The organism is Shewanella sp. UCD-KL21 (genome assembly GCF_001957135.1).
In the GTDB taxonomy this organism is placed as follows: domain Bacteria; phylum Pseudomonadota; class Gammaproteobacteria; order Enterobacterales; family Shewanellaceae; genus Shewanella.
On record NZ_MPHK01000013.1, the window covers coordinates 1 to 57,671 of the forward strand.

51 protein-coding genes and 1 tRNA gene (1 of these 52 running past the window's edge) are annotated in these 57,671 nt (G+C 41.9%); 24 read left to right on the forward strand and 28 right to left on the reverse strand.

The features are described from left to right. On the reverse strand, positions 1-216 hold a 216-nt coding region (locus BM739_RS12440; protein WP_175609480.1), incomplete at its 3' end, for a transposase domain-containing protein. Between the two features lie 123 nt (positions 217-339). Further along, positions 340-1,353 (reverse strand): tRNA (adenosine(37)-N6)-threonylcarbamoyltransferase complex transferase subunit TsaD, encoded by a 1,014-nt coding sequence (tsaD, locus tag BM739_RS12445; protein WP_076541076.1) that lies wholly within the window; start codon positions 1,351-1,353, stop codon positions 340-342. Positions 1,354-1,590: 237 nt separating this feature from the next. Between tsaD and rpsU the strand changes: the two genes are divergently transcribed. The 7 genes from rpsU (at position 1,591) to BM739_RS12480 (ending at position 8,462) form a co-directional block, all read left to right on the forward strand. Continuing rightward, positions 1,591-1,806, forward strand: a complete 216-nt coding sequence (gene rpsU, locus BM739_RS12450; protein WP_055024252.1) for a 30S ribosomal protein S21 — start codon at positions 1,591-1,593, stop codon at positions 1,804-1,806. A gap of 7 nt (positions 1,807-1,813) precedes the next feature. Next, the gene (locus tag BM739_RS12455) at positions 1,814-2,257 is read left to right on the forward strand and encodes a GatB/YqeY domain-containing protein (RefSeq protein ID WP_076541078.1); all 444 of its coding nucleotides are present in this window, start codon (positions 1,814-1,816) and stop codon (positions 2,255-2,257) included. A gap of 84 nt (positions 2,258-2,341) precedes the next feature. Then, positions 2,342-4,069 (forward strand): DNA primase, encoded by a 1,728-nt coding sequence (gene dnaG / locus BM739_RS12460; RefSeq protein ID WP_076541080.1) that lies wholly within the window; start codon positions 2,342-2,344, stop codon positions 4,067-4,069. Positions 4,070-4,213: 144 nt separating this feature from the next. Beyond that, the gene (rpoD, locus tag BM739_RS12465) at positions 4,214-6,043 is read left to right on the forward strand and encodes an RNA polymerase sigma factor RpoD (RefSeq protein WP_076541082.1); all 1,830 of its coding nucleotides are present in this window, start codon (positions 4,214-4,216) and stop codon (positions 6,041-6,043) included. Positions 6,044-6,257: 214 nt separating this feature from the next. Continuing rightward, positions 6,258-6,334 (forward strand) — tRNA-Ile (locus tag BM739_RS12470). A gap of 576 nt (positions 6,335-6,910) precedes the next feature. Then, positions 6,911-7,744 carry a hypothetical protein gene (locus BM739_RS12475; RefSeq protein WP_076541085.1) on the forward strand — a complete coding sequence of 278 codons (834 nt, stop codon included), beginning with the start codon at positions 6,911-6,913 and terminating at the stop codon, positions 7,742-7,744. Further along, entirely contained in the window at positions 7,737-8,462 is a 726-nt protein-coding gene (locus BM739_RS12480; protein WP_076541087.1) for a hypothetical protein, read from the forward strand. Before BM739_RS12475 ends, BM739_RS12480 begins: the two co-directional genes overlap by 8 nt. Positions 8,463-8,792: 330 nt before the next feature. Here the strand turns inward: BM739_RS12480 and BM739_RS12485 are convergent, their stop codons facing one another. From BM739_RS12485 to BM739_RS12505, 5 genes are all read right to left on the reverse strand, one after another. Beyond that, a complete protein-coding gene (locus tag BM739_RS12485) occupies positions 8,793-10,763 on the reverse strand; it encodes a replication endonuclease (protein WP_076541089.1) in 1,971 nt (656 codons plus the stop codon). A gap of 1 nt (position 10,764) precedes the next feature. Beyond that, the gene (locus tag BM739_RS12490; protein WP_076541091.1) at positions 10,765-11,061 is read right to left on the reverse strand and encodes a hypothetical protein; all 297 of its coding nucleotides are present in this window, start codon (positions 11,059-11,061) and stop codon (positions 10,765-10,767) included. Then, complete coding sequence (locus BM739_RS12495; RefSeq protein ID WP_076541093.1) at positions 11,054-11,299, reverse strand: AlpA family transcriptional regulator; 246 nt, start codon at positions 11,297-11,299, stop codon at positions 11,054-11,056. Before BM739_RS12495 ends, BM739_RS12490 begins: the two co-directional genes overlap by 8 nt. A 107-nt stretch (positions 11,300-11,406) precedes the next feature. Then, positions 11,407-12,381 (reverse strand): hypothetical protein, encoded by a 975-nt coding sequence (locus BM739_RS12500; RefSeq protein WP_076541095.1) that lies wholly within the window; start codon positions 12,379-12,381, stop codon positions 11,407-11,409. Positions 12,382-12,403: 22 nt separating this feature from the next. Beyond that, complete coding sequence (locus BM739_RS12505; RefSeq protein ID WP_076541097.1) at positions 12,404-13,639, reverse strand: site-specific integrase; 1,236 nt, start codon at positions 13,637-13,639, stop codon at positions 12,404-12,406. A 630-nt stretch (positions 13,640-14,269) separates the two neighbouring features. Here BM739_RS12505 and BM739_RS12510 point away from each other — a divergent pair. Then, positions 14,270-15,163, forward strand: a complete 894-nt coding sequence (locus BM739_RS12510) for a polysaccharide lyase family 7 protein (protein ID WP_076541099.1) — start codon at positions 14,270-14,272, stop codon at positions 15,161-15,163. Positions 15,164-15,306: 143 nt separating this feature from the next. On the opposite strand, the gene BM739_RS12515 is transcribed toward BM739_RS12510, so the two are convergent. After that, positions 15,307-16,032, reverse strand: a complete 726-nt coding sequence (locus tag BM739_RS12515) for a DUF599 domain-containing protein (RefSeq protein WP_076541275.1) — start codon at positions 16,030-16,032, stop codon at positions 15,307-15,309. 156 nt (positions 16,033-16,188) lie between these two features. Continuing rightward, complete coding sequence (gene gabD / locus BM739_RS12520) at positions 16,189-17,637, reverse strand: NADP-dependent succinate-semialdehyde dehydrogenase (RefSeq protein ID WP_076541101.1); 1,449 nt, start codon at positions 17,635-17,637, stop codon at positions 16,189-16,191. 325 nt (positions 17,638-17,962) lie between these two features. On the opposite strand from gabD, the gene BM739_RS12525 reads away from it, so the two are divergent. Continuing rightward, positions 17,963-18,307 (forward strand): DUF3634 family protein, encoded by a 345-nt coding sequence (locus BM739_RS12525; protein WP_076541103.1) that lies wholly within the window; start codon positions 17,963-17,965, stop codon positions 18,305-18,307. Between the two features lie 142 nt (positions 18,308-18,449). On the opposite strand, the gene BM739_RS12530 is transcribed toward BM739_RS12525, so the two are convergent. The 13 genes from BM739_RS12530 to BM739_RS12590 all read right to left on the reverse strand — a co-directional run bounded on the left by BM739_RS12530 (position 18,450) and on the right by BM739_RS12590 (position 32,590). Next, the gene (locus BM739_RS12530; RefSeq protein WP_076541277.1) at positions 18,450-18,977 is read right to left on the reverse strand and encodes a DUF3833 domain-containing protein; all 528 of its coding nucleotides are present in this window, start codon (positions 18,975-18,977) and stop codon (positions 18,450-18,452) included. A gap of 65 nt (positions 18,978-19,042) precedes the next feature. Beyond that, positions 19,043-19,795, reverse strand: a complete 753-nt coding sequence (locus tag BM739_RS20015) for a chalcone isomerase family protein (RefSeq protein WP_083698149.1) — start codon at positions 19,793-19,795, stop codon at positions 19,043-19,045. 83 nt (positions 19,796-19,878) lie between these two features. After that, on the reverse strand, positions 19,879-20,403 hold the full coding sequence (locus tag BM739_RS12540; RefSeq protein ID WP_076541105.1) for a DUF2878 domain-containing protein: 525 nt from the start codon (positions 20,401-20,403) through the stop codon (positions 19,879-19,881). A 5-nt stretch (positions 20,404-20,408) separates the two neighbouring features. Beyond that, positions 20,409-21,686: a cyclopropane-fatty-acyl-phospholipid synthase family protein gene (locus tag BM739_RS12545; protein ID WP_076541107.1), complete on the reverse strand. Its 1,278-nt coding sequence runs from the start codon at positions 21,684-21,686 to the stop codon at positions 20,409-20,411. 191 nt (positions 21,687-21,877) lie between these two features. Then, entirely contained in the window at positions 21,878-22,681 is an 804-nt protein-coding gene (locus BM739_RS12550) for a DUF1365 domain-containing protein (RefSeq protein ID WP_076541109.1), read from the reverse strand. Further along, a complete protein-coding gene (locus tag BM739_RS12555; RefSeq protein ID WP_076541111.1) occupies positions 22,678-23,946 on the reverse strand; it encodes an NAD(P)/FAD-dependent oxidoreductase in 1,269 nt (422 codons plus the stop codon). Before BM739_RS12555 ends, BM739_RS12550 begins: the two co-directional genes overlap by 4 nt. A 79-nt stretch (positions 23,947-24,025) precedes the next feature. After that, entirely contained in the window at positions 24,026-24,811 is a 786-nt protein-coding gene (locus BM739_RS12560; RefSeq protein ID WP_254843542.1) for an SDR family NAD(P)-dependent oxidoreductase, read from the reverse strand. Beyond that, the gene (locus BM739_RS12565; RefSeq protein ID WP_076541286.1) at positions 24,808-25,200 is read right to left on the reverse strand and encodes a nuclear transport factor 2 family protein; all 393 of its coding nucleotides are present in this window, start codon (positions 25,198-25,200) and stop codon (positions 24,808-24,810) included. Before BM739_RS12565 ends, BM739_RS12560 begins: the two co-directional genes overlap by 4 nt. A gap of 418 nt (positions 25,201-25,618) precedes the next feature. Beyond that, a complete protein-coding gene (locus BM739_RS12570; protein ID WP_076541288.1) occupies positions 25,619-26,938 on the reverse strand; it encodes an ammonia-forming cytochrome c nitrite reductase subunit c552 in 1,320 nt (439 codons plus the stop codon). 182 nt (positions 26,939-27,120) lie between these two features. Next, on the reverse strand, positions 27,121-28,332 hold the full coding sequence (locus BM739_RS12575; protein ID WP_076541113.1) for an NnrS family protein: 1,212 nt from the start codon (positions 28,330-28,332) through the stop codon (positions 27,121-27,123). Between the two features lie 540 nt (positions 28,333-28,872). Next, positions 28,873-30,402, reverse strand: coding sequence for a deoxyribodipyrimidine photo-lyase (locus BM739_RS12580; protein WP_076541115.1), 1,530 nt, complete (start codon positions 30,400-30,402; stop codon positions 28,873-28,875). Between the two features lie 60 nt (positions 30,403-30,462). Beyond that, on the reverse strand, positions 30,463-31,425 hold the full coding sequence (locus tag BM739_RS12585) for a DUF523 and DUF1722 domain-containing protein (RefSeq protein ID WP_083698152.1): 963 nt from the start codon (positions 31,423-31,425) through the stop codon (positions 30,463-30,465). 244 nt (positions 31,426-31,669) lie between these two features. After that, positions 31,670-32,590: a DUF368 domain-containing protein gene (locus BM739_RS12590; protein WP_076541117.1), complete on the reverse strand. Its 921-nt coding sequence runs from the start codon at positions 32,588-32,590 to the stop codon at positions 31,670-31,672. Between the two features lie 342 nt (positions 32,591-32,932). On the opposite strand from BM739_RS12590, the gene BM739_RS12595 reads away from it, so the two are divergent. The 4 genes from BM739_RS12595 to BM739_RS12610 all read left to right on the forward strand — a co-directional run bounded on the left by BM739_RS12595 (position 32,933) and on the right by BM739_RS12610 (position 35,717). After that, positions 32,933-33,409, forward strand: coding sequence for a hotdog fold domain-containing protein (locus BM739_RS12595; protein WP_076541119.1), 477 nt, complete (start codon positions 32,933-32,935; stop codon positions 33,407-33,409). An 85-nt stretch (positions 33,410-33,494) separates the two neighbouring features. Then, positions 33,495-34,697, forward strand: coding sequence for a DUF418 domain-containing protein (locus BM739_RS12600; RefSeq protein ID WP_083698153.1), 1,203 nt, complete (start codon positions 33,495-33,497; stop codon positions 34,695-34,697). Positions 34,698-34,748: 51 nt separating this feature from the next. Then, complete coding sequence (locus BM739_RS12605; protein WP_083698154.1) at positions 34,749-35,093, forward strand: DUF1294 domain-containing protein; 345 nt, start codon at positions 34,749-34,751, stop codon at positions 35,091-35,093. A 153-nt stretch (positions 35,094-35,246) separates the two neighbouring features. After that, positions 35,247-35,717, forward strand: coding sequence for an FKBP-type peptidyl-prolyl cis-trans isomerase (locus tag BM739_RS12610; protein ID WP_076541123.1), 471 nt, complete (start codon positions 35,247-35,249; stop codon positions 35,715-35,717). Between the two features lie 163 nt (positions 35,718-35,880). On the opposite strand, the gene BM739_RS12615 is transcribed toward BM739_RS12610, so the two are convergent. After that, entirely contained in the window at positions 35,881-37,095 is a 1,215-nt protein-coding gene (locus BM739_RS12615) for a Xaa-Pro peptidase family protein (protein WP_076541125.1), read from the reverse strand. A 249-nt stretch (positions 37,096-37,344) separates the two neighbouring features. On the opposite strand from BM739_RS12615, the gene BM739_RS12620 reads away from it, so the two are divergent. The 4 genes from BM739_RS12620 to BM739_RS12635 all read left to right on the forward strand — a co-directional run bounded on the left by BM739_RS12620 (position 37,345) and on the right by BM739_RS12635 (position 42,394). Next, positions 37,345-39,132, forward strand: a complete 1,788-nt coding sequence (locus BM739_RS12620) for an aminopeptidase P family protein (protein WP_076541127.1) — start codon at positions 37,345-37,347, stop codon at positions 39,130-39,132. Positions 39,133-39,478: 346 nt separating this feature from the next. After that, complete coding sequence (locus tag BM739_RS12625; RefSeq protein ID WP_076541129.1) at positions 39,479-40,780, forward strand: DEAD/DEAH box helicase; 1,302 nt, start codon at positions 39,479-39,481, stop codon at positions 40,778-40,780. A gap of 235 nt (positions 40,781-41,015) precedes the next feature. Next, complete coding sequence (locus tag BM739_RS12630) at positions 41,016-41,651, forward strand: peroxiredoxin-like family protein (protein ID WP_083698155.1); 636 nt, start codon at positions 41,016-41,018, stop codon at positions 41,649-41,651. Positions 41,652-41,725: 74 nt separating this feature from the next. Next, positions 41,726-42,394: a DUF2913 family protein gene (locus tag BM739_RS12635; RefSeq protein WP_076541133.1), complete on the forward strand. Its 669-nt coding sequence runs from the start codon at positions 41,726-41,728 to the stop codon at positions 42,392-42,394. 143 nt (positions 42,395-42,537) lie between these two features. On the opposite strand, the gene BM739_RS12640 is transcribed toward BM739_RS12635, so the two are convergent. After that, entirely contained in the window at positions 42,538-43,101 is a 564-nt protein-coding gene (locus tag BM739_RS12640) for a DsrE family protein (protein WP_076541135.1), read from the reverse strand. 214 nt (positions 43,102-43,315) lie between these two features. Here BM739_RS12640 and BM739_RS12645 point away from each other — a divergent pair, with 214 nt between their 5' ends. Then, positions 43,316-43,567, forward strand: a complete 252-nt coding sequence (locus tag BM739_RS12645; RefSeq protein WP_076541136.1) for a DUF2960 domain-containing protein — start codon at positions 43,316-43,318, stop codon at positions 43,565-43,567. A 114-nt stretch (positions 43,568-43,681) separates the two neighbouring features. Next, positions 43,682-44,191 (forward strand): RDD family protein, encoded by a 510-nt coding sequence (locus BM739_RS12650; protein WP_076541138.1) that lies wholly within the window; start codon positions 43,682-43,684, stop codon positions 44,189-44,191. A 336-nt stretch (positions 44,192-44,527) separates the two neighbouring features. On the opposite strand, the gene lptG is transcribed toward BM739_RS12650, so the two are convergent. Continuing rightward, positions 44,528-45,586 carry an LPS export ABC transporter permease LptG gene (lptG, locus tag BM739_RS12655; RefSeq protein ID WP_076541140.1) on the reverse strand — a complete coding sequence of 353 codons (1,059 nt, stop codon included), beginning with the start codon at positions 45,584-45,586 and terminating at the stop codon, positions 44,528-44,530. Further along, a complete protein-coding gene (lptF, locus tag BM739_RS12660) occupies positions 45,583-46,695 on the reverse strand; it encodes an LPS export ABC transporter permease LptF (RefSeq protein WP_076541142.1) in 1,113 nt (370 codons plus the stop codon). The genes lptG and lptF overlap by 4 nt, the downstream gene beginning before the upstream one ends. A gap of 256 nt (positions 46,696-46,951) precedes the next feature. On the opposite strand from lptF, the gene pepA reads away from it, so the two are divergent. The 5 genes from pepA (at position 46,952) to BM739_RS12685 (ending at position 54,675) form a co-directional block, all read left to right on the forward strand. Next, the gene (pepA, locus tag BM739_RS12665) at positions 46,952-48,460 is read left to right on the forward strand and encodes a leucyl aminopeptidase (protein WP_076541144.1); all 1,509 of its coding nucleotides are present in this window, start codon (positions 46,952-46,954) and stop codon (positions 48,458-48,460) included. A gap of 359 nt (positions 48,461-48,819) precedes the next feature. Then, positions 48,820-49,272: a DNA polymerase III subunit chi gene (locus BM739_RS12670; protein ID WP_076541146.1), complete on the forward strand. Its 453-nt coding sequence runs from the start codon at positions 48,820-48,822 to the stop codon at positions 49,270-49,272. Between the two features lie 58 nt (positions 49,273-49,330). Next, positions 49,331-52,246 carry a valine--tRNA ligase gene (locus tag BM739_RS12675; RefSeq protein WP_076541148.1) on the forward strand — a complete coding sequence of 972 codons (2,916 nt, stop codon included), beginning with the start codon at positions 49,331-49,333 and terminating at the stop codon, positions 52,244-52,246. A gap of 389 nt (positions 52,247-52,635) precedes the next feature. Then, positions 52,636-52,971 carry a PBPRA1643 family SWIM/SEC-C metal-binding motif protein gene (locus BM739_RS12680; RefSeq protein WP_076541150.1) on the forward strand — a complete coding sequence of 112 codons (336 nt, stop codon included), beginning with the start codon at positions 52,636-52,638 and terminating at the stop codon, positions 52,969-52,971. A gap of 177 nt (positions 52,972-53,148) precedes the next feature. After that, positions 53,149-54,675, forward strand: a complete 1,527-nt coding sequence (locus tag BM739_RS12685) for an MFS transporter (RefSeq protein WP_076541152.1) — start codon at positions 53,149-53,151, stop codon at positions 54,673-54,675. A 213-nt stretch (positions 54,676-54,888) separates the two neighbouring features. On the opposite strand, the gene BM739_RS12690 is transcribed toward BM739_RS12685, so the two are convergent. Both BM739_RS12690 and BM739_RS12695 read right to left on the reverse strand, forming a co-directional pair. Continuing rightward, positions 54,889-55,515 (reverse strand): GPR1/FUN34/YaaH family transporter, encoded by a 627-nt coding sequence (locus BM739_RS12690; RefSeq protein ID WP_076541154.1) that lies wholly within the window; start codon positions 55,513-55,515, stop codon positions 54,889-54,891. Between the two features lie 495 nt (positions 55,516-56,010). Continuing rightward, on the reverse strand, positions 56,011-57,671 hold the 3' portion of the coding sequence (locus tag BM739_RS12695) for an OmcA/MtrC family decaheme c-type cytochrome (protein ID WP_083698156.1). The gene runs 631 nt beyond the window's last position; 1,661 of the gene's 2,292 nt are visible here — the last part of the coding sequence; its start codon lies beyond the right edge, outside the window — the gene reads right to left on this strand; it ends in the stop codon at positions 56,011-56,013.

A 57,671-nucleotide genomic window follows, 5' to 3' on the forward strand; every position in this document is an offset into this window, starting at 1 on the left:
GCAGACTTCTTTTATGGATTGATTACGGATTAATCCCATCCACAGCACGAGCCAGACGGCTTGCTGCGCAGGCAAACGACGATTACGGATACTTGCCTTGTTGGCTGAAAGTAATGATTGTTCTATCCACTGTGAATCGATAGCCTCCATTACAGAAGCATAATCTCCACTTTCTTCTACTGACTCATGAACTAACTCAAGCTCTTGCGCAAACATAAAAAAATCCCTACCAGAATACTGGTAGGGATTATCATTCATCTGCAGGATCGTTCAAGTGTTCTTAACCGATCGGCATTATAAGCCATGGCTTAGGTTTTTTCGTATTAAGTAATGACTCAATTACACAGCAGACAAGGTATCTAATGGCCAGCGCGGCTTGCCTTCTACCTCTAACGACTCCACTTGCCCAGCTTTTAAGCGCTGTAAGCCAGCAAAAGCGATCATTGCACCATTATCGGTACAAAACTCACCTCTTGGATAAAACACTTCACCATTTAACTTAGCCATCATGGTCGCTAAATTTTCTCTTAAGCGAGTATTAGCGCTCACACCACCTGCTACAACTAAGCGATTATAACCAGTTTGTTTCAATGCGCGTTGACACTTAATCGCTAAAGTATCCACCACAGCCTCTTCAAAAGCGCGGGCAATATTGGCTCTGGTTTGCTCGTCATCAGGTTCTTTCGCTATGGTATTTGCGGTAAACGTTTTTAAACCTGAAAAACTAAAATTAAGCCCAGGTTTGTCTGTCATTGGTCGAGGGAATTTATAACCAGCCTCAACACCTTTTGCTGCTAACTTAGCCAAACGTGGCCCACCAGGGTAATCAAGCCCCATCAGCTTAGCGGTTTTATCAAATGCTTCACCAGCAGCGTCATCAACCGATTCACCTAACACTTGATAACGGCCAATGCCTTCTACTTGCACTAACATTGAGTGGCCGCCAGATACAAGCAAAGCAAGAAAAGGAAACTCAGGCGCATCATCTTCAAGCATTGGCGCTAATAAATGCCCTTCCATATGGTGAACACCAATTGCAGGCTTGTCCCACGAATATGCCAATGAACGCCCAACACAGGCGCCGACTAATAACGCGCCAATTAATCCAGGTCCTTTAGTAAAGGCGATACCATCAATATCATCAACAGTAGAGTTAGCCTCTTTAAGCGCCTGCTTAATCAATGGAATAATTTTACGCACATGATCACGAGATGCTAATTCAGGCACAACACCACCATAATCTGCATGTAATTTCACTTGGCTATATAAAGCATGGGATAATAGTCCCTGCTCATCATCATAAACAGCGATTCCAGTTTCATCGCATGATGTTTCAATACCTAAAACCCGCATAGCATCTCGTCTTGATAAATTTGTAAGGGCGGCAATTCTACCTGTTGAGAAGATTTTATTCCACCAAGCATAATCATCAGTCTCAAAAAAATGACACCTTGATTGTCATTTGCGATTAACAAAGGGGTTTACAAAAGCATCGTAATCGATGTAGAATTCGGCACCATTTTAAATAGCCTTGGTTAATCTACCAAAACAGGTAGTGCCAAATTAACTACACCTAAGGGGTGATGGCGTATGCCAATTATTAAAGTACGTGAAAACGAACCATTCGACGTAGCTCTTCGTCGTTTCAAGCGCTCTTGTGAAAAAGCAGGTATCTTAGCTGATGTTCGCGCTCGTGAATTCTACGAGAAGCCAACTTCTGCACGTAAGCGCGCAAAAGCTGCCGCTGTTAAGCGTCTAGCTAAGAAGCTTTCTCGCGAAAACGCACGTCGCGTACGTTTATACTAATCTCACTATGAGCCTAGTCGAACAGCTAAAAGACCAAATGAAAGAAGCTATGCGTGCCAAAGATAAGGCACGTTTGGGGACTATTCGTATGGCACTGTCTGCCATTAAACAGATTGAAGTGGATACCCGCGAAACTCTGACTGATGAACAGACAATAGCCGTTTTAACCAAAATGGTAAAACAACGTCGCGATTCTATAACTCAATATGAGTCAGCAAATCGCCCGGAGTTAGCAGCAGCTGAAGCAGCAGAGATTCAAGTCATTGAAACTTTCTTGCCTTCTCCTTTAACAGAAGAAGAAGTTGCCGCAATCATTGATGAAGCTATCTCTCAGTTAGGTGCATCAACCATGGCGGATATGGGCAAAGTAATGGGAGCATTAAAATCTAAGGTTCAAGGTCGTGCAGATATGGGTGCCATTGGCAGTCAAATCCGTGCTAAATTAAACTAACAGATCATTAATGTGTGAACAAGCCGTGCACCTTGCACGGCTTGTTTGTTTTATCTATTTGGTAATGCGAGACCTATAGCATTTATGGCGATACCTCGTGACTTTATCAATGAGCTAATAGCTCGAACTGACATTGTTGATCTAATTGATCACCGTGTACCTTTGAAAAAAGCAGGGAAAAATCACTCTGCATGTTGTCCTTTTCATAGCGAAAAATCACCTTCTTTTACCGTCAGTCAAGACAAGCAATTTTACCACTGCTTTGGTTGTGGTGCTCATGGTAATGCCATTGATTTCATCATGGAATATGATCGACTAGAATTTGTCGATGCCATTGAAGAGCTTGCCGGTAAACTCGGACTCGACGTACCAAGAGAACAAGGTACTGGTCCTAAAAAAGATCAAAGTTTAAGTCGTGACTTATACCAATTGATGGAAGAAGCGAATCTTTATTATCAAAATCAATTGCGTCAACACAGCGACAAACAAAAAGTTGTAGATTATTTAGATTTCAGAGGCCTCTCGAGTGAAGTTGTAGAGCACTTTGGAATCGGTTTTGCGCCAGATGGTTGGGATGGACTATTAAGTCGATACCGCCAAAACCCTGCAGCACAAGACAAATTACTAACCGCCGGAATGCTAATTGCCAACGATAATGGCAAGCGATATGACCGCTTTCGCGATCGGTTAATGTTTCCTATTCGCGACCGCAGAGGCCGAGTTGTTGGCTTTGGTGGTCGAGTTTTAGGCGATGGAACACCAAAGTACTTGAATTCGCCAGAAACGCCCATATTTCATAAGGGAAATGAGCTTTACGGTCTTTACGAACTCAAGCAAACCCATAGAGACCCACAACAGGTATTAATTGTTGAAGGCTATATGGACGTTGTGGCACTTGCCCAATTTGGTGTTGATTATGCCGTAGCATCACTTGGCACAGCAACAACCGCTGAACAATTTCAGCTGTTAGTGCGTAGTGCTAAAGAAGTCATTTGTTGTTACGACGGTGACCGAGCAGGTAAAGAAGCCGCTTGGCGGGCACTAGAAACCGCACTGCCTTTATTAAAGCCTGGTGATGTCGTTAGGTTTATGTTTTTACCTCAAGGTGAAGATCCAGATACCATGGTTCGCCAAGTAGGCAAAGACGGTTTTGAAGAGTTAATGGTCAGCGCCCTCGACTTACCGGCGTTTTTATTTGAGACCTTAACCAGTAAATTCGGTAGTGATAAAAGCTCATTGGCTAAGCAAGCTATGTCGCTAATCGAACGTGTTCAAGACACAGTGTTACAGAATTTATTATTAGAAAATCTCGCCCATAAAATTGGTATGAATAGCGCAGATGATCTAAAGAAAAAGTTAGGTTTTGCAGTAAAACAGCAACAACCTATGAATAAAAAAGGTTTACAAGGGCGTGGTACCCCACTGCGATTAGCCATTGCATTATTAGTACAACGTCCAGAGTTAGGATATGGCTTAGCTGTACAACCCTCACTTGCACATTTAAAGATTGCTGGCATCGAATTGCTCAGTGATTTATTGAATTTAACTCGAGAACGAAAGTTAAACAGCGCACAACTACTTGAGATTTATCGCCAGCATGAACAAAAAAATGCGTTGATAAAATTGGCCCAATGGGACCACCAAGTGGCGGATGAAAACCTAGTTCAAGAGTTTAAACAATCCCTGATCTGGTTGAACAATCAATATATTGAACAACGCTATCAGGAACTGAGTCTTAAACAAACTCTAAATAAAGCTGAAAAAATTCAGCTAACGAAGCTTATTTCTATAATGAAAGGCATTGCTAAATAACATCTTTTATTGAAAAAATGTTCCCTTAAGTCATGTCATGGACTAGCGTACTTTAGTTCATAGAGCTATAATTGACGATTTACTTGACACTTTGCCTCGGCAGGTGTCCAGTCGTTATTTCAGTTACCAACTTGGATGATATCTATGGAGCATACTCCGCAGTCGCAACTTAAATTGTTGCTTGCTAAAGGTAAAGAGCAAGGTTATTTAACCTATGCTGAAGTCAATGACCACTTGCCAGCTGACATGGTCGATTCTGATCAGATTGAAGATATTGTCCAGATGATCAATGACATGGGCATCCGCGTGTTTGAACAAGCGCCAGATGCCGATGACATGATGATGTCTGAGGACAACACCGACGAAGATGCAGCAGAAGAAGCTGCTGCAGCGCTTGCAACGGTAGAAAGTGAATTAGGTCGTACCACTGACCCAGTACGTATGTATATGCGTGAAATGGGGACAGTTGAGTTATTGACTCGCGAAGGCGAAATCGTCATCGCAAAACGTATTGAAGAAGGCATTAATACGGTTCAAAGTTCTGTTTCTGAATACCCGCAAGCCATTGCGATGATTTTAGAGCAGTTTGATAAGTATGAAGCTGACGAAATACGTTTAACTGACATTATCGCAGGTTTTGTTAACCCTGATGATGATGACGTAGCACCAACCGCAACACACGTTGGTTCTGAGTTATCAGAAGAAGAGTTAGAAGACGAAGATGATGCCGACGATGCTGAAGACGAAGAGGAAGGCCCAAAAGGTCCTGATCCTGAAGAAGCTAAAGAGAAGTTTACTCAATTACGCGAAGTGTTTGAAAAAGGCTTAGCAGTTATTGAGAAAAAAGGCCGTGATCACCCTGAAGCCATCGGTGCTTTATTTGTCATTGGCGAGCTTTTCAAAGAATTCCGTTTAGTACCAAAGCAATTTGATCGCTTAGTAAAAAGCATGCGTTCTATGATGGACCGCGTGCGTGTACAAGAGCGTTTAATCCTTAAGCTTTGTGTTGAACAAGCTAAAATGCCAAAGAAAAACTTTGTTAAGTTCTTCACCGGTAATGAAACTGACTTAGCTTGGTTCCATGCTGAAATGAGCAGTAACAAGCCTTATGCAGAAGGCTTACGTATGGTTAAAGACGATGTGATTCGTTGTAGCACTAAACTTGCTGCTATCGAAGAAGAAACCGGCTTAGTCATTCGCGCAATTAAAGACATCAACCGCCGTATGTCAATCGGTGAAGCAAGAGCTCGTCGTGCGAAGAAAGAAATGGTTGAAGCGAACTTACGTCTAGTAATTTCTATTGCTAAAAAGTACACCAACCGTGGCTTACAGTTCTTGGATTTGATCCAAGAAGGTAACATTGGTTTGATGAAAGCAGTAGATAAGTTCGAATACCGTCGTGGTTATAAGTTCTCAACTTATGCTACTTGGTGGATCCGTCAGGCGATTACTCGTTCGATTGCTGACCAAGCACGAACCATTCGTATTCCAGTACACATGATTGAAACGATTAATAAACTTAACCGTATTTCACGTCAGATGTTACAAGAAATGGGCCGCGAACCAACACCTGAGGAATTATCAGAGCGCATGTTAATGCCTGAAGATAAGATCCTTAAAGTGCTGAAAATCGCTAAAGAGCCTATCTCAATGGAAACACCTATTGGTGATGATGAAGATTCGCACTTAGGTGACTTCATTGAAGATAACACTCTTGAGCTACCATTAGACTCCGCCACTAGCGAAAGTCTTAAAAATGCTACTCACGAAGTGCTAGCAGGCCTAACTGCCCGTGAAGCTAAAGTGTTACGTATGCGTTTTGGTATTGATATGAATACCGACCATACCCTTGAAGAAGTGGGTAAACAGTTTGATGTAACACGTGAACGTATTCGTCAAATTGAAGCAAAAGCACTACGTAAATTACGTCACCCTTCTCGCTCAGAAATCTTGAAGTCTTTCTTAGACGAATAGAGTCCACTGAGAAGTTACGACAATAATGAAAGCCCGTTTATACGGGCTTTTTTTTGCCTCAAAATCACCTTATTTAATATAAAAAACGTCATGATTGCTTAACAGATAACCAATTGAATCTTTTAGTCACAATTCTCCGCAATTGACGGGTGACAACCGTGAATAAACTTCGTATACTTCTTTCCGCTTTCGATAGTGACGACTATCTTAAGTCGGCCCCTTAGCTCAGTTGGTTAGAGCATACGACTCATAATCGTCAGGTCCCCAGTTCGAGTCTGGGAGGGGCCACCAATACAGATGAGCCGTAGTAGGTTAGTACCTACTACGGCTTTTTCGTATCTGCAGTTCTATGTAGCAAATATGTAGCAAAAAACATCCCCAAAAATCGGCATCTCAATTGAATTATGACTTTAATATCTATCTAACTTTCAAAATCCTGAGTTTAGCTCTCACCACTCGACTAACTATTAGTGCAGACTGTAACTTTCAGCTCAATCCAGCAATAACTAAACGTCACTCATAAATACACACAGTTTAAAGACCTTTCAAATCATCAAGTCTAGCCTTCACCTTAAGATTATTAACCTGACTAATGGAGGTTTAGTATTTTAAGTGTCCAATTTTATTCCCATTGACTGCTCGGTCATATAAATTTCAATTAATGATTACTAACTAAAATTGAAGTAATACATTGAATTAAAGTTACAAATTAGATTAAAGTATAAAACCTTAAGGAGAAAGTTGGTTAATCGCGAGTATTATCGTCGTGCATGCCATTTAGGGAAGAAGCAATTCAATCATGATATGCCTACCTATTCTTATTAAGTTAACTCCCCCTCACTAATTCATGATTGTAAAGGATATAAATTGAGTATTAATTTTGACATAGTAATGGATAGCGAGGATTATTCCGTTGATATGAACTCTGGGCTAGATACTTTACGTGGAGCTTCTGAGTCTGTTCGCCAAATAGCTACTACAATTCTTGAAGAGCGAGTCCCTCAAAAATTAACACCTGAAAGCAAAGTCAGAACTAACCTTAAAAGATCATTTAAAGGTTCATTTGGACAGCAATTTTCATTGGACTTTTATGATGAAAGTATTAAAAAGCGATTTGCTGTTATTGGAAAGAAAGCTTTTACAGAGCTCATATCTTATTTCGTAAATGAAGCCCTTTACCAAGAAAGTTTAGAGCTCTCTCCTAAAGCAGAGAAAGCTTTAGAGCGCCTTGGAATCGAGCTTGAGCAAAACCTCATAAAACAGTTACAAAAATCATCACTCGATCACCTGCATACAGTTTCAAATAACTTCAATCAAGATGTAAAACTAAGATATAGGCTCAGTAGAGAGAAACAAACTACATTAGCAAACCTTGATAGAACAACATATGCAACCTTAAAACCAAAGACTGATAAAACCAAGTTAGAGATTACAGTCAGCATTACTCGTTTAAACATAAACACAGGTAACGGCAGGCTTTTGATTCAAGGTGAAAATGAAACTGTTGCATTTGGCTTTCCTCCACAGAAGCGATATCAGGAACTAAAACTTGCAGCAAAGCGTTGTTTTTCAGAAAACCTCCATACTAACAATGGAACACTAGACGAAGAATGGAAAACACTTAAGCTTAGAGCATACACTCAAAGAACAAATAGTGGACGAATAATCAAATATTGGATTGAAGGTATCATTGATGCTTAATAAGTATTCGATAACAGCAATGGTGCTTATGATCATTGTCATAGGCTCCTATGTTTCCCAATTCTATTTTAATTTAGGTTATGTTGTCTCTGAAAAAGTAGCTGACTGGGTTCACTTTAGTAATTATGTCGGTGGGTTAATTAGCCCACTATTAAGCTTTATTTCGTTGATACTATTAATACAATCGTTGAATTTACAAAACAGAGCTAATCAGGAGTTAAGAACAGAAGTTAAACTAAACCAAAAAAATGAGCAGCTTAGATCCTTTGAGACCTATTTTTTTGGATTGATTGATGCTCAAAGATCAGCATTTGCTAAATTTGAAATAGACTTCTTAAATGATACTTTTGCTGGCGTTTGTGCCATTCGAGAACTTGAAGATCAGATTGAGATTCTGCGTGGCTACAATGTAACTGAAGAAGACATCAGTCAAGCAATTGACTCGATTGATCAGAAAGAAAACATTTTTAACACGATCCGTATTTTTTACAATATTGTCAAAATGGTTTCTGAAAAACTTACTAATGAAAATGGCTTCGACTCTAAATATCGACAAAACCAATTTCAAACTTTAATCCATTTCACCGAATTCTCACAGCTTAGATTAGTCATGATAAGTATGCAATTCATGGATTGGGAGTCCTCAAAATATCTGAAAAAGCATGAGGAGTTTATGGCCGTACTTGAAGAATTAGGTGGTGGTGCAAATTTATATTAATAGTTTAGATTACTAAGCTCTCCCAAAACCTAATGGAAGTTTAGGTTTTTTTAAGATATATAAATTTCCAATTCAAATTTTCATTAAGAGCAAGGTTATAAACTTCAATAACCTTACTTTAAAGTTATAAGTACAGTTATTTACAGAACTCCAAGTAAAAGCACTTTAGCCATACTGGCTAATGATTAAATCAAAGGATAAAAAGCAGATTTTCAAGATTTTTGTTGCCTTAAAAGCTTAAGAAGTAAGCTTGATATGGGTGCTGCTACTGTAATTTAAAGCATGAATTTAAAGCATTAGACATTGCGTCTAGCCGCCTTATTAAACCGCTTATGCTTTTTGTACCCTCCATTGATAAAGCCTTGTGGCAATCGCTTGTCCTGCGAACCACAGCCCCTTAATTTTAGTGGTAAGCTCACCATCATAGTAACTCGGTAAGCATTCACCAGTTTGTTCATCAACGTTAAGCTCATAATGCAATTTTATAGGTCTATCTTTTAGATTAATTGAAATGCCGCCCATAGCAGTCGTGTAAGCTTGCCAATCACTGTTATCAGCTGCAAACCTTGCTTGCTCTAACACTGATGTATTATTTTCCGTATCGGTGTTAAATAGCTTTTCACGGAGTCTTCTCAGTTCACGCCAAACCGATACGCTAGCACCACCAATTTGCTGAAATTGACGAATACACCAGCAAGAAGCCCACGCATCAATACGTTGAGCGACTAAAAGTGAATCATTGCCAAATTGGTCTTCACCTAAACCCTCACCATCAATATTTTTAACGATGTATTTTAAAATATAGCCCGTAGCAGAGCCCTTACTTGGGTCAATTTTCTTAAAGTCACAGCGATTCTCTTGAGCCCCTTTTTCATCACCATCAACCTCTAAGGCGTAATGACGAATAATATCTTGCATAATTTCGAGCTTTTCAGCTTCAATAAAAAATAACATGTGCCAATGTGGTGTGCCGTCATGCTGTGGTTCAACCACACGAAAGCCATAAGGGCTGATATCATTTCGCTTAAATTCAGCTCGTGTTTTTTGCCATTGATGATTTAAATAGGCATTGGCCTCATCGGGCATTAGCCCTTCCCATTTAGGATTAGGCGCACCTGATTTCTTAAATGCTCGATGATACTTCGAAGGGCAAGTAACAGTAATAAATAAAGCCTCATGCCCCTCAGATTTAGCTAAGTTCTCAAAGCCTCTAGAGCGGCAAATTAGCTCATCTTTTCTAATTTTTGGATTTGAAACATTGAGGTCTGATACTTCCTTTAATGTGTAACGCTGCCCTGCATCATTAATAATGATACTAGAGCTCAATAATTCTTCATTTCTCAACCGTTGAGCTATTCGGTTTTGAGTGGTGATATTACTGGCGTAAGTCTGCCTTTTGCTATTAACAAAATTGAGGTGTAATGCTGCTTTTTCATTGGCCTGAGTAATGACTTTACGAAACTTCCTCAGCCACCATCGCTTATCTGCATATCGCTTAATACAGCCCGACATTTGAACGGCATTATTAGGTTCAACTGGGCTGATTCCGAAACTAGCTACATACCTTGATAGAAATTCATATACGTTTCTTTGCTGCCCTATTGATAAATCACTGATTGCGCCTTTAAAAGTAGGCATAGCTGTTTCAGTATTTAATTCAGGAATGTTCCCGTAATTTTCGGGATGAGTTCGGTCACTTTCGGTAATTGATTCGGGGGCATTCATGCAACTTTCAGGGTGAGTTCGGTCGCTTTCGGTAAATAATTCGGAAGCATTCCTGCAAGTTTCAGGGTGATTTAGGCTGCTTTCTGCAATAGATTCGGGAATGTTTCCGTAATTTTCGGGGTGAGTTTGGTCGCTTTCAGCAATTGATTCAGCAATAGTCCCGTACTTTTCAGGATTTTTAGCATTATTTAGGTAATCATAATTAGCTTTATTGTGGTGCACATTAATAAAATCAATCGCCCTAGGGTCGATAACAATCCGCCTGCAATAGTCGGCGCACTCCTTTGCTTTGTTGTTAATATCATCATCGAAGCAAAAAAACATATGTGCGAGCTTTTTAGGCAATAATTTATATAACTTGGTGCTTGTATCTAAGATATGGCGATTGCGGTCATAAGGTGTTGGTTTTGCAAAAGCCTCCTCTAAAATTGTGAATTTAATTAGATTAGAGAATGTCGATAACTTTCTAGAAATAAATGCAGCATCATCTCGCCCAACCTTTAATAAATAGGGTGATAAAATATCATCACTACTATTCATGGCTGTCGCAAGTTTTTTGGCTGTAAAGCTGCTCACACTAAGACACCGCAGTTCTGAGTTGATAAGCGTAAGCACGACCTTTTTCTGTCACAAAGTAATGCTCTTGCTTTATACCAAACGGATATAGTATTTCACTTGTTACAAGCCCTTCAATCACAAGTTTGTTAAGTGTCCGCATATCAAATTTGTATCGGTCACCATGCTTATTAACATAGCGCTCAAGACCATTTGTTTGACGGTATGAATGACCCACTTCCCGACAAATTTCAAAATGAGTCGTTGTAAGGGATAACCAGATAAGAAGCCGCTTTTGCTCCAATGTTAATTTAGGCATTGTCACCACCTTGAGAGCTTTGCCCTAGGTGCTGCATTCGCATCAAATTATCAAGCCAATGATCTAAATCGTCTTTCAAGTAACGAACTGCACGACCAATTTTGACAAATGGTGGCGCAGGGGTTCTATTTTCACGATTGCCTTCCATACGAGATTGACGCAAGAAAGAGCGGCTCATCCCGATATATTCAGCGGTTTCTATTTCAGATAGTGCACGTTTGATTGGTGGTGTTGGCATGATTGCCTCCATGTACGTTTAAGTTCATGGAGGACTTTAAGAGGTAGTTAACCTGACTAGAATAGGCGTTAAACCTACTGTTAAATTGTTAAACTTAACGTTAAAAATTAAACGCATTTAGTTCTTTTTTTAATTCTGCTCAATGTCGTATTTAGACTGCTAAACTTTTGCTTACCTGAACGCCCGTAACGACTTTCCCACATTAATTCATCATCAACGACAGCCTTCAAGATATTGTACTTATCAAACTCTCTTTCACTATTTTGCAGTTTGGACTCTTCTTCAAGGATACTCCAAACCTCTTTTGCTGTTATAAATTTATTAAAAGCAACTATGTCGGCAATTAAGACATTGAGGTCATATTCTCGCTCTTTAGCATTACTAGCTTTTAATGCTTTAAACTCAGTAGAAGGCAAACTTTTTTGAGTTACGACTTCCACAACCTTATTTTCAAATTTAACAGAAGGGCTCACATCAATACTAAAGTGAGCTTTTACATTTTCGAGCTCTTCAGAAGTAATACAAACGTCTTCGAGTAAAAAAGTTTTAACCGAATAAAAAAGCTCTATTTCATTCGGTTTTTTAGGAGTTTTTAGACTTGCAGGGTTAGCCATAGCTGCAACTTCTTCACAAAAACGCTCAAAATCTTTAAGCATACTGGTACGTTCTTGAGGGTAAAAAATGAAGGGCATATTTTTAAAAGAAGCCCTATCAAAGGGAAGTTGTTCAAAGGTTACATTGAACCATTTTTGTATAACTCCATTTGGTATTTCAACGCTGAACGGGTAGTCAGATGAGTAATGGAGAATTTTATTCTTCTGCAATAACGTAGAACAACGAATGCTAATTTTATTTTTTTCAAAAAGCTCGAACTGTTGCTCCTTTGTCATAGAGATTAACCCTGCATACTTTGCCGAACCAAAGCCATTAAACTTACCTTTTGACCAGCCTCCGATTACAATATTCTGTGTCTTGCAATACAAGCAAAAAGATACCTCTGTATCGGTACATAGATACTGTAAATCAGCCTCAGACAACCCAAAGGTACTTTGTAATTCTGAAATTCTATAATAACTTTTCAAAGTAATTCCTTCTTTATTTCCTTTAACCGATCAAATTAACCGCTGCAGCTTTATGCTCTGGAGCCAAATGAGCATACCTTAATGTCATTGTCATATCGGCATGACCAAGCAGCTCCCTAACGGTATTCAAATCGACTCCCTTCATGACTAGCTTACTTGCAAAATGATGCCTTAAATCATGAAAATTAAAATTGTGAATTCCAGCGTCAACGATAACTTTATTAAAACCTTTTTTAAAGTCTGTCAGAGGCTTACCCTCAGCACCTTCAAAGACAAATTCTTTAGAGTAAGATTGTTCACGCCACTTCGAAAGTACATTGAATGAAGCAGTGTTTAAGGGGATATGTCTGGTTTTACCTGATTTAGCAGATTCACCTTTAATCGTTAAAACAGGAATTGAAAAGTCTATATTTGACCATTTCAGCGATAATATCTCTCCACGCCGCATTCCAGTATTCATAGCTAGTAATACAATAGGCTCTATGTGATCGGCATAAGTATGATGACTGAGAGTTGGTTGCTGAGGATAGCCACGTTTTAATCTATGTTCATTGGCACTTATTCGCTTTTCCTTAATCAAGCTATCACGCTCTGTAAGACCATTTAGTAAAGCAGCTTCTTCTACGGGGGTTAAATATCGAGTTCGATTATTATCAAGCTTATACGCCTTCACTTTACTTAATTCATGAGAGTCAATAATCCCCCACTCAACGGCTCTACTTAATGCGCCTTTAAGTGTGTTTACGTTATAGTTTATTGTCGCTTCTGCTTTGCCAGCGTCTTTAGCCTTGGCACGCCACTGCTCAACATGCCACGCTGTGATATCTGCTAACTGCAAATCTCCAAGCTCTTTAAAGCGGTTAAGCAAAACACTTTTTATTTGGTCAGCAGTTCGAGTGCTATTCGCAACAAGCCAAGGGTAATACTTGTCTTCTACATAAATTGAAAACTTATTAAACTTTTTAACCTGCTCTTGGGCTTTTGCTGCTTTTTTTTCAGACTGCACATTAATACCTGATGCAACCTTACCCGCTTGTGATTTAGCCATATCGCGAGCCTGAGTGGGAGTAATAGAACTGCCCTTACCCAAGAGGTAATTAACCTGCTTTCCATTGTGACGATAAAACAGGTAATACGAGATAGCCCCCTTCGCTGAAATTCGGGCATGGAACCCTTTAATCTCAGTATCATTGAGCCGCTTATCCTCAATGGTTAAGTTCTTAATAGAGGTTGCATTAATTTTGGATGAAACAGCCATACCACTCCCTGTGTAGCAAATATGTAGCAGATTGAGAGTATAACCAAGAAACACAATGAATAGCAATGAACAAACTCAATAGGAGTTATACGCATTATTTCAGGCACTTATATAGTAATTATCATAGATGACTGTATTTTGCGGTTCACTGAGGCACAACGTTAAATCAGACTCATAATCGTCAGGTCCCCAGTTCGAGTCTGGGAGGGGCCACCAATTTATTGATAAGCCGCTTAAAGAAATTTAAGCGGCTTTTTCATGTCTAAAATTTAAACTTTAGCCAAATACCAACAAATATCAACATCACCATTTAACGCAGAACACGGCCGAAAGATCACAAATGCTATAAGTCACTAAATAGTTCTCGCTGCTTTATCATGAGTTTCATTCCACTCTTAGCCTAAATGTATCAAACTAACATTCCATTGATTGCAAATAACACTCAAAGCGTTTACTTATTTAGCTGCCTAAGTGAAATTTAACTAAAACACATTCCCCAAATGATAACTTCACAAAAAATTGATCTAAAACACAGTATATTTGTATTATTATATTAAATTAAACCTACTACTGTTACATCGCTGTTTGCCAAGTCATTTTGGCTCAAGGTTTTCGTTAAAAGGAATAAAAATGAACAAAATAAAACTGTTACCCTTAGCGCTTATTGTTAGTAGTTTACTGGGTGGTTGTGCATCAACCTCCGAAACGCCAACACCTTCAAATATCGAGATGAAACCAGCAACGGGTGAGCAAGTAGCACCTGCTGATTATGCAAAATTTTCTTCAATCTTAAATGCCTCAAAACTGCAAATATCAACGCCAAACGCAAAACCAGGCAGTAAATATGAATTAGCTCAAGACAGCAATTTTAGCGGTATCGTTAATGAGCATTTTTATGTAGATAAAGGCTCTGAAGCCCTAGTCATGAATATGGAAGGTTACAAGTTACGCAACGAACTACGCGTCTTAGAAAACTTTAAGTCTGATGATAGCCAAACTTTTTATCGTCTATCTGCTGATTTAATGCCTATCAATCCACGAGAAGCTGTAAAAAACAGCCCTTCGAAAAATGATGCGATGACCTTCTTACAAGTACACAACAAAGGTACATTTGACGATGGCAAGCATGGCGTGGGTTATATCCCTCACCCATTACTGCGTGTCGTGTACGAAGCCGACAGAAAAGGCATAAAAGATCATTACTGGGCTATCATCAAAAACAACAATGTGAATTGTGGTAAAGACAGTGGAAACCGCGATACGCCTGTTTGTAAAAATTCGTATGTAAGAATGAATTTAGGGAAGTTTAACCCTGATGTGCCAACACATTTTGACATCATTGTTGGCGATCAAAAGCTGGTCATTAAAGTTGATGGGGTCACTAAAGTGAAGCATGACATTAGCTACTGGAAAGACATGCTAAGCTACTTCAAAGCTGGGGTTTATAACCAGTTCGAAAACGGTAAAAGCGAAGCGCATTTCTACAATTTAGAATACGCCATAGACAAAAAACAAGCACAATAACCTTTCTTTAATCGCTGAGTAAAACACTGCATTACAAACCAATGTAAACCGTTTGGATAAACACTCGGGTTACATTGGTTTTCTAAAATCCATTCAGTTCTTGCTTGTCATTGAAATAGCTTTAACAGCCCTTAAGCAGGTGCTTACGTCTTACTTTCGCGTTCCTGTTGAGCGATTTCTAAATACTGTTGCGCTGCAGTAATGGCTTTGACAGCCCGAGAGTTAAACTCTCGATGATAGAGAATGTAAACCACCAGCAAGCTGGCAATTATCAGTAAGATGGGGTTCCAAAACCAACAAAGCGCTGCCATGGAAAAGTAATAACTGCGTAGACCATAATTGTAGGAGTGAGCGGCCTGATCGCCCACAGTAGCCATTTGGCGCGAATACTTTGCTAAGTTTTTATCGGTCCGTGTGCGATCAATGGGCGCTGCGCCAATCATCACATTTAAAAAGCCATATTGGCGCATTGACCAAGTAAATTGAAAAAAGGCTAATACAAAAATACTTGCCAGCATCGCCAGCTTCACCTGCACTAAGGCATGATTAGGTTCTGCGGCAAAAGGAATAGAGCTGATCACTTCTTCAAGACGCTCAACTTGAGCAAATAAGGTTAAAACACCCGCCAACACCAGTAAGGTGGTTGAGGCAAAAAAAGCGATATTACGTTCTAAGTTTGCCAGCAATGATGCCTCACCCACACGGATCTCCTTGGTCATCACTTCGGCCATCCAATGAATACGGTGCTGATGTAAGCAGCGGGCGATACAGTTCGTTGTTTTAGCCTTTTTACGGGCAAAAAAAGTGTAACCCACCCAGCATGAGAAGAAACAGGCTAACGCGATAAAATCGATAAAAGAGAAAAGCATAAGACTCAAGCTATTATTGAATTGATGGTTAATTATGCAACACATTACTCTTGCCTTAAATAGCCTTCATGTCATTAACCGCTAAATAATCAAGTTTAATAACAGCTAGGCAGCGTTCAGCTTGATTAAAGCGTACATTGACTACCAAGGCAGTCTCTAAACCGCTAAGCAAATGTATTTCATTTCAAGATACTCATCGATACCATGATGAGATCCTTCGCGGCCAAGTCCTGAAGACTTCACTCCGCCAAAAGGGGCGACTTCATTCGAAATTAACCCGGTATTAACCCCGACCATACCGTACTCAAGGGCTTCTGATACTTGATATACGGTAGAGATATCTTTGGCATAAAAGTAAGCCGCTAAGCCAAACTCGGTATCATTGGCTTGTTTGATCACTTGTTCAACTGAATCAAATTCAAAAATCGCTGCTAACGGCCCAAAGGTTTCTTCTTTGGCCACTTTCATCGACTGCTTTAAGTTAACCAATACTGTCGGCTGAAAATAGTTAGCGCCTAACGCATCGCCCTTACCACCCAATACAATTTGACCGCCTTGTTGCAGCGCATCATCAATATGAGCTTGCACCTTTGCCACTGCGGCTTGGTTTATTAATGGCCCAATAGTGACGCCTTCATCTAAGCCGTTACCCACTTTGAGCTGCGCTGCTGCTTGGGTAAACTTTGTCACAAATTGCTGATATAGGCCTTTTTGAACATAAATACGATTGGCGCACACACAGGTTTGTCCGGCATTACGATATTTGGCTTGAATAGCCCCTTCAACTGCCGCGTCAATATCGGCATCGTCAAAGACAATAAACGGCGCATTACCGCCAAGCTCAAGGGATAGCTTTTTAATACTCGGCGCGCATTGCTGCATCAGCTTTACTCCAACAGCGGTTGAGCCAGTAAAAGACAGCTTTCGCACTATGGGGTTAGCACAAAGCTCTGCGCCTATGGCGATGGCATCGCCGCTGATCACGTTAAAGACTCCAGCAGGAACACCGGCTCGCGTTGCAAGCTCAGCCAACGCCAAGGCACTAAAGGGGGTTTGCGGCGCAGGTTTAAGCACCATAGTACAACCTGCGGCCAATGCTGGCGCGGCCTTACGGGTGATCATCGCAAGCGGAAAGTTCCATGGCGTAATCGCTGCGGTAACGCCTACAGGCTGCTTAATCACCATAATGCGTTTATCAGCTTGATGGGCTGGAATGGTCTCACCATAAACCCGTTTGGCCTCTTCAGCGAACCATTGCACAAAAGAGGCGGCATACGCGACTTCAGCTTTGGCTTCGGCTAATGGCTTACCTTGCTCTAAGGTCATAATCAGCGCTAAATCGTCGCTATGGGCTAATATCAGCTCAAACCAAGTCATTAATATTGTTTGGCGCTGTTTGGCTGTGAGCGCTTGCCAAGCTGCTAAGGCACTATTGGCGCTTTCAATGGCTTGCTGGGTTTCAGTCTGGCCCATTCTTGGCACTGTACCTAGCTCTTTATTGGTGGCAGGATTAATAATCGTGTCGTAATGGCTCGATATGGCATCGCGCCATTGCCCATTGATATAACATTGATGACGTAACAAACTGGGGTCTTGTAAATGCACAATCGTATCCTTTAGCAGCAAAATAGCAGGCACTACTATCTTAGCTAAGTTTGCTAAGGTTAACGAGCTAAGGTTAACGAGCTAACGATTTAGCAACTGGCTGACAATCAAGCTGTGGCCCCATTTCGCCCTTTACAATCGCCCTTTACAATCGCCGCTAAAATGCCCAGTAAATGTGAGCTAGATTACAAAGCGTTAAAAATAATTGCATTCCTCAACTAGCAGAGTATTTTAATCAGTAAGACATTGAAAATTTTGATTTAACCTACTGAGTCATTCCAATTAACACTCAAGACACTCAGGCTGTAAATACAAGGATATTGTTATGGTAGATACACTATTTAAAATATTATTTGTGCTGTTATTTCTGTTTATCGCTTACAAGCTCATTTTTTCAGGCAGCAGAGGATTAAAAGTCTTTGAAATGCATTTTAAAAACGGCAAACTCGATAAGCACTCGGGGAAAATTCCTGAAGCATTTCTGCGGGAATGTAAAACTATTGCCAAACACGAAAAACTCACTTGTACCGTCAGAGCTGAAAAGCTGAACGGGGTCAGATTACATGTCTCAGCCAATGTCGGTGACAAAATTACCCAGCGGATCAGAAACGTTTTTCCATTTGAGTATTATGATAAAAAGCAACAGGACAATTCAAAGCTAAAGGGTTAAGGTAAGCCAGAGAATTTAGCGGTCAATATTCGTTGTATTAGTTATATTTGTTGTATTAGTTGACCGCTACTGTGATGCCTACAATCTTCTTTCAATCTTTTTTCGGTCAGCCTTCAATCGGCCTTAGCCATTGATATTGGAATTACTCTTTGCTGATAACTAACGTAACCTGAGCCACCGTAACCCCAAACTTGATGATATCGCTTTTGTTTATAATGGTGCTTTCATCCACTAAAAACATCCAGTCATCAAAATGCACCTCATATTCTGAGTCATCAACCTCTAAAATCATGTCATAAGCCCAGCGCAGCGCACTGCCTCTGGCCTCACCGGTCGCAGTGCCTAAAATATCATTGGCCGTACCTTCATATTGGCCATTACCTAAATCGGTAATATGCCAAATTCGAGTTTGCTTTTCGCCATCATCATAAATAAACCACTCGTTAATAACCCCTTTATTACCTTGCCAACTAGCTTCCATAGTGACGGTAAATTTTCGGGTCACTGTGCCTGAGAAGTCTTGTACGATACCCGCCGCTGTTAACTTGCCGTCAAAAAAGCGACTTAAATTCAATTCTGGGGTGGTTTTATCATAATCTTCAATAGATGCTGAGGAACACGCCGTCAATAACCCCATCGAAATTACCAGTAAAGATGACTTCTTAGCCATAGCGTAAGCGCGCTGCAACTGTCGCCACGTCTTGTTCAATGCAGTTAACGCTAAACTTGCTTTAATCATTTCTTAACTCCAATTAACTGCTGACGCAATTTAGGCCTACTGGTATTTTCTGATAACCAAATGCCAAGAAATGCGTCTGCAAAGCCCGGCTCTAAGATCATCGCCAAAGGCTGTTCGTTATAAAAAAACTGGCCTTTATTTTGCTCGTGCATCATAAAGCTTAGGGTGTCACCTTGCTTAACATCAGGCCATATACCTTCTAGGTGAGCCTGCAATTGAGGGATACGACTTTGCTCGATACCAATGTGCTGCCACTGCTCTACGGTGGCTTCAATTAAATCTTCTGCGTCAATATCTCTATGGTATTGGATCTCAAGTTTAAGTGGATATTGCTGATTTTTATATTCACCATCTACTGACATTAACTTGGCGCTGTAAACCGAAAACCACAATAAATCCAGATCGGCTTGACCTACCAGTTTAAAATCTGTCGCGGCTAATGCTGTCGAAGCAGGTGTCATTATCTTTGATGAAGAGTGCATTGATGAAGAATGCACTGATGAAGATTGCGCTGACGAAATGAGTGCTGCAGTGGTAGCAGGTTCAGTATTTAACTCTTGTGCGTTAGCTAATGCGTTTGTACTCATAACCGCTAAAACACTGGCACTAAACCATACCCGAGCTAATTTAAAAGCGGCTAATTTCAAAGCCGCGACTTTAAAAGTAGCTAAGTGAAAACTTGCCAGTTTACTTAGCCCAAGCGAATTTGGAACTGCTAACCAGCGTATCCGAGAATCACTATTCATCATATTGAGTTCCTCTATTAAGCCGATATCATTAGCCAACCTCAGCCAGATAATTGCGCCGCAGTTAGCTACACAACAATGGGGAATTATATAAGCTGAGAAATTTGTTTTACTTCGTGTTTGTGGCGAATGAACTTGGCAATGTATAAAAATAACGGCATTAACAAGGCCCAAATCATGGCTAAAATTGCAGTGGTAAACAAATCGCCATGAGGGAAGTCGACCGCGCCAAAGTTGGCTCCCGCAAGGTAACTTAAACTGCCAAATACGCCACCAACTAACACTTGAACAATAATGGGTAAGCCGCTAAAAAAGCCTAAACTGTAATTAAGTGAAATCGCAAAATAACACCACAGCAGTAATAACCATATGGGCACAACCGTAAATGAAAATAGCCCCGTTAGGGTAAGGGTTAAATCAATTAGCACCCCGATAATGGTGCAACTGAGCATGACTTTGAAGTCCAATGCCCGTTGACGGCTGACGATAAAGTGCCAAATCAACAATAACCCTGGGATATATAGCAGCTGATTGCCAGCTAATACCCCTGCCCACCAGATAATCTGAAAGGCAATAACATTGATGATGATATTATGATTAACCCAGAGCATATACGTTATGCGCCACTGGCTAATGCAGTACGATATTGCGGCCTTACCGCCACTAAATGTACTGTGCTGGTGGTTCTTTCTAAAAATCCACCTTCACAATAACTCAGGTAAAACTTCCACATTCTGATAAAGTCTTCGCCATAACCCATCTCTTTGATGCGTTGTTGGGCTTTATCAAATTTTTCATGCCAATGGTTTAAGGTTTGAGCGTAATCTTTACCCATATCATTAATGGACCACACCACCATGTCAGTTTTATTGGCTATGTGCTTATTCATTTCACTGATAGACGGTAAACAACCACCAGGGAAGATATAACGTTGAATAAAGTCGACACTTTTACGGTAACTGTCATAGCGCTGATCTGCTATGGTAATGGCTTGAATTAGCATGCGCCCATTTGGCTTAAGTAAACTTTCTAACTTTTTAAAGAAACCCGGTAAATACTCATGACCTACCGCTTCAATCATTTCAATGGACACCACCCGGTCATACTCACCGCTCAAAATACGGTAATCGTCTTTTAACAAAGTAATTTTGTCAGTTAAGCCTTCTTGCTCTACCCGCTCTAGCGCGTAATCGTATTGTGCATCAGAGATAGTGGTTGTAGTTACGGTGACATCAAAGTGCTTGGCGGCATATATCGCCAGCGCCCCCCAACCAGTACCGACCTCAAGAACGGTTTGCCCCGCTTGTAAATCAAGACGCTCACAAATGGTTTGCAGCTTATGCTGCTGGGCTTGCTCTAAACTGGCATCGTGGTGCGGGTATAGCGCGCTTGAATAGAGCATTTCTTTATCTAGAAACTGCTCATACATCGGGTTGCCTAAATCATAATGCGCCAGAATATTGCGCTTTGAACCCGTTGATGAATTGCGGTTAAACAAATGACCGATACGATTAATACCAACACTAAACCATGAAAAGTAACGCTCAATTTTATCCAGCAATGAGAGGTTTCGGGCAAAAAGCTGCACCACTTTAGTTAAATCAGGGCTCGACCAATGGCCTTGAATATAGGCTTCGCCTGCGCCAATTGAACCGCCCCAAATGATCTGCTTGTAAAAACTGGGGTGAGATACCTGCATTGTGGCATGTAAGTCAGAATCGACATTGCCAAAGCTTAAGCTTTGCTCTGAGCTGCCAATGGCAGAATTATCAGAGCTAACAATGGTAAGATGTCCATCTGACAAGTGGGCTAATGCCTTAAGTAAAATCTTCTTCGCAAAGCTGTCAGAAATAGTCTCTTGCACTAAGCTGGTGTTGGTTGCCGCATTTTCCATAACTCTCTCCGCTGACTACTTTTTTATATGCAATTTTTAATGCGCTATTAGTATTTTAGCTGTAAATTTTATTTTTACTCATAAACAACAGGTTAGATTTCAATACACTGAAACTCTCGCTAGGCAAAAATTGTATGTTATGAGTTAAACATTACTAAACCAATACGCATCATTTCATGATTTGGTTTAATTTAAGTTTGTGGATGAGAGATAAAAGGGATCCGTTTAATAAATAACTTCAGCGCCTGCCAATAAATTCCAAACATAATCTTTAATGTCATTAGCGGAAAACTGAGCAACATACTGCGGATATTTTTGGCGGTAAAATCCTTTTTATTGAGCAACAAACTGGCATCGAACAGCTTATTGTCGGCATCATCCCGGTTTTGTATGGTCACATTTAAGCGCTTGCTTGGCGCAATCACCTTCCAAAAATAATGCATCTCAAGATCCATAAAGGGCGAAACATGAAACACTTTATCTGTGGTGGTGGTTTTAGTGAGATTGACTAAGTAACAGTGGCGCTGATCCCATGGCGTATTACTTACCTCCGCCAGCATATAAACCGCTTGGTCACCTTGATAGCAAAAATAGAAGTTCACCGGACTAAAATAAAAACCAAAATGCCTCACTTGGCCAGCAAACACCACCTTATTGCAATTAACGTCAGCCCCAAGCTTTGCTATCGTCCATAACACCCGCTGTTTTAGCGCTTGCGGCGGCGTTACTTTATCTGTCGATGCCTTATCAATAAGGGCGAAATCAACAGGAGCGCAATCAAACTGGCTTTCAAGGGCATTCAAATAATCATCGGGATTAAATCTTAAAATGGCTCGGCTAGCTGCGCTAAATAAACGGCTAACCTTAGATAGCTGCGCCACTTCATCTAAGTCTATTGCCAGTAAGGCAATCTGATAACTGAAGCTGTGCTGCTTAGGCGTAAAACGCCGATGAACAATATCGCCACTGTAAATACCGCTAGTAAAGTTACTCATAGGCTAATGCCAAAATCATTGCACACATCAAGTGCGCTGTGAACGCCATCTTCATGAAAACCGTTATACCAATAGGCACCGGCAAAGTGAGTATGATTAACGCCGCAAATGCGTTTACGCTCACCTTGGGCTTTCATGCTCGACTCATTAAACACTGGATGGGCATAATTGAATTTTCTAAGAATTTTAGACTCATCAATTAAATCCGTTTGATTTAACGTCACACAAAACGTCGGCGCATCTTTGGGTAAGCGCTGCAAAATGTTCATGTTATAAGTCACGCTGGCAGGTCTATCGGCAATTTCAGCTGCATCTTTGCCTTCTAGGCGGTAATTCCAACTGGCCCATGCCGCTTTACGTTTTGGCAGTAAGTTGGTATCTGTATGCAATACTACTTCGTTATTTTGATATGCCATCGCGCCAAGTATTTGTTTTTCATCGTCTGTAGCATCACTAAGCATCGCCAGCGCTTGATCACTGTGACAGGCTAGAATGACTTCATCAAAGCGTTGAAGTTCGCCATCATTAATACGTAAGTTAACTCCATCGTCGCTGCGTTCAATGGCGGTTACTGCAGAGTTTAAAAACAATCGTTGTTTGAAGGGAGCAATAAGCGCAGGAATATAGCTGCGAGAGCCACCTTTTAAGACATACCATTGTGGGCGGTCACTGATATTAAGTAAGCCATGGTTATGGAAAAATTGAATAAAAAAGCGCAGTGAGAATTTACGCATATCATTGATACTGGCAGACCAAATGGCCGCGCCCATTGGCAAGATATAATGCTCGCTAAAAAAGTCAGAGAAACCTTGAGCATCTAAAAACTGCCCTAAACTGTCACTCGGGTAGTTTTCAGCTTCAAAGATGGCCTTGCATTGATTATTAAAACGCACTATCTCGGCTAAAAACTTATAGAAATCAGGTTTTAGCAAGTTACGGCGTTGGGCAAACATGCTCCACAAGGTATGGCCATTGTATTCCAATCCGGTTTGCACATTACGCACACTAAAGCTCATTTCAGTGGGTAATGATTCAATGTCCATTTTTGCCATTAGCTTTTGAAAACGTGGGTAAGTTCGGTCATTAAAGACAATAAAACCACTGTCGATAGCATAAGGCTTACCGCCAACTTCAACATCAATGGTCGCAGTATGGCCGCCAATATAATCATTAGCTTCAAATACGCTGACTTGATGAAGTTCACTGAGTAAATGTGCACAGGTCAGTCCTGAAATACCCGATCCCACAACCGCTATTTTTTTCATATTAATCCTTCAATTGGTTATTATTTTTGTTATGACGACAGTGTATCGCATTGTTATTATTTGATTATCTTAAACAGCATCAATTGGCTTTTGGCGCTAACATTTTAGTAATTAATCTTGCGGGCAGTAAAGATAAGCCCTTTAATAAAAAGGTAAATCGCTTTGGAAAATGAATTTCATCTTTGGCTTTTTTTAATTCTTTAAATATCGTCATTGCCGCTTTTTCAGCAGTTATTTGCATCGGCATAGCAAAGTCGTTTTTATCAGTTAATGGGGTTTTCACAAAGCCTGGGCAAATAACACTCACACCAATACCGATTGCTTTTAAATCAAGACGAAGACTAGTGGCAAGGTAACTCACTGCAGCCTTTGAGGCGCCATAGGCTTCAGCCTTAGGAAAAGGTAAATAGGTCGCACTGGAACTCATTAACGCCACTCTGCCGTTGATAGTCACTAGCGGCAAGAAATGCTCTAAACAATAACCCATTGAAACAACATTAGTTTGGATCACCCGTTCAAATAATGCGCCATCAAAGCGCATTGGATTTTCAATGTATTCACAACTGCCCGCATTAAGAATAACCAGCTGTAATTTTGCGTTAGATGCGACTAATTTATCTGATAATGTGTGCGCTGCGGTTTCAATTTGCGCTTTATCATTAATATCAAAAGCAAGCGTCACTGCGCCATTAATGGCATTTAAACGCTGCTCATTACGACCACAAGCAAACACCATGTAGCCTTTTTCAACATAAAGCATTGCCAGTGCTAGGCCTATACCAGAACTGGCTCCAGTGATTAACACTGCCGGTCTTGCTGTTGGTTGATGAAGGTTTCCTTGATGAGAGTTAGCTTGTTCCATCATGCTGACGCCTTGTTTTTTATGTATTTAATCAAGCGTCCTATTAACGGCAATTGCTCATACAGCATACTACCAAGGTCAAAGTAATCGCGGTGGGCAGTGATTTTTTCGTTAAAAGATAACTGACTCATACCTTCAACGGTTATGAGTTGACCTTTGTTTAGCTTGGGGTGACGGTAGCGCATTACCCAGAAAACGGCGGCCTGCTGATGGCTACAGCTCACTTGTTTGATATTAAACTCAATATGGTCAACATTGGCATATAGGTTAGCGAAGTACAGGGTAAGGTTTTCAATACCTTCGACTTTATGCAGTGGATCTTGAAAGGAAATGTCATCGCTATACACCTGTTTTAACAGGTGTAAGCTGTCTTTATTAAGCTGCTGGTACATGCCGATAAAGTCATCAATGATTTGTGGTCTAGCAAGATCATTATTGCTGGCAGGCTCAGTTAAATGACTCACGGTATTGGCAGTACTTGGCATTAATTTCTCCTTTACAACCTAAAACAACGAATCGCGTTACGCGAATTGCAATCTAGGTGATATTTGGCTAAATCTTGCAAACTTTAACTATAAAAACGGGCTGTTATATTGCCGTTACTGATTTAATAGTAAGCTTAGTTGCAAGCTTTGTCTTATATTTAACCGATTAAATACTTAAAAAAATAATCATTTAATATTCAATAAGTAAATAACCTTCTTTTTAGTTGGTTACTGATGATTTGTACGCAGCCAGACTCAAAGCAGATCACAATAAAAAAGGCGCTTAGTTTTCACTAAGCGCCTTTTTAAACTCAATAATGAGCAGTTACTGGTAACCTCTTACTGCAATAGGGCTCCAGTTTTTCTCAACGTCTTCTTTAATGAACTTTTGCTTTTCTTCAGATAGCTTCAGTTCATCAATTCCAACCGCGGCATGAGCAGACTCCTTGGTGCTAATGTCTGGGTATTGCACCTCGGTTACCTTAAGCAACCTTAGCACGCCCGCAATAGACTCACGCGCAGCTGTTGCTTGCTCGATGGCTTTAGTCAGTAACTCACGGCCTTCATCTGGGTTATGGGCATAAAGGCCATGTGAAGCCATGGCAAAATCCCAGCGCCATTGACCATGGCGGATCCCCATAATGCCATCATTCATTTGATGCCAGTTTGCCCCAGCATCCCAAGCCGCTTTAGCTTCGTAATGAGCTTTAACTAATAAGCCCTCAACCTTACGCGCCATGGCATCAATTTCTTGCTTATCACTGCTAAGCTTTGCGGTGATGTCATCTTTACTTTGATGACAGCCTTTACAAGTTTGATCAAAATACGGTAATGCTTTATCAACTTTATGGCTGGTAAATAGTTCACCTTGCTCGTTTTCTTCCGCAGGCATATGACAAGTAATACAGGTTACGTTATTTTCAGCATGCTTACTGCGGCTCCAATGTTCAAACTCGGGGTGACGTGCTTTTAAAATTGGCGTTTTCGAAATCGGGTGGATCCACTCGTAAAAGCGGCGAGTATCATAGTATTTCTCAATATCATCGGCGGTGGAGCCAAAGATCCACGGCATGTTTACCACATTACTCTTTTCAGGTTGGAAGTAATAAGTTACGTGGCACTGACCACACACCTGCGCCCCCTGCATAGAAACCGATTGCTTTTCAAATGGCAACCCCACTTTATTCATGGCATTTTGAGCATGAGGCCTTGGTAGGGCTAACTTTTCAGAACCATTTTCATGACAGTCACTACAATAAACCACGCTGTTAACTTCAGTACCTAAATCGGTAAAGTTTTTTGCAGAATATCCTTCAAAGCCTAACTCATTGATTAGCCTTGGCGCATCAGGGGTTTTACAAGTCCAGCAACTGGCAGAGGTACCTTTTTCACCTTCTTTTGGTGGCACACCGGTACGCAAGGTTTGGGTTACATCTGCGACAGCAAATTGATGCCCCCTTGGGCTGTGGTATTCTTTAGCAAATGATGAGCCAGCCCATAGGATAATATTAGCGGGGTACTGGGCTAACATATCTTCACGTTCTGACTGCTCCTCAGTTGCCGCCCATGATTCATAATGCTCAGGGAATTTAGTTTCAAAAATATCCTTGGCTTGTGACGCCACCGCGCCGCCAAAAAAACTCAAGCCTAATAAAACCGCTACTGCTTTTACTGCCTTTGATTTAACAACAAAATCTCGGGCAACGAGGGATAGACGTTTGTTCACTGTGCTTCCTTAAAATTGCAAACTGACTTAACTAACTACTTATAAATTTACGATACCTACTGCTTGATACAGGTTAAATCTGTAACTTCAGCTTATTCAGCCTAACCTGGCCTGCCATCAATACGAGGGCGCGTTAATATTGGGCTGTAATGCAGCACAAACAATCCAAATGCCATAAACCAAAACCCACCAGCTAACCATAACCACATCTGGGTTTGAGCAGGTAACAATAAGGGCATAACTGCCCGTAACAATGCAGCGATAGGTAAACAGGCAAACGCCAGTGCCATACTTGGCCCTTGGTAAATATTGCGACTAGTGTGACCCAGAGACACTCTAGAAATCATGGCTAAACATAAAGAGGCGACACAACCCACGGCAAATAAATGCAATAGACTTCGGTAAGCATAGTCATCATTGATAAACCAACCTAAGCCCAGTAATGACAGCGGCAGTGACAAGTACGACACATGTAATGACCACAACATTGGCTCTGACAGGCTTTTATGGGGTAACCAGCGGCTGAATCTCACCAAATGCAGCGCACCTGCAAGCAATAACAACACTTGCTCAACAGCTAAGGGCATTACCTTAAATATAGCTTGCACCACCAAAAGCACCATTATGACTAATAAGCCCTTTTCCAGCATGTAAATTGGCTGAGCTTTAGTGGCCTTTAAACGCATGGCGGTAAAAAACGGAATAACCCGCCCGCCCACAATAGTGATAAGCAGAGCCAGCCAAAATAACATTCCCTGCCATATTTGATTAGCTAAAATAAAATTACGTTCGTTTAATGCGTAATAACTCACAAGATTAACAATAAACGCAACGGTTAACATGATTGAAAAACCAATGTTTTGCCATTGCTTAACCCGATAAACACAACGCCACATGGTAAACGCTGCAATCCCTAAAAACACGCTATCAAAAAATGCCGGTAACAACAGTGGAATATCCATCGGCAATAGCAACAATAAACGGGCAATTAGCCAACTGGCAAAGGTTAGCGCTAATGGGGTGCCTTTTAGGCTCGGTTGATTAGTCCAGGTTTGTACTGCTGTGAGTAAAAAACCACATACAATCGCCATGGCAAAGCCAAACAATAATTCATGGGGATGCCACCATAAAGGCAATACATTTGCCCAAAAATTGCTATTAAATAGGCTGTATTGCGGGGTAAACCAGCCCATTAACCATAATGGGATATACAACATTGCCAGTGCTGCGCCACCTAAGAAAAAAGGCCTAAAAGCTAAGCGCCAAATAGCAGCGGTTTTTTCGGTTTCTGCTGGGTCGTCAATATTTAGCATAATTATCAAGCCTTTTTTGGTGAACACATAACATGCATTTTGTATATATGTTTATATTATGCTGTTCTGACCCTAGCAGCAATAGCGATTAGCCTCTTTGGTACAAACCTAGTTGAAACTGTGAACTCACGCAAACAATCATGGCGTGCTTGGAGCAAATAAGCTCAAAGCCAAGTCACTGCATTAGCAATGACTATTGGGCGATGGTTAAGTTAACTCACTTGTTTCGCCAGCTTTAATCGGCAAACAAAGGGGAAATAAGGACTAGATGAGGACTAGATGAGGGCTAAATAAGAATGGAGATATGATTAAAATATACCGCTCATAAAAGGCCATAAAGCCCTAACGCTTTAACGCGCTTTGGACTTCACTGGCACGCTTTCTCGCCATGATTAGCAATGACTATTGGGCGATGGTTAAGTTAATTCACTTGTTTCGCCAGCTTTAATCGGCAAACAAAGGGGAAATAAGAACTAGATAAGGGCTAAATAAGAATGGAGATATGATTAAAATATACTGCTCATAAAAGGCCATAAAGCCCTAGCGCTTTAGCGCGCTTAGGACTTCTATGGCACGCTTTCTCGCCATGGCATGTTCAACTATCGGACTGGGGTAGTGCAATTTAGCAGACGAAAACTCACTATCAAAGGCAAATAACTCGCCGTTAGTATTGGTATCTTGCTCACTTATTTCATTGCTGTTTATACCATCACCACTCAAAGCATCACCATTTGAAACATCACTTATGCCGAGTGTATCACCACTGAATATCGGCTGATGAATCTGCTTTAAACTCACCGAGGCCAGTTCGGGAATATAGTGTTTGATAAAACAGGCGTCAGGGTCAAATTTACTGCTTTGATTCATCGGATTAAAAACCCGAAAATAAGGCTGGGCGTCACAGCCGGTGCCAGCTGACCATTGCCAGCCACCATTGTTAGCGGCCAAGTCACCATCGATAAGCTGCTGTCGAAAATAGCGCTCGCCCCAACGCCAATCCACCAATAAATGCTTGGTTAAAAAGCTCGCCACTACCATGCGCAAACGATTATGCATCCAGCCGGTTTGATTTAATTGCCTCATTGCTGCATCAACAATGGGAAAGCCGGTTACGCCGTCACACCAAGCTTTAAACTCTTGGGGATTATTACGCCAATTTACTTTGCTGCCATTTTCATTAAAGTTTTTGCCTTTAGACAAATCCGGAAATGCCACTAACAGGTGTCGATAAAACTCACGCCACGCCAACTCGTTCACCCAGGTTTTAGCAGGGCTGGTGTCATCCACTAATGCATCTGGAAAGCGGTTTAATACTGCGGCTAAACATTGATTAGCACTAATCACCCCGATGGCTAAATAAGGTGATAATCGGCTGGTACTGTCTAGCGCAGGAAAGTCTCTTTCAGCTAAATAGTCGTGTAAATTATTAGCACAAAAACGGTCTAAAATACCCTTAGCTGCAGCCTCGCCAGCAAGCCAATGCTGACTAGAGACCTTGGGATAATCAAATGCGATTGGTTTAGGTTTATCAACTGCTGCGCCAATAGCTTCTGGCACAGCCACAGGGGCAATTCGTCTAGCTGAAACTTGCTTGCGCCAGGTTTTAGAAAAAGGGGTAAATACCTTGTACATCTTGCCGGAAAGATTAGTGACCTCCCCTGCAGCAACAATGCAATCTTGAGCGATAAACTGAATAGGTAAGCCAATATCAATTAACTGCTGATCGCGTTTTCGCTCATTAAATTCGGGCTCTTGGGTGGCAAAAACCTGATCAATTTGTTCATCGATTAAGTATTGCGGCATCCAATCCATCACATCATCAAACCAAGGCAACTGAATCACCTCAAGCTCAACCCCTAATGCCGCTAAATCTTGGGCTAAAAGATTGACATGACGTTCAATAAAGTCAATTTGAATTGCTGCTACATCATGACTATGCCATTGCTCAGTGCTGGCAATATAAATCGCTTTAACGTGACCATTTGATTGGTGCGCTAGCTCGAAAGCCTCTACAACACTATGGTTATCAGCCAGACGCAAGTCTTGCCTAAACCAAATTAAGCTATTCATTAATACAACCTCTTAGCAAAAATCTTGTCCGGTTTACGCCAACCACAGGGTTAATGCGACTTAGTAAGCGTAGCGTAACCTGAGTTCTTCAGGATGCGGATTTAAATACACCTGCCCTTCAATGTAAGGGGTTGGGTGTTCTCGTAAATAATGGTTAATTAAGGTTATTGGCACCAATAAGGGTAACAGTCCTTCGCGGTATTTCATTATCGATTCGGTAAGCTCTTCTTTTTGATCTTTAGACAGATGTTTTTTGAAGTAGCCCTGAATGTGCTGCAAGGTACTGGTGTGGTTTTTTCGGGTCGCTTTGATCTTTAACGCCGTCATAAAGCCTTCAAAATAGGTTTGCGCTGTGGCATCAAGATCATCAATCTGGGCTAAGATTGGCCCTAAATCACGATACCATTGTGGGCTGTGAGCCATTAATAGGTATTTATAACGGGCGTGAAACTGCATGAGTTTATGCTTAGTCCAGCCTTCAGCTTGCAAGCAATGCCATTCATGGTAAGCATAGACGCGGGTAATAAAGTTCTCTTTTATCAAAGGATCATGTAGCCGACCTTCTTCTTCCACGGGTAAATGAGGATAGGTCTCCATTAATTTTCTGGCATAAACACCCACACCAGATTTAGTGCCATTGTTGGTACCGTATTTGTACTCAATTACCCGCTCCATACCGCAGGTTGGCGATTTAGCGCAGAGAATATAGCCACCAATAAAGTTGAGTTCGTTAACCCGCTTTTCACTAAACTCAGCAAGTTTGTCGGTCACATCGATACTGCCATCGGCACTTTTTACAAAAATTTTATCACCATCGATTTCTTGGCGGATACTTTTGCGTGGCGCGCCCATACCTATGGCCATTTCAGGGCATACGCTGATGTAATCAAAAAATGGCGCTAGATCTTTATTACAATAATTTGAGTTTTTATGACCGCCATCAAATCTTACTTTTTGTCCTAACAGGCAACTACTGATACCTATCTGAATTTTCTCAGGTTTAAAGATTTCTTTATTCACTATACAACTCCTTGTGGCTTACATTTATTTACGTGCCATGTAATTAGTTAGATCATCTTTTTATTGATAGTAGCCCTGAATTGAATATAAGCAATCACTCTTTTGCAGTTAATTTTCAGTAAGTTCTGATCAGGGGCAAGAATGTCAAAGCAAGCATCTACATAGTTCAATCCCATAACAAAGAAGGGCTAAACAATAGCTGTTTAGCCCTTCTCATCATGTTTTAGGTTAAATTAAAAATCACGCTTTAAGACGAATGCTGTTGACCGAATTTCTCTAGGCCCCAAACTAGGCTAATACCCACTATTAAACAAATTACCGCAGCCACTAATTGAGCTGGCTCGCCCGTCATTTGCTCAAACTGCATTGGTGATAAGTTTTGTTCAGTAAGTGCCACCAGCTCACCGCTAGAATTTTCACGCCAAGTGAGGACTTCTTTCCAAGGCCAGATTTTACCTAAGGTGCCTAACATTAAGCCTGTTAAAAACATCAGTGTTTGATCATGAAACTTACGTAGCATGGCTGAAAGCACATGACTAAAACTCAGTAAGCCCACAACACAACCACAGGCAAAACAAGCCAGCATTAAAATATCAAAGCCTTTGGCAGCGGCCAGTACGGCTGGATACATGCCTAATAGCAACAGAATAAAACTCCCTGAAATGCCCGGTAAAATCATCGCGCAGATGGCAATGCAGCCAGATATAAAGAAGGTGAAATAACTCACTTCAAGCTCAATTGGATTAAGCACTGTGATAACCCAAGCAAAGGCAACACCTAAGATAAATAATGCCACTTGGAGTAAGTTAATCCCTTTCACTTGCTTAAGCATATGAACAACAGAAAATAAAATCAGCCCGAAAAAGAACGACCATACCGGTATCGGATGATTCGTTAGCAACCAAGAAATGAGTTTTGCTAGCGTGAAGATACTGGTTAAGATCCCGCCAAACACACAAACCAAAAAAGGGCCATTAATGTGCATGAAAGCCGCTTTAAAACCCTGCTGCTTAATAATGCCAAAAAGTGAAGGATTAATTTTACGAATCGCATCTAATAACGGGTCTAAAATGCCCGTAATAAAAGCAATTGTGCCGCCAGAAACGCCCGGAACAACATCGGCTGCGCCCATCGCCATGCCTTTGAAGTAATTTAATAGATGATGCAAAACCAATCCTTATTAATAAAATGAACACACCTTGGGTGTGAGAAATATAAGCTTAAATATCTGCTGGAACCTTATCTTAAAGCCAGCCAATAAACGTCTTATGTTGGACGCTTTTAAATTGAAAGTCATGTGACTTGGTTAGCAGTAACAGCATATAAAACAAATTATACCTGCACTAAGCTCAGTGAAGGAATATATCTTTTATCAAGATCATTCGCTTATGTGCAAGCCGTTACAAGGATGTTAAACTCAAGCCCTAAGAACTCATCTGACCAGACAAAAATAAAACCAGATGGCTGAAAACAACATCAATCCTACGTTTAGAATCATTAAAGGACTGCTATGAGTCACGATAAACCCAATCACGTATTAGCCTTGTATCACAAAGTCACTAAATACCCTTTCGGTAATAAAATATTCTCAATGATGGTATCAAGAACAGCGCCCTACTTTGCTACCGTGCGCCCTTTAGTGACCGCATTAAGAGTGAACCACTGTGCTGTTTTAGTTAAAAAACGTCGCGCGGTACATAACCACATTAAAACCGTACACGTAATTGCTATTTGTAACGGTTTAGAGATGGCCATGGGCGTGATGGCTGAAGCGTCTATTCCAAAGCATTTACGTTGGATCCCTAAAGGTATGTCGGTTGATTACACCGCCAAAGCAGGCACAGATATTTTATGTGTCGCCGAAGTCAGCCCAGAGCAATGGCAAGTGGGCGATATGTTAGTACCAGTTAATGCCTATGATACTGAAGGCAATGTTGTAGTGCGCGGCACCATTAAGTTATGGATTTCAGAAAAACCCGCTAAGTAGTCTCAGCTAACAGTCTGTATCAATTTTAACCGCAGGCTGTTAGTCTTTTATTACAATCATTTATCAACAAAGATATGAACTCGAAATGGATCCTTCAACTCATATTAATCGCCCTAATGGATTAACCACAGATACACTTCAACAGCAGCAGCCACCACCGTCATTAACCATTAATGAAAGTCACGGTAATCGCAATGCCAATATGGATGCCCTCAGAGGCATCGCCATTATTGGAATTTTGTTCATGAACATTTTTTTTATGAACAATAGCTTTTATGGCTATGCGCCACATTATCCACAACTTCAGTCTGACATTGTTTTAGAAGTCTTTAGTAATTTCTTCCTTGAAGGGCGCTTTATTTCGCTGCTATCTATCCTATTTGGCGCTGGATTATATATCCAATATAAGCGCTACGAGGCGGCTAGCTTAGTGGCCTATCCATTATTAAAACGGCGGATAAAATGGCTAGCGGTATTTGGCTTACTCCATGGCATTTTTATTTGGGGCGGCGATATATTACTCAGTTATGCCTTTAGTGCATTTTTAGCTCTGAATTACCTCAACAGCGATATCACCCAGTTAAAAAAACGAGCCAATCAATTTATTGTTGGCTCGCTGATCCTAATGACCTTGCTGAGTTTGCTAGTGGAGCCAGAGTATTATTATCGCGGCTCTGAATTCCACCTTCTGCAGCTGCAAGTATGGTCTGCAAATTACAGTGACATTGTGTTTTTACAACTAAACCAAGTGGGTTACATGTTACTGATTATCCCGTTAACCTTAATGTGGTTTTTAGGGGGACTAATGATGTGGGGAATGGCGCTTTATCGACAAGGGGCATTTGAACATGGATTAGAGCGGACAACCTTAATCAAGTGCGCTATGGCAACAATCATATTATCAAGCCTAGATAGCCTGTTAAGTTTCAGTTCAAGCGCTATTTTAGTTGAATGTTCAGCGATAGTGATGATGCTAAGCGCGATCCCTATGACGTTGATTTACTTACACCTCATAGTAAAAGTTTGCCAAAATTCAGCTCAAGTGCTCGCGCCTTTTCAAGCTGTGGGGAAATTAGCTTTTAGTTGTTATATTTTACAATCCATCATAGGTGTCAGCCTATTTCGCTATCTTATGCCTGAGCTTAACGTTAGCCTCAATCGCGTTGACTATATCTTAATCGCACTTGGCTTAAGTGGGCTGCAATTGCTGTTAGCGCCGCTTTATTTGCGCTATTTTAGCCAAGGTCCGTTAGAGTCACTTTGGCGAAAGCTAGTTTCAAAAAACTAACCATGCAAACAGCTGCATTATTAATGCTGATACTTTTAAATAACAGGATTCATGACACTGATGAAGATATTTGCGCTATTAAGCTTATGCCTGATGGCACTTGTGAGTTATCGCATTTGGCCATTTTTGGCGATTTATGTTGCCGCGATAAACCTGTTGAGCTTTTTGATTACATGGCTTGATAAACGCGCAGCAGCAAAACAAACATGGCGAACACAAGAGCGTACTTTACACCTCTTTGCCTTACTCGGAGGTTGGCCTGCTGGGCTTTTGGCTCAGCAGCTATTTAGGCACAAGACCCAAAAAACACCTTTTAAGTGGATTTACCTCTGCAGCATAGTTATCAATATATTGGCTTGGGCGGGCTTGGCTTACCTGCAATATCAAGGGCTTTAACTGCGCTAAAGCTTATGTGGTATGTTTCTAAACCGCTAACTAAGCTCTGTGGGTTAAAAACATGATTTAGCCATAAAAAAACGCCGCTGCACTTTACCCACAGCACTTGGGTGAGTACCATTCATTTATTGCTAGCAACCATAAGAAGAAGTTATGAAAATCATTTTGGCCGTTTGTGTGATCGCAGGGATCATCTTTTACTTTTACACGCAATCAAACAATGAAAAAGCCTCGAAAGAGAACATCATTAAAGGCAATGCTTTCTTATTAGAAAATGAAAAAAATCCAGATGTCGTCACCACCTTGTCAGGACTACAATATGAAATCATGCACAAAGGTGATGCAACTGAGCATCCAAAAGCGACTGACACAGTCACCGTTCATTATCACGGCACACTTATCGACGGCACCGTTTTTGATAGTTCGGTTGAACGGGGTGAAAGCATCGACTTCCCACTAAATCGGGTTATTCCAGGCTGGACTGAAGGGGTGCAATTAATGTCAGTGGGCGATAAGTTCCGCTTTTTTGTTCCGAGCACCTTAGCTTATGGCAACCGCACCGCCGGTAAAATCCAAGGCGGCTCAGTGCTGATTTTTGAAGTTGAGCTATTAGCAATAAACTAACCATCTAATCTGCTAAAACTGTACTCTGACTAACGTTTTAAATTTTGGCGACTAACGTTTTAGCAACAGAAAATAAAAATCCCTTATAGCCAAGCTACAAGGGATTTTTTTGACTCATCTATATCGTCTATTATCGCAACTCGCTAAAGAGTGATGTTGATATCTAGCTTAGGCCAAATGGATCATCAATCGATTTAGCCGGCTGAGTGAACCACACAGCGCCAGACTCCGTCATATAAAAATGATCTTCATGTCTTACGCCAAACTCACCTGGTACACACAACATCGGCTCGTTACTAAAGCACATTCCTGCCGCAAGCTGAGTATGATCGTTTAGCACTAAATAAGGCCATTCATGGATATCCAAGCCAATTCCGTGTCCGGTGCGATGGGGTAAGCCTGGCACATCATAATCTGGGCCAAAACCTGCATTAACTATTACTTCTCGAGCCGCTTGATCAACGCTTGCACACGTTGCGCCAATAGTCGCAGCAGCAAACGCCGCCAGTTGCGCTTGTTGCTCTAAATTCCACAGCTCACGTTGGCGCTCACTTGGCTCACCATATACATAAGTGCGGGTAATATCTGAGTTATAGCCGCCTAGCTGACAACCGGTATCAATCAATACCGTGTCGTTTAGCTCCAGTGTTTTAGGCGACTTAACCCCATGGGGGTAAGCGGTATCTTCACCAAACAATACAATGCAAAAATATGATCCCGCAGGCGCGCCAACCTTGATGTGGGCTTGATGGATAAAATCTTCCACTTCTTTGGTGCTAATGCCTTCTCGTAAGATACTGGCGGCAGCAATATGAACCGCTAAAGTCATGTCCTTTGCTCGTTGCAACAAGGCTAGCTCCGCAGGCGATTTAATCATTCTACAACCGGCAGTGATGCTTTTGGCATTGACATAATTGAGTTGATCATTGGCGCTGCGAATACCATCAAAAATAAAGAAAGCGGTGGCTTCATCAAAGCCCACCTTGCCAGCATTAATGCCTTTATTTGCTAGCATGTCGGCAAATAACTGAAAAGGGCTTTCATCTTCTTGCCACGTATTCACTTTACCCTTGACGGCCATATAACCTTGTAAAGTATCAAGCTCAAATGCAGGAGCAATGTATTCAAGCTCACCGCGGGCAGGAATAATAGCCCCAACCATACGCTCGCTGGCATACCAGCGAGTACCAGTAAAATAATACAGATTAGTGCCAGCATTAATGTAAATGGCTTCAATGCCTTGTTGCTGCATTAATTGCTGTGCTTGGCTAATTCGCTGTTCAAACTCTCCTACCCCAATAGCAGCAACATCATGGGTCATATCTGACAAACTCGCTAATGCTTGTTGTGGGGTTTGGGTTCCGACTCCGACGGTCATAGTACGCTCCGATAATTAATGCTAGATAAGCAAATTTTATTCTATTAGTGATCCGATAATCCGCATAGTGTAAACTTCAATCACAAAATGTATACAATATAAATTATCAATTGTATTTCTACATAACACTCGCTGCGGTTACCCTGCAGATGATGACTATCTTCAGTGTTTTGTTTGTAAATACACCGCTGCGATAATCGCTTTACCTTAATAAGACTGAATCAATCAGCCACCTCCAATGGAGCAACCATGCCAGATACGATCAATCAGCGCCTTGACGCCATTCGCCAAACCATGTCGCAACAAAATCTCGATGCTTTTATTATTCCCCGAGCAGATGAATACCTCGGCGAATATGTCCCTGAGCGTAATGAAAGGCTGCATTGGGCGACAGGGTTTACTGGTTCGGCGGGCATGGCGATTATTTTAAAAGACACCGCCGCTATTTTTGTTGACGGTCGTTACACAGTGCAAGTGGCACTGCAAGTTGATGCGCAGTTATTTAGTTATGAAAGCCTAACGGATACTCCGCAAATTCAATGGTTGATTGATCATTTAACTCAGGGTAAACGTGTTGGCATAGATAGCCGATTACATACCTTAGCTTGGTATCAACAAGCACAGCTGCAATTAACAAAAGCAGATATCAGCTTAGTGTCAGTTGCTGAAAACCCAATTGATATTCATTGGCAGCAACGCCCAATGCTACCAACAGAGCCCATTACCTTATTTAGCCATGAGGGCGCAGGCCGCAATAGCCTTGATAAACGCCAACAAATTGGTGATATCGTTGCCAAGCAAGGCGCCGATATGGCATTAATTGCCGCTTTAGACTCATTTTGTTGGTTACTTAATATTCGTGGCAACGATGTGCCAAGATTACCCGTCACCTTAGGCTGCGCCTTACTGAGTGCCAACGGTGATATGACCTTATTTGCTGATAGCAACAAACTGCCCCAAGGCTTTGCTGAGCATGTGGGCGCTGGCGTTGAATTTAAAGATGAATCATTATTAGCTGAAGCCCTTGAGCAACTTAACGGCGTAAAACTGCTGGCAGACCCTAATACCACTAATGCTTGGACCCAGTTAACCGCAAAGCAAGCGGGTGCCATATTAGTCGCGGGCTCAGATCCTGTCGCACTGCCAAAAGCACAAAAAAATGCCGCCGAGCTCAGTGGTATGCGAACATGTCATATTCGTGATGGCGCAGCAGTAAGCCGTTTTCTTACTTGGCTTGATATGGAAGTTGCTGCCAACCGTCTTTATGATGAAGCCCAGCTTGCCGATAAACTGGAATCTTTCAGATTAACTGATCCACTGTATCGCGAGCCAAGCTTTGATACCATTTCGGCCACCGGTGCTAACGCCGCGATGTGTCATTACAATCATAATGACGCCACCCCAAGTCAAATGACCATCAACAGTATCTATTTGGTGGACTCTGGGGCGCAGTACCTTGACGGCACCACGGATGTCACCCGTACAATTGCCATTGGTGACGTCACCGCTGAGCAACAAAAAATGGTCACCTTAGTATTAAAAGGTCATATTGCCCTTGATCAAGCCAAATTCCCTAAAGGCACATCAGGCCAGCAATTAGATGGCTTTGCCCGTCAGTACTTGTGGCAACATGGGTTTGATTATGACCATGGCACCGGTCACGGCGTAGGACATTTTTTAAGTGTTCATGAAGGCCCGCAGCGCATTGGTAAAAACGTGAATGGCGTGCCATTATTACCCGGTATGGTGTTATCCAATGAGCCGGGGTATTACCGCGCCAATGAATTTGGTATTCGCATTGAAAACCTAGTGGCGGTTATTCCATCACCAAGCTTAGTGAATGCTGAACGTGAAATGCTGGAGTTTGATGCGTTAACGCTAATCCCTATCGATAAGCGTTTAATTGATAAATCCTTACTCACTCAAGCTGAAATTGATTGGTTAAATCGCTACCATCAAAAAGTGTTTGCCACCTTATCAACTATGCTCACAGGTGATGACCTTGCATGGTTAACCAAGGTAACGACTGAGCTTTAATAAAACCCAAGTCATTATCCCCACACTTGCCCAATTTTAAGCCATTTAAATTGGGCATTTTTGTATTCAGAGCCGGTTTCTAATTGCCATAACCTCGCCATAACCTCGCCATAATCATGCGCTAAAAACTGACCACAAAACTTAGTTAAGAATTAATCAAAAAACTTTGTTATACTCCGCCGCCGCTGATCCATTAGCGAACTTTAAAACCCATGTTAAAATGACATGCTAAGTCGTTTTGGTACTAGCACGATGAACTATACTCAGGCAGGTTAAAAACTAATATTTTTAGTGAACTAGCCACTGAACTGTTGAATGACGTGATAATGATAGGAACAAGATACCAATGAAATTTGAATCTTTTAGCTTCGCCCCAGAAATATTAAGTGCGATCGCTGATTGCGGGTATAAAACTATGACACCCGTTCAACAACAAGCTATTCCAGCAATTCGTCGTGGCCAAGATGTACTTGCCAGCGCCCAAACCGGTACGGGTAAAACAGCCGCATTTGCATTACCTATGCTGCAAAAGATGGTTGAAAATCCACGTGAGTTACAGCATTCAAATACCCGCGCGTTAATCTTAACCCCTACTCGCGAGCTAGCCGCTCAGGTTGCTGACAATATTGCTGATTACAGCAAGAACATCAACATGGAAGTATTGACCATTTATGGCGGCGTAAAGCTGACTAGCCAAGCGCAAAAGCTTAAACGTGGTGCTGACATTATTGTAGCTACGCCGGGGCGTTTACTTGAACATTTAAACGCATGTAACTTAAGCCTTTCAAATGTTGAATTTTTAGTCCTTGATGAAGCTGACCGTATGCTGGATATGGGCTTTAGCACCGACATTCAAAAAATTCTTCAAGCCGTGAATAAGCAGCGTCAAAACTTATTATTCTCAGCCACCTTCTCAACTTCAGTTAAGAAGCTTGCTAACGAAATGCTTGAAAAACCAGTGGTCATTACTGCTGACAAACAAAACACCACCGCTGATACAGTAAGCCAAGTGGTTTACCCTGTTGAGCAGCGCCGTAAGCGTGAATTGCTATCTGAATTGATTGGCACTAAAAACTGGCAACAGGTGTTAGTCTTCACTGCAACCCGTGATGCCGCGGATAAGCTAGTAAAAGAGCTTAACCTTGATGGTATTCCGTCAGCTGTGGTTCATGGCGAAAAAGCCCAAGGCAGTCGCCGCCGCGCATTACGTGAATTTGTTGAAGGAAAAGTACGTGTGCTGGTTGCAACCGAAGTGGCCGCTCGTGGCTTGGATATTCAAGATTTAGGCTATGTTGTTAACTACGACTTACCATTTCTTGCTGAAGATTATGTGCACCGTATCGGCCGCACCGGACGTGCAGGTAAATCAGGTACCGCTATTTCATTTGTGAGCCGCGAAGAAGAGCGCACCTTACATGATATTGAAAAATTAATCGGTCAACCCATTCGCCGAATTACTGCGCCAGGTTATGAAGTTGGCAGCCGTGAATTACTGTTAAAGCAAATTCAAAAGCGTCGTAGCTTCGCGAAGAAACAACAACGTGCAGATAGCGCGGGTGAGCAAGTTGTCGGCGAGCGTAACATGCAAGGTCGCCGCGTAACGGTAGGTAAATCAACCAGTACCGTTAAGTACAAAAAACTGAAGTAATCACCCCGTTATTATTTCAATATTAAGGCGCTATTAGCGCCTTTTTTTATGCCTAAAAAACATTCAGTAAATCATTATTCGCTTTAAGTAAATTCGATGAAATAAAAACTGTGGTGATCAGGTCTAATCATTGTCGCCGTAACAGCGAAAATTATAACCAGTATTACTCAGCGATAAGAAGTGCCAATTAGGGCGCTCACTAAGATCATCACTTTAATTGAATATGGATTTCAGCATGTTAAAAAAACTTATGTTAGTCGCCGCAATGGCCTTATTTAGCTTACCTTCAATGGCTAAACCTATTGCTAGCGATGAATACCACGTCATGCCATTAATGAATGGACAACAAATCCCGAGCGTTGACCTTAAAGATGTTGCCGGCAATAAGGTTAACCTGCAAACATTAACCGCAGCTAAGCCCACTATCTTCTTTTTCTATCGCGGTGGTTGGTGCCCATTTTGTAATGTTCAAATGGGCCAACTTAAAGCTATTGAGCCTAAATTAATTGAAATGGGTTTTCAGTTAGTGGGAATTTCACCTGACTCACCCGCCAAACTTAAAGCCTCAATGAATGACAATAAACTGGGTTACCTATTGCTATCAGATGAAAATATGACCGCATCCCAAGCATTTGGTATTGCCTTTTATACCAGTGAAAAAGTCACCAGTATGTACCGCGCCAAGCTCAGTGTTGAAAATAGCCTTTGGACCACACCTGAAGGTGAGCAGCGCTTAGTCTTACCAGTGCCGGCAGTTTATGTGGCAGATAAAACCGGCTTGGTACACTTTCAATACATAAACCCCAATTATAAAGTGCGCCCCGCACCTGAGCTTATCTTAACCGCCGCAAAACTATTGCAAGGGCAATAATTTGCAGCAGCAATAACTCGCCTTTGCTACAATAGCTTCGCCGCACTTCCCATTTTTCTGCGGCGGAGTTATTTATGCAAAATACAACACAAGCACCAACATACAACCAAGCGATTTTAGCCGTAGCTGAAGCAGGGATTAAAGCCTTGCAAGAGTCTGCATTAAAGCAAAAAGCCAAACGAACCCCTGCCCAAGAAAGTCATTTTCTGTGTGCATGGATGGTGGAGTCATTACGGGACAAACGCTTTCCTAAAATGGTTGCTGATGATCTCAATAGCTGGATCCGTATGGCTCGCAGCCAAGGCGCTGGCGCCATGTTACCTCAGCTACTGCAACGTATCGCGATTCAATACCAACAAGTGCTCACCACGACCTTATCTGAAAAAGGCGCAATCGATGCGCTTATCGAGCATTTAGATAGCAACGAATGGTTTGTTATTACTGATACTGCGTTTTCAGACTCAGGTGCCAAAAAGCTCAAACTGGCGGGTAATGGTCAATCGAGTATGGTGATTTGTGAACATCAGCTGTCGCACTATTTTGATGTAGATAGACTCATTAAGCCTTTAGCTATCTATGTGCGTGGTGATGAGCAATATTTTGCCGAGCAAGCGCTCAATAAAGGACTATTGGTTAGCCAAGGTAATAAAAAAACCAGTCTTATCAAACATCATAAAACCTATTTGGTATACCCAAACAACCAGTTATCAGAGTTATGTTTATTGGTAGAGTCGCTGGCTTAACTCGCCAATTAACTTACTAATTAACTGCTGTAACCAAAAAGCGCTAACTTAATGTCGGCGCTTTTTTTGTTTCTGGCTGGGGTTCTTAACGAGTTATAAGATGATGTTAGCCAAGGGTTTTAGAAAGGGTTTTAGAAACTGCTTTAGAATGGATTAAGGCTATAGCCTTGCTCTGTTAAAATAGCATGGGCCGTCATCGCTGATAACGCCATTTCAACTCCAGGCAATAATGCTTGATTATTAAGGTTGTAATACGCTGCGCTTTGACCACAAATGTATATCTTCACCCCATATTCAGTTAATTGCTGTACCAAGGCTTTATTGGCATTTTCGATGGGCGCAGCTAAGCCGTGTTGCAGACGATAGTAGCCATCATCCGCTAAGTCCCCAACGGCGCTGCCATGTACGACCATAGCTAAATTAATATCTTTGGATTTAACTCCGACAGCCTCATGCATATTAATAAATCTAGCAAGGGTATTTAAACTGCGATTAACCTCACCCACCTTAGCCGCTTTGCTCATATCAAAAGCGATGTTAAATTGCATGCCTTTTGGCAAGGCCAGTTGGCTGTCAATTGTCGCGATTTCGCCATAGCCTTTTATCACAGTTCCAGCTTTAAAGGCCTCTTTTCCTGCCATAGCCGCACTAGAGGTTACCAATAGTAAGCTTACCATCAGCAATTTGAGACTTGTTGTTTTGTGCATCTTTTATCCTTATTGATTGCATTATGACAAAGCTATCTTGAAACGCTGCATTTAGCTATAATAGCCCTCAAATTTTTACCCCTGTAAATAAATTGCTCAGGGTTATCAATCTCAAAAGCTGCGTAATCAAGTATCTATGCTTAAGCGCCAGCTTATCTTAGTCGTATGTGTTGCTTAGCAAGCTAATGTTAAGCCGCCAAACTCAGGAGTTTCCATGGCTCGCCAAGTCATTTATACCTTTAAAGGTAAAACCAAAACAATCGCATTCAGTTACGATATACATCATGACCTATACGAAGCTGCAGCTGAAGCTGAAGGTATTGATTTAACCAACTTCTTGGCTATGGAACAGCAAATTGCAATGACCTCTAAAAAAGGGGCGAAAGCAGAAAAAGATTACCGTAAAACCGAGTTTGCCCGTTTCGGTTTTAGTAGCATCAAATTTGTTCGTGATGATGACGAGTAAAGCTAACAGTCAAAAACTTACCGCTAAGAGTTAAGCGCTAAGAGTTAAGTGCTAAGCGCATTTGTATTAGTGGCATCAGCAATTATTAGTGACAACAACAATAAAAGGATTTACATGATAAATTCAGACCACGCTAATTTCCCTCGAGCCAGCTTTATCCGCCGTTGTGGCGCCATAATTTATGACTCGTTATTGGCTGTAGCCGTATATATGATTGCCGGTGCAATTGGTTTTGGCCTGTTTGTTGGCCTTACCAGCAGCGGCGTTATTTCAATGGATGGTTACGAGCACATTGCAGATGTACTGCATCAAACCCCATTGTATAAAGGTATTTATCAGTTATGGGTCGTGCTTTGTGTCGTCGCTTTTTATGCCTTATTTTGGAGCCGCGGCGGCCAAACATTAGGGATGAGAGCATGGCGTTTAAAAGTGCAGCACCCTAATGGGCAAAACTTAAGTTTTGTTACTGCGCTTGCTCGCGTGGTGTGGTCACTGGCTGGTATTGGTAACTTATTTATTCTTATCAATCCTGATAAACAGGCGCTGCAAGATAAAATGACCCAATCAGAAGTCGTGGTACTGTCGGTTGAAGCGAACCAAATGCGCAATTGGCGCGGCGCTTAACTAGCACCACACGCTAAAAGCACGAGTTAATATCATCGGCTAATAGCCTAAACTCATACCCTCAAACAACACGCCGTAATCCTCTGGGTTACGGCGTTTTTTTATTGGCGCTGTAGAACATCAAGCCGTTAACATGGCGCAGCGATTTGGCTAAAGTTAAGGCTAATACTCAAATTAAAAACAGAACTAGTGCTCGAGCTAAAAACAGCACTAGAACTAAAACCAGAGCTAAAGTACAGCAATAAAACCCTCACATAAAAAATCCCAACAACTGACGTCATTGGGATAGTTATTATTGCAAACTTGCCAGCAGCAAACGCCCTAGCAAGCTAAAGGCTATTTTCTGATGAAGTATAACGCGCCAATACTAAACAGTACGGCCGGCATACCTGCACCTATATAGGCAGGTAAGCCATAAACAATACTCATAGGGCCAAATATCTCACTACAAATATAAAAGCTAAAGCCAGCAACCACGCCGAGCAAGACTCTTGCGCCCATGGTCACGGTTCTTAAGGGGCCAAATACAAATGACAGTGCCACTAAAATCATCACAGCGACAATAATTGGCTGCATAATTTTACGCCATAAAGCCAACTCATAACGACTCGGATCTTGCTGATTAGCTTCAAGGTAATCTAAATACCCCACCAGACCTTGAATGCTTAGCGCTTCAGGCTTTACTGACACCACACTTAATTTATCAGGGGTTAAGGTTGAGTCCCAAATGCGCTCTTCTTGGTATTCAAAGCTAATCTTGTCATCGGTGACTATGGTATTTTTAACATCAAATAAGCGCCATACATCATTGGTAAATTTAGCGCTTTGAGCCTGAGTCATGGTGGTTAATTCTAACTGATCATTAAACTCATAAAAGGTCACTTTATTTAAAGTGTTTATGGTTTCAACTTCACCAATATTGACAAATAAGTCACCGTCTCTTGCCCACACGCCTCGATGAGATTTGATCAGGCTGCCACCAGAAACTTTGGTTGCTTGTAGCTCTTTGGCGGTTCTTTCTGCAACAGGTGCGCCCCACTCGCCTAAGGCCATTACAATGATCATCAATGGAATGGCTGTTTTCATCGCTGAAATCGTAATTTGCAACCGAGACATACCCGACGCCTGCATGACCACTAATTCAGAGTTCGATGCCAACATTCCCATACCAATCAGCGCCCCAAGTAATACTGCAATGGGGAAAAACAACTCAATATCACGGGGGATTAAGTAAATAACATAAATAATCGCATCAAACATAGTGTAAGCACCGCGGCCTACGACACGTAGCTGATCAACCCACTTAATAATGCCTGACAGGCCAGTTAAAATAAGTAAGCATAGCGCCGACGAGCCAATAATTACTCGGGCAATATAGAGATCGAGTATCTTCATGCTGCCACCTTCTTACGTTTAAGTAATTGCAGTAATTTAGCGCCACTTGGACGCTCTTTACCCAGTAACAGGATACCGATAATAAACGCGGAGCCATGGATCCACCACATACCTAATACTTGTGGGATCACTTCATCCTCAAGGGCTTTACGGCCGGCAACCATTAAGCCGAAATAGCCTAAATAAAGTAAAATCGCTGGGAACATTTTGGCAAACTTACCTTGCCTTACATTCACCCGAGCCAGTGGCACTGCAATTAAAGTCATCAGTGGTATCGCTAAAGGCAGCGCTAAACGCCAATGGAATTCTGCTGCCGCTTCAGGGCCTGGCGTGGCAAGTAATTGATCAACCGGTAAAGCTGAAAGCTTACGACGACGTTCATCCACTTCTTGCTCTTTAATTTCCATCTTATAACCACCAAACTCAATCATTTGATGGTCAAGGTTATTCGGGCTGCCTTGATAACGGGTACCATTATCAAGTTGTAATTGCTGGCTACCAAACTTATCTTCCACTACGCGGCCATTTTCTGAAACCACAATATTAGTTAGGCCTTTTTCGTCTTCAGGATCAGGCAGTTGAGCCACAAACACTTTTTTTAATTCGTTAGATTTAGTGATTTTTTCAACAAACAACACAGCTCGGCCATTAGGACTAGCTTGAAAGCGGCCTTGGGTAATTGCTGCTAAACCGGCTTCTGATTGTGCCTGCTCTAGCACTTGGTTTTGTCTTTCTTCCGCCCATGGGCCAACATAAACCGATAAAATACCGGTAAACACTAGATTCGCCACCGCCAAAAGCAAGGTCACACGGGTAACATACCACTCACTGATCCCGACGCCATGAAGCACCACCATTTCATTTTCGGCATACATTCGCCCATGGGCGAGCAATATCCCTAAGAAAAAACTCAGCGGCAACACCAAAACGGTTAATTGCGGTAAATTTAGCCCCAATAAAGTCAGCACTAAAGATGCAGGAAAGTCGCCATCAGAGGCATCTCCCAGTACTCGCACAAATTGCTGGCTAATAAAAATAGTTAACAGCACTAAAAGTATCGCAAATTGGGCTTTTAAAACTTCAACGATCAAGTATCTAAATACAATCACAGGTAGGATCCACAGTCTAAAACTTGTCTTTTTGCTGGTATCAGAGTAACTTCACTATTAAATGTCTGCTTTTAGCAGTTATTGATAGTTTTCTGACCAGCGCGTGAGCTTCTTTAAGTGTAATTCATTTAGCTGATATAGCAGAAAATTACCAAGGATTTATTTCCTTAAAGGTTTGTAAATATGGCCTAACGGGCCGAATTAAAACATTATCTAATAAATATAAAAATTTGTCTTTAATAATCTAGGAGTGCTCATGGAGTTTAGCGTAAAGAGCGGCAGCCCCGAGAAACAACGTTCAGCTTGTATCGTTGTCGGTGTATACGAACCACGTCGTTTGTCAGGTATCGCAGAGCAGTTGGATAAAATCAGTGAAGGTTACATCAGTAACTTGCTTCGACGCGGTGATTTAGAAGGCAAACCTGGGCAGATGTTATTATTGCATCATGTACCAAATGTGCTCAGTGAGCGTGTTTTGTTAGTCGGTTGTGGCAAAGAGCGTGAACTTGATGAGCGCCAATACAAACAAATTATCACAAAGACTATCAACACCTTAAATGAAACGGGTTCTATGGAAGCGGTTTGCTTCTTAACTGAATTACACGTTAAAGGTCGCGATACTTATTGGAAAGTACGCCAAGCGGTTGAAACCACTTATAACAGTTTATATAGCTTTGATGCGCTAAAAACCCGTAAAGGCGAAACCCGTCGTCCGTTACGTAAAATGGTATTTAATGTCCCGACTCGCCGCGAGTTAACCCTTGGCGAACGAGCTATCGACCATGGTATGGCAGTATCATCAGGCATGCACTTATGCCGTGACGTTGCCAACATGCCGCCAAATATTTGTAATCCGGCATACTTAGCCTCTCAAGCACGTCAAATTGCTGAAGTTCATGACTGCCTTACGGTTTCAACTGTAGGCGAAGAGCAAATGGCAAAACTCGGTATGCATTCATACCTTGCTGTAGGTCGTGCTAGTGCCAATGAATCTATCATGACAGTAATGGAATATAAGGGCGCAGTTGATGAAACTCAAAAGCCTATCGTCCTTGTTGGTAAAGGCCTTACCTTCGATTCTGGTGGTATTTCATTAAAGCCGGGCGAAGCCATGGATGAAATGAAATACGACATGGGCGGCGCTGCCGGTGTTATTGGTGCCATGAAAGCCTTATGTGAAATGAAGCTGCCAATTAACGTTATCGGTATTCTTGCCGGTTGTGAAAACATGGTTGCGGGTAATGCTTATCGCCCTGGTGACATCTTAACCACTATGTCAGGTCAAACTGTTGAAGTGCTTAATACTGATGCTGAAGGCCGCTTAGTATTATGTGATGTGCTGACTTATGTAGAGCGCTTTGACCCAGAATTAGTGATTGATACTGCCACCTTAACTGGTGCTTGTGTCATTGCACTGGGCAAACATGCTTCAGGTTTATTCTCATCTCATAATCCACTCGCCCATGAAATACTCAATGCCGGTGAGCAATCAGGCGACCGCGCATGGCGCATGCCGATTTGGGATGAGTATCAAGAAATGCTTGAAAGCCCATTTGCTGATATGACCAACCTAGGTGGTCGTCCAGCGGGTTCAATCACTGCAGCTTGTTTCTTAGCGCGCTTTGCTAAAAAATATAACTGGGCACATCTTGATGTTGCCGGTACAGCTTGGAACAGTGGCGCTAATAAAGGCTCTACAGGTCGTCCAGTGCCAATATTAAGCCAGTTCTTATTGAACCGCGCCGGAGTTGAGCAAGGCGAGTAATCGACTGTTTTTGCAAACACCTTGTTGCAAACACCTTGTTGCAAACAGTTTGCTGTAAATACAGGCAGTAACCAAATCAAAGGCGAAGTAACTACTTCGCCTTTTTTATCCCTCTTGTTCGCAGGTTTACACATTTAAGGCCGCAAATAAGACCGCAAAAACAACTCTCTTCCAATAGCAAGCAAGTCGCAAGCGATTAGCAAGCAAACCAATAAGCCTGACAAATAAAAGCGAACACAAGGATTGCTAAAATTTCAGCAGCTTTCTATTCAATTAAGCAAAATTAACTCTTCTGCACCCTAGCCCCAATCGATGCTTTTAGTGTAAAATTCGCCTTTACTTCATCAAAATTTAAAATAATGTCAAAGACTCTGTTTTACTTAATGCCAGCAATCAATACCCAAGCCAGTGCGCTTGAAAGCGTATATCTTGCAGCATGTCAGATTGCAGAACGGCATTATCGCCAGCAGCAGCTTGTTTATATTCACTGTCAGAATAAACAACAAGCCTATGCCATTGATGAATTATTATGGCAATTTGAGCCAACAGCATTTGTTCCCCACAATTTAAAAGGGGAAGGACCAATAACCGGTTCACCTGTCGAGATTGGTTTTGATAAATTAGGCGCCAATAAAAGTCGCCAATTACTGATAAACCTAGCAGACCAAGTGCCAGCATTTGCGGTTAACTTTCCGCATATTATCGATTTTGTTGCTAATGATGATGCGCTTAAACAGATTGCCCGTGCTCGCTACCGTGAATACAAGCAATTAGGCATTGAGCTTACGACCACTGAGTTCACTGGCGTTTAAGTCAGTTGATTCGTTAACAATACCAACTATTAATTTAGATTGAGAAAACAAAAATTCCATGGAAAAAACATATAATCCGCAGTCAATTGAGCAATCTCTATACCAAAATTGGGAAGAGCAAGGCTACTTCAAACCACATGGCGATGAGTCAAAAGGTAACTATTGCATCATGATCCCGCCACCGAATGTGACGGGTAGTTTGCACATGGGTCATGCATTCCAAGACACCATCATGGATACGTTGACTCGCTACCAGCGCATGAAGGGCAAAAACACCCTTTGGCAAGTGGGTACCGATCACGCAGGTATTGCAACCCAAATGCTGGTTGAGCGTAAAGTCTTTGCTGAAGAAGGTTTAGGTCGTCACGACCTAGGGCGTGATAACTTTATCGAGCGTATCTGGGATTGGAAAAATGAATCAGGTGGCACCATCACCAAACAGCTACGTCGTTTAGGCGCTTCTGTTGATTGGGATCGTGAACGTTTTACCATGGACGAAGGCATGTCTGAAGCCGTCCAAGAAGTGTTTGTACGCTTATATGATGACCAGTTGATTTACCGTGGTAAACGCTTAGTCAACTGGGATCCAAAACTGCACACTGCTATTTCAGATCTCGAAGTAGAAAACAAAGAAAAGCAAGGCAGCATGTGGCATTTCCGCTACCCGCTAGCTGATGGTGCACTAACTGCTGACGGTAAAGACTACTTAGAAGTTGCCACCACGCGTCCTGAAACCATGCTAGGTGATAGTGCCGTTGCAGTTCACCCTGATGACGAGCGTTACCAATCACTTATTGGCAAGTTCATTCTTCTGCCAATCGTTAACCGTCGTATTCCAGTTGTGGCAGATGACTATGTTGACATGGAATTTGGTACTGGCTGTGTGAAAATCACCCCAGCTCATGACTTTAACGATTATGAAGTCGGTAAGCGTCACGCCCTGCCTATGTTCAACATCTTAACTATCAATGCTGACATTCGTAGCGCTGCAGAAGTGGTGAATACTGATGGCACCGCAAACACCGAATTAGATAACAGCTTACCTGAGCGTTATGCCGGTCTTGAGCGCTTTGCTGCTCGTAAAGCCATTGTTGAAGAATTCGACACTTTAGGTTTATTAGGCAAAATTGATCCTCACGGATTAAAAGTGCCATACGGCGACCGCTCTGGCGTGGTTATTGAGCCACTACTTACTGACCAATGGTATGTGTCAGTTGCGCCTATGGCTAAAACAGCCATGGAAGCGGTTGATAACGGCGACATCAAGTTTGTGCCACAGCAATACGAGAATATGTACAACTCTTGGATGCGCGACATTCAAGATTGGTGTATTTCACGTCAACTTTGGTGGGGACATCGTATCCCAGCTTGGTATGACGAAAGTGGCAAAGTCTATGTAGGTCGTGACGAAGCAGAAGTTCGCACTAAGCATAAGCTAGATGACTCGGTTGTTTTACGTCAAGATAACGATGTACTAGATACCTGGTTCAGCTCAGCGTTATGGACTTTCTCTACACTTGGCTGGCCAAAAAATACTGAAGAATTGAAAGCTTTCCACCCAACCGACGTGTTGGTAACGGGTTTTGATATTATCTTCTTTTGGGTGGCGCGCATGATCATGATGACCATGCATTTCATCAAAGATGAAAACGGCAAGCCACAAGTGCCTTTCAAAACGGTATATGTCACTGGACTTATCCGTGATGAAGCCGGTAATAAGATGTCCAAATCTAAAGGTAACGTATTAGATCCTTTAGACATGATTGACGGTATCGATCTTGAATCTCTGGTTGAAAAACGCACCGGCAATATGATGCAGCCAAAAATGGCCGCTAAAATTGAAAAAAGCACCCGTAAAGAATTCAGTGAAGGTATTGAAGCACACGGTACTGATGCACTGCGCTTTACTTTAGCTTCAATGGCATCAACCGGTCGCGATATCAACTGGGACATGAAACGCCTTGATGGTTACCGCAGCTTCTGTAACAAGATCTGGAACGCATCACGTTACGTGTTGATGAACACTGAAGTGCAAACTGAAGATGCAGCTGACGATGCTATCGGTGTAGCATTAGATTGCGGCCAAATTTTGGTTGATGGTAAGCCAGGGGCAATGGAATTGTCGCTAGCTGATCGCTGGATTATCGGTCTGTTTAACGAAACCGTTAAAACCTACGATGAGCACATGGCCAATTACCGTTTCGACTTAGCGGCTAATACTATTTATGAGTTCACCTGGAACCAATTCTGTGACTGGTACCTAGAGCTCACTAAGCCGGTAATGCAAAACGGCACCGATGCACAACTGCGTGGCACACGTCATACGCTGGTTAATGTACTTGAGCAGATGCAGCGCCTAATGCACCCAATGATGCCTTACCTTACTGAAACTATCTGGCAACGCGTTAAGCCGCTAGCAGGTGTTGAAGGTGATACCTTAATGATTGCCCAATTCCCTGAGTATGACGCAACTAAGGTTGACGCGCAAGCAATGGAAGATCTTGAGTGGGTTAAGCAAGTCATTACTGCTGTGCGTAACATTCGCGCTGAGCTAAACATTGCCCCATCTAAACCACTGAATGCCCTACTTCGCGGCGTGAGTGAGCAAGATAAGGCACGTTTAGAGGCTAACCAAACCTTCTTCAAGACTTTAGCTAAGCTTGAGTCTATGACGATTCTAGCTGACGGTGAAACTGCACCTATGTCGACGACCCAACTTGTCGGTGACATGGAGCTATTAATCCCAATGGCAGGTCTTATCGATGTGGCTAAAGAAGTAGCCCGTATCGACAAGCTACTTGAAAAAGCAGCTGGCGAGTTCAAGCGCATTGAAGGCAAGTTATCTAACCAAGGTTTTGTAGCTAAAGCCCCTGCTGCCGTGATTGAAAAAGAACGTGCTAAGCAAGCTGAATATCAACGCGATATGGATAAGCTTGCAGAACAAAAAGCCGAACTTGCCAAGCTAGAAGGCTAAGTAAGAAAGCTTGGTTTATTTGCCATCTCGCTAAATAAACCCAAACTAAAAAGGCTATCAAGGTAATTGGTAGCCTTTTTTAATGGCTAAAATTAACCCAAGCGATGAAAAGTATGATTGTTGAGCAGTTACAATAGATTGTAAAAACTTATCTCCATTAAGTTAATTACAACGCCACTGGCGGCTTATTCAGGCAAATAATACCTAAAAAAATGGTCAAAATGGCTTAGATACTGTATAAGCTTCGCCTCTAGATATTTTTCATCCATTTTAAGAGTCTTGAAGCTTTAGTTTATAATTACTGATTAAGCTTAAGTTAGCTTCAAATGCCTTGGTTTATGACCTTGGCTCAAATACTCGATATTTAAAACGATAGGCAGGCACAACACATGTCAGATAAATTCTTTTTCAAAGGCCGTCAAACGCCAAAACCTGCCTATGGCGAAAGTGGTTACAACACCAAACGCCAAGCTAAACCTGGCACTGCAGCGCTTCCTTTACAGTTATCAGTGCAAACAGACGCACGTAAGCTTGAAGTAGAGGCATTAGTTGAGGCAAACGCGCTATTTGCATCAATTACCGTTAACCCTGACGTCGCTGAAGATATTTTTGCGCTTCTGGGTATTTTAAACAAACCAACGGCAGTCACCGCAGAAGCCAAAATTAACCGTAACGACCCTTGTACTTGTGGTAGCCGTAAGAAATATAAAAAGTGCTGTGGCTAAGTCCTTTAAGTGACAGTCGATTAATTAAAGCGAGCGATTAGCTCGCTTTTTTGTATAAAAAAACGCCCTCCGAAACGCATTTATCACATTCCCGCTCAGTAACTTTGGTAAATTTGGTTAATTTAGGTAAAGTGTCTGCCGACCTATTGTTAATAATAATAATCATAAGGGTGATTTATGAGTGAAAATTCACACTCAGGCAACGACCTAAGAGAAGTGAAACAGCTGGGCATGTGGGCATCTATTGCCAGCTTAAGTTATATATTTTGGATTGTCGGCGGCATGGAGTTGGTGGAGCGTATTGCCTACTATGGGGTAAAAGCCAGTGCCGGTTTATATGCTAAAACACCGACCTCTGAAGGCGGCTTGGGTATTAGCCTCAGTGATTACGGTGTCATTATTGCCATTTGGGCATTTATGCAAACCTTCATTCCGGTGTTTACTGGCGGGATATCTGATCGCGTCGGCTACAAAGAAACCATCTTTGCCTCAACAGTCATCAAGATCATTGGTTACTTGGTGATGGCGATGTTCCCAAGCTTTTATGGCTTCTTGATTGGCGCAATATTATTGGCCGCAGGGACAGGGATCTTTAAGCCGGGTATTCAAGGCACTTTAGTGCTTTCAACAGGACGTCAAAACACCTCAATGGCCTGGGGTATATTCTACCAAGTGGTCAATATTGGTGGCTTCCTTGGGCCTTTAGTGGCTGTACATATGCGTCAGTTATCTTGGGATAATGTGTTTTACGCTTGTGCTGCCATCATCTCACTTAACTTCTTATTTTTACTAGCTTATAAAGAGCCAGGTAAAGAAGAACGACTTGAGCGGGCCCGCAAAGTCAAATCAGGCGAAATTAAACAAGAAGCCTTGTGGCGTGATGCACTTCATGAACTGAAAAAGCCCGTTGTTATCTACTATATGTTGGTATTTGCTGGTTTCTGGTTCTTATTTAATGCCTTATTTGATGTATTACCTATTCATATTGCTGAATGGGTTGATACCAGTGTGATTGTTACCTCTCTATTTGGCCCAGAAGGCACCTCTAACGGCTTTTTCCAGTTTTGGTTAGGCCTTGATAATACTGGTACTAAGGTGATGCCTGAAGGCATGCTCAATCTCAATGCTGGTATGATCATGACCAGTTGTTTCTTGGTTGCTGCACTTACCGCTAAGTATCGTATTACCACTGCCATGTTAGGTGGTTGTTTACTGAGTATTTTGGCATTCGTGCTCATTGGCGCAACCAATGCTGCATGGATGATTGTACTGGCTATTGCAATGTTCTCATTCGGCGAAATGATGATTAGCCCGAAGAAAAATGAGTTCATGGGTAATATTGCCCCTGAAGGTAAAAAAGCCATGTACTTAGGCTTTGTGATGTTACCTCAAGGGATAGGCTGGACGCTAGAAGGCTACTTTGGGCCTAAACTGTATGAGATGTATGCCTCAAAAGAGATTTTCTCACTGCAGCTTCTTGCAGAGCGTGGCATGAGTCAAACAGATGTTGATGCTATCCCCCAAGGCGAAGCATTTTCAACCTTAGTGGCTTATACCGGTGAGCCTGCACAACAGCTAACAACGCTGCTGTATAACACCCACAGTATCGGCAATGCTTGGTATATTATCGCCGCTGTCGGGACGATTTCGGCAGTAGGGATTTATCTTTACGGTAAGTGGCTATTTAAACTGCAACAGAGCTAAAGTAAATAACTCTGGCTGTATAACAGCCACTTTATCGGCAATGCTTGGTATATTATCGCCGCTGTCGGGATGATTACGGCAGTTTCTGCAGTAGGGATTTATCTTTACGGTAAGTGGTTGTTTAAACTGCAACAGAGCTAAAGTAAATTTAAACAAAAAAGCTGACAAGGCTATTCATAGCATTGTCAGCTTTTTTATGGCACTAATTTAGTATTACGCTGCTTTTAACGACGCTGTTGCTGCAGTGTCTTCTGCTTTACTTGCTGCAAATCTGACTTTTCCAACAGGCAAAATCACCCGGCCATATTCAGCATTCAGCACTTGCGCCATGGCAAAGTAAATGGCGCTTAAGCCACATAAGATACCTTCAAAGCCAGCAATGGTGCCTATTAGCTCGCTGCCAGTAAAATCTCGCGCTGCTAATAAAAAGAATAAAATGGTTAGCAAGCCAAAGACAATTTGCTTGGCTAATGGGTAACGCATAGAGCCAATAAACATAAAGCCAGTAAACATGCCCCAAAGCGCTAGGTACCAACCCATAAAGCTTGCTGGACTTGCCGCAAGACCCATTTTAGGCATGACAAGTAGGCCAACTAAGGTTAACCAAAATAGCCCATAAGAGGTAAATGCTGTAGTGCCAAAGGTATCGCCACGTTTAAAGCACATGATGCCGACAATCACTTGGCCAATGCCGCCGTAAAAAATACCCATAGCAAGGATCATTGAATCAATTGGAAAAAAACCAGCATTATGAATGTTGAGCAAAATGGTGGTCATACCGAAGCCCATTAAACCAAGTGGTGCTGGATTTGCGTATGAATTTGTCTGCGGTGTCGACATTGAGTTCCCCTACAGGAAGTGATCAATTAAGTAAGTAGTGACGATAATGTCGTCACACTAGATTAACTTGGGTTAATCTTAGCGCCGCGCATAATAGTGTAACCGCAGGAGGCAATCAAACTAGCAGCTAAGGGAGTTGAGGGATGGCGGTCTAAACAATGCGGTTAATTAATGTGGCTTTTCAGCTTGTTAAATAAAAAAGCGGCATTCATCCCACGAGTGAACACTTAAGGGTTTGTCAGCTCACAAATATTGCCAGCTACCGATCTAGCTCACAACAAGTCAGCATTGCAGCCTGCTTATAAGCAAGCTAAAACGCCCTAGGACGTTTAAAAATTGCACTGACTCACAAAAATGAATAATAACGCCATTGGGATCAATAAAAGGGTTAATGCAAACACTGAGGATAAAAAAGGGAGCCCGAAGGCTCCCAGTGGTTTATTTGCTATGAGAAGCAGGGGATCTCATAGCTGATGAAACATCTAACACTTTTTACTAGTGTGCCCCTCCAGCATGCATTACATCAATACCGTAAGTCTTACCTTCAGCATGACAAGTTGCACAAGATTCAACCGGCAGGTTAGCAGTTGAAGCTGGCTCGCCCTCAACTATCGCACCATTACTCTTGAAGTGAGCCAATGCTGAGGCACTTGAGTGAGCGTGACAAGTACGACATGCTTCAGCGGTAGGGCTAATGAACATTGTTGCACCAGCATCTACTGCGATTGCGCGTTTACCTGAAGTAAGACCACCATCTGCAACGAATAAACTCACATCATCTTTATGACAAGCTGCACATTCGGTAGCCACTGCTGGGTAACCTTGTGTTTCCATATCAGAATTTAAGTGTATTGCAGGGAAGCCACGGTTATCATCCCAAAGACCTGAATGGAAACGGTGAGCGACAGTGAATAAGTCACGGTTGCTATAGGTTAAGCCTTCAATTGTTTCAAATACTGGGTCGCCATTTTCATCAACTGTATCTGTTTTATATTCAACAGCCACATGATAAGAGCCGCCCCAAGTGTCGTTATGACAACCTACACATTGGTCGAAACGTTCGTTACCGTAATGCTTAGCGATACCTAATGAAGTATGACAAGTATTACATTTAGCTTCATCAGCGGTTACCCGTGCTGGGTCGCTAAAGCGAGATATCGTTGCGCCGCTACCATCAGCATTGGCGAGATTCCAGTAAGCTGGCGCCATAGTGACTGCAACATAACCAACATCATATTGCGCTTCGCCGCTTGAATCTAAACACTCAATAAGCATGCCTTCAGAATCGGCACATACTGAGAAACGTGGCGTTACAGCAATACTCTTTCCGTCTAGATTAAACTCACCTAATTGAGTCACCATTAACTGACCAGCAGATGCAAGCACGCCATTTAGATTAACCGAAGCACTACCATAGTAAGTACCATCAGTGTCTACCCAACCGGTTTTCATTTCATCGTATTTAGTAAAGTTAGTGAACTCGAAACCATCTTCAACGGCAACACCATCAATCGTGACATCAAATGTAATCACCATTTCATCCATGTCAGCTGTTGCGCTTTCAGTGTAACTCACACTATTTAAAGCGATTTCAATTGAATCAGTGGCAATCGCTCTCGCTGCAACATTATGTGCTTGCATTGGGCTTAAGCTGCCAGCGCCATGACAACCTGAACAGACTGCATCATTTGCAGGGGTAATCCCTCTGTGATTGTCACCTGTTTCAAAATCAACTTCGGTATGACAAGACACACATGCTTCTGCGTAGACATTATCATTCCATTGCATACCGTTATCATGACATGCGGTACATTGATTGATTTCTGATGGGAAGCCAATTTCACCAAACATCTCAGCAGCTTCACCTTCTAAATCGTCAATATGATGCCCTGCATGCAAGGTGTGGATCATTGCATTCCAGTTCGCGTTATAGCCTTTTTCTGGATCATCCTCTCCACCTGCATAAGCAGGGTTATGACAGGCAACACAGTTTTCAACTTTCTGGTAATTATGGTGGGCACCAATGTTAGCTATGCGAATATCGGTAGCTTCATAACCATCCATTTGAGTATGACACTTAATACAAGCTGCGTTAGACACTGAATCTTTTTCAGATACCGCTAGCTCACCCGTTGCAGGAATAAAATCAACCGGAG

What these genes read in the sequence shown, in the direction of transcription:
- lptG (WP_076541140.1), bottom strand. Translation starts at nt 45,586, where the DNA reads ATGAAGATACTCGATCTCTATATTGCCCGAGTAATTATTGGCTCGTCG.
- BM739_RS12615 (WP_076541125.1), bottom strand. Translation starts at nt 37,095, where the DNA reads ATGACCGTCGGAGTCGGAACCCAAACCCCACAACAAGCATTAGCGAGT.
- BM739_RS12670 (WP_076541146.1), top strand. Translation starts at nt 48,820, where the DNA reads ATGTCAAAGACTCTGTTTTACTTAATGCCAGCAATCAATACCCAAGCC.
- BM739_RS12625 (WP_076541129.1), top strand. Translation starts at nt 39,479, where the DNA reads ATGAAATTTGAATCTTTTAGCTTCGCCCCAGAAATATTAAGTGCGATC.
- pepA (WP_076541144.1), top strand. Translation starts at nt 46,952, where the DNA reads ATGGAGTTTAGCGTAAAGAGCGGCAGCCCCGAGAAACAACGTTCAGCT.
- BM739_RS12525 (WP_076541103.1), top strand. Translation starts at nt 17,963, where the DNA reads ATGGTAGATACACTATTTAAAATATTATTTGTGCTGTTATTTCTGTTT.
- BM739_RS12560 (WP_254843542.1), bottom strand. Translation starts at nt 24,811, where the DNA reads ATGATGGAACAAGCTAACTCTCATCAAGGAAACCTTCATCAACCAACA.
- BM739_RS12495 (WP_076541093.1), bottom strand. Translation starts at nt 11,299, where the DNA reads ATGCCAACACCACCAATCAAACGTGCACTATCTGAAATAGAAACCGCT.
- BM739_RS12565 (WP_076541286.1), bottom strand. Translation starts at nt 25,200, where the DNA reads ATGTACCAGCAGCTTAATAAAGACAGCTTACACCTGTTAAAACAGGTG.
- BM739_RS12610 (WP_076541123.1), top strand. Translation starts at nt 35,247, where the DNA reads ATGAAAATCATTTTGGCCGTTTGTGTGATCGCAGGGATCATCTTTTAC.
- BM739_RS12620 (WP_076541127.1), top strand. Translation starts at nt 37,345, where the DNA reads ATGCCAGATACGATCAATCAGCGCCTTGACGCCATTCGCCAAACCATG.
- BM739_RS12635 (WP_076541133.1), top strand. Translation starts at nt 41,726, where the DNA reads ATGCAAAATACAACACAAGCACCAACATACAACCAAGCGATTTTAGCC.
- BM739_RS12515 (WP_076541275.1), bottom strand. Translation starts at nt 16,032, where the DNA reads ATGCTTTTCTCTTTTATCGATTTTATCGCGTTAGCCTGTTTCTTCTCA.
- BM739_RS12480 (WP_076541087.1), top strand. Translation starts at nt 7,737, where the DNA reads ATGCTTAATAAGTATTCGATAACAGCAATGGTGCTTATGATCATTGTC.
- BM739_RS12510 (WP_076541099.1), top strand. Translation starts at nt 14,270, where the DNA reads ATGAACAAAATAAAACTGTTACCCTTAGCGCTTATTGTTAGTAGTTTA.
- rpsU (WP_055024252.1), top strand. Translation starts at nt 1,591, where the DNA reads ATGCCAATTATTAAAGTACGTGAAAACGAACCATTCGACGTAGCTCTT.
- BM739_RS12685 (WP_076541152.1), top strand. Translation starts at nt 53,149, where the DNA reads ATGAGTGAAAATTCACACTCAGGCAACGACCTAAGAGAAGTGAAACAG.
- BM739_RS12555 (WP_076541111.1), bottom strand. Translation starts at nt 23,946, where the DNA reads ATGAAAAAAATAGCGGTTGTGGGATCGGGTATTTCAGGACTGACCTGT.
- BM739_RS12640 (WP_076541135.1), bottom strand. Translation starts at nt 43,101, where the DNA reads ATGCACAAAACAACAAGTCTCAAATTGCTGATGGTAAGCTTACTATTG.
- BM739_RS12600 (WP_083698153.1), top strand. Translation starts at nt 33,495, where the DNA reads ATGGATCCTTCAACTCATATTAATCGCCCTAATGGATTAACCACAGAT.
- BM739_RS12605 (WP_083698154.1), top strand. Translation starts at nt 34,749, where the DNA reads ATGACACTGATGAAGATATTTGCGCTATTAAGCTTATGCCTGATGGCA.
- BM739_RS12680 (WP_076541150.1), top strand. Translation starts at nt 52,636, where the DNA reads ATGTCAGATAAATTCTTTTTCAAAGGCCGTCAAACGCCAAAACCTGCC.
- BM739_RS12630 (WP_083698155.1), top strand. Translation starts at nt 41,016, where the DNA reads ATGTTAAAAAAACTTATGTTAGTCGCCGCAATGGCCTTATTTAGCTTA.
- BM739_RS12650 (WP_076541138.1), top strand. Translation starts at nt 43,682, where the DNA reads ATGATAAATTCAGACCACGCTAATTTCCCTCGAGCCAGCTTTATCCGC.
- BM739_RS12490 (WP_076541091.1), bottom strand. Translation starts at nt 11,061, where the DNA reads ATGCCTAAATTAACATTGGAGCAAAAGCGGCTTCTTATCTGGTTATCC.
- BM739_RS12550 (WP_076541109.1), bottom strand. Translation starts at nt 22,681, where the DNA reads ATGAGTAACTTTACTAGCGGTATTTACAGTGGCGATATTGTTCATCGG.
- tsaD (WP_076541076.1), bottom strand. Translation starts at nt 1,353, where the DNA reads ATGCGGGTTTTAGGTATTGAAACATCATGCGATGAAACTGGAATCGCT.
- BM739_RS12455 (WP_076541078.1), top strand. Translation starts at nt 1,814, where the DNA reads ATGAGCCTAGTCGAACAGCTAAAAGACCAAATGAAAGAAGCTATGCGT.
- BM739_RS12675 (WP_076541148.1), top strand. Translation starts at nt 49,331, where the DNA reads ATGGAAAAAACATATAATCCGCAGTCAATTGAGCAATCTCTATACCAA.
- BM739_RS12545 (WP_076541107.1), bottom strand. Translation starts at nt 21,686, where the DNA reads ATGGAAAATGCGGCAACCAACACCAGCTTAGTGCAAGAGACTATTTCT.
- BM739_RS12645 (WP_076541136.1), top strand. Translation starts at nt 43,316, where the DNA reads ATGGCTCGCCAAGTCATTTATACCTTTAAAGGTAAAACCAAAACAATC.
- rpoD (WP_076541082.1), top strand. Translation starts at nt 4,214, where the DNA reads ATGGAGCATACTCCGCAGTCGCAACTTAAATTGTTGCTTGCTAAAGGT.
- BM739_RS12530 (WP_076541277.1), bottom strand. Translation starts at nt 18,977, where the DNA reads ATGGCTAAGAAGTCATCTTTACTGGTAATTTCGATGGGGTTATTGACG.
- BM739_RS12690 (WP_076541154.1), bottom strand. Translation starts at nt 55,515, where the DNA reads ATGTCGACACCGCAGACAAATTCATACGCAAATCCAGCACCACTTGGT.
- dnaG (WP_076541080.1), top strand. Translation starts at nt 2,342, where the DNA reads ATGGCGATACCTCGTGACTTTATCAATGAGCTAATAGCTCGAACTGAC.
- BM739_RS12505 (WP_076541097.1), bottom strand. Translation starts at nt 13,639, where the DNA reads ATGGCTGTTTCATCCAAAATTAATGCAACCTCTATTAAGAACTTAACC.
- BM739_RS12540 (WP_076541105.1), bottom strand. Translation starts at nt 20,403, where the DNA reads ATGCTCTGGGTTAATCATAATATCATCATCAATGTTATTGCCTTTCAG.
- BM739_RS12575 (WP_076541113.1), bottom strand. Translation starts at nt 28,332, where the DNA reads ATGCTAAATATTGACGACCCAGCAGAAACCGAAAAAACCGCTGCTATT.
- BM739_RS20015 (WP_083698149.1), bottom strand. Translation starts at nt 19,795, where the DNA reads ATGATGAATAGTGATTCTCGGATACGCTGGTTAGCAGTTCCAAATTCG.
- BM739_RS12580 (WP_076541115.1), bottom strand. Translation starts at nt 30,402, where the DNA reads ATGAATAGCTTAATTTGGTTTAGGCAAGACTTGCGTCTGGCTGATAAC.
- BM739_RS12595 (WP_076541119.1), top strand. Translation starts at nt 32,933, where the DNA reads ATGAGTCACGATAAACCCAATCACGTATTAGCCTTGTATCACAAAGTC.